The sequence below is a fragment of the Sphingobacterium chuzhouense genome (genome assembly GCF_014692525.1).
GTDB lineage: Bacteria > Bacteroidota > Bacteroidia > Sphingobacteriales > Sphingobacteriaceae > Sphingobacterium > Sphingobacterium chuzhouense.
In genome coordinates, this window is sequence record NZ_JACNYL010000001.1 from 1,499,455 (window position 1) to 1,557,125 (window position 57,671).

Consider the following 57,671-nt stretch of genomic DNA (forward strand, 5'->3'; position numbering starts at 1 on the left):
GCATACAATTCTTTATTTTTGAACAAGCTATGCAAACAGCAGGTTACGAAATCAAACTAGAGCAATTTGAAGGTCCTTTCGACCTGTTACTTTTCTTTATCGAAAGGGATGAATTGAACATCCATGACATTCCTATCTCTAAAATAACAGATGATTTTTTAGACTATATTCAGAAAATGCAGTCCTTGAATATAGAGCTTGCTAGTGAATTTATATTTGTAGCCTCTACATTGATGCGTATCAAGGCAAAAATGCTTTTGCCTCGGCCAGAGCTGGATGACGCGGAAAATGAAATTGACCTGAAGAAAGAACTAACCCAAAAGCTTATTCTTTACAAGCAATTCAAGGAGGTGTGCGAAGAGTTACGTGTATTGGAAGAAAATCGAACAAGATTACACACTCGCGGGAATATAGTCAAGGACAATAAGATCGCGAGATATACCGATACAACGGAGGAAGAGTTATCTTCGTTCAACCTATATAAACTCTTGATGGTATACGAAAAATTAATGTTTAACTTTACCCATCGTGCCCAAGAAGTTACCCATACGGTTGTAAAATTTCCATATACTATCGAACAGCAGAAAAAGGCAATTGCACAATTGATAGAAATGAATAAAAAGCTGGATTTCCAACAAATTATTAAAAGTTCCGAGAACAAAGTACAACTTGTATTCAATTTCTTAGCGATCCTGGAGATGCTTCAACAACGTTTATTAGAAATAGAAATAGGGCTAGGATTCAATAATTTTTCAATCGGAAAAAAAGAAGAACTTTGTTACGAGTCCGAATATGTAGCCTAGTTATTTTTATTGTTACAGGCCAGTATATTTCCTAGAGCTTCAGCGGTACGACGAAGATTCTGTTCGGTATTTGCAAGTGCCTCTGCCAGCGGCATGGCTTCGTGACTAATAGGTAGCAGCACATCAAACATCTCTAATAAAGCAGATGAAGGTTCCAATGGTACTCTTCCTGCTATACCCACCGTCGGAATTGCATATTTCTTAGCTAATAAAGCCACACCTGCCGGAGCCTTGCCCGAGAGCGTCTGTTCATCGAGACTTCCTTCACCTGTAATAAGCCAATTAGCTTTTTTTATTACATCTTCAAAACCCGTCTTTTGCAAGAAATAAGCTATCCCATTTACCAATTGCGCGTCTGCTAGAGCGTACATGCCGGCAGCTGCACCCCCTGCTGTACCGCCGGAAACGATATCTGCCATATTTTTTCCCGTAGTTTGTAAAACAATATCACTTAATCGATGCAGAAAATTATCTAAAACCTTCACTTGTTCTTGAGAAGCTCCCTTTTGAGGCCCGAAAACGTTCGCCGCCCCTTCCTCTCCGAGAAGACGATTTTCTACATCACAAAGAATCTTAATGTCACTATCTACTATGCTTTTGTCCAGCCCACTTGTGTCGATACGTTCTAGATATTGCAATTGCTCGGGAATTGGGTCAAGTTCCTTTCCTTTCTTATCAAAAAAACGTACACCAAGAGCATGAAGCATACCGCATCCACCATCTACCGTAGCAGAGCCTCCCATCCCTAAAATAATTTGGTTTACCTTATGGTGTTCCAGCGCATGCAGGATTAATTGACCAGTGCCTTTACTACTTGCTTGAAGCGGATTTCGTTCTTCTTCTTTTATCAAACGGATACCCGATGCATCAGCCATTTCAATTATAGCAGTTTTCCCACCTTCTACCAGACTATATGACGCTTCAACAGGCGTTCCTAATGGCCCCAAAACAGTCTTTGTGACTAACATCCCTCCTAATTTTTCATGCAAAAGTTTACATGTACCGTCACCTCCGTCACCAATAGGAAACAGCGTTGTACGACAGTCTAGTCGGCTCTGGGAAAAACCTTCGCCTAAAGCCTCTGCAACCTGTCGAGCGTCCAGACTATGTTTAAAAGCATTTGGGGCAATAAGAAGATGTAACATAGGAGGAGTTTAATTTAGAGAACCAAATATAACAAATAAATTAACCCAATAGCTACAATACCCATTACCAGTGTAGCGACCGTATACACACGCAACATCACACTCATACCTATACCGGAAAAACGGGAAATTACCCAAAAATAAGAGTCGTTAGCATGGGAAACCATCATCGATCCAGCACCCATAGCTAATACAGCACAAACCTTACCCATCGTATGATCCAAACCGAGGGAAGACAACATCGGCAATACCATCGTGGCTGTCGTAATAATGGCGACGGAAGAAGAGCCTTGTGCTGTCTTCAGCAGGGAAGCAACAATAAAAGGAAAAAATAAACCTAAACTACTAACCACATCGTTTCCTGATAAGTACTCCGCCATGTTGACTTGCGCGATAAGCGCTCCGAAAGCACCGCCTGCTCCAATAATTAGTAAAATATCTCCTGCTTTTTCAACCGCTTGGCGTAAAAGCGCATTAAAGTCCTCCCTTTTCCAATTTCGCTTCCCAAAAATTGCCAATAAAATACCTATACCTAAAGCTACCTCCGGAGCTCCAATGGCGTACAACGATTTTAGCAAGAAAGAGGAAGATTCGTTTACCGTAATAAACGATCGAATACCTATTAACAAAATTGGGATAGCAATAGGCAAAATCGATATGCCAACCGACGGAAGTTGTTGTTGTGTAATCTGTTCCATTACCACATCATCTTGTTTTGGAGATATCGTTACAGGCATATTTATGGTTGCATATTTCGCCCAAAGGAAACCGCAAAAAGCCGTTGGAATCGCCACGAGCATACCATAAAGAACAACCAATCCAAAATCGGCAGATAATGTCGCGGTAGCGGCTGCAGCTCCAGGATGGGGTGGGATGAGGCAATGAACTGCGTATAAACCCGATGCCAACGACGCAGCCATTAATGCCATCGTTGTACCAGTACGGGCGGCAATATTATTATTTAAGCTGCTCAATACAATATAGCCCGAATCACAAAAAATAGGAAGGCCTACTACGTAGCCTGTTATATTCATTGCGCTTGCCGCTCGTTGCTGTCCTGTTAATTTAAGGATGGCATTCGCTAATACGACTGTTGCTCCGGTATGCTCCAAAATAATACCCAACGTGGTGCCAAAAACAATAATCAAGCCTAGCGCACCGATAATATTTCCAAAACCTGTTTTTGTCGTTGCCAGTATATCAGCAAGAGAAAGCTCAAGGCCTAATCCAACCAATAGACATGCAGCTATCAACGCAAAAAATGCATGTATTTTATATTTCGTTGTCAAGACGACAATCAATACAATGCCTGTCAGCAGGACAATCATACTTTGGAGAAATGGAATAGTCATTTTTAAAATTAAAAATTAATTCCTAAAAAGCTGGCGCGGACAGTGTTTCTCCCGTAATCGGATTGACTGCATTCTTGTAAATAGCCGCTATATGTTCATGATAGGATTTAAACAATGACGTCGCCGTCGTCACCGCATCACCTTTAGGGCTCTCCGGATAACGGTCTTTCATTTGAATCCACGTCCACTCCCAGTCCCTAATTTCCTCATTGATCGCGGTCGCATCCACTTCTGCTCCTTTCTTCAATTGACCGTCTACATAAGTGAAAAATTTCTTCCATCGTTTTTTATAAAAATGGGTCATCAAACCGCTCCATTGCCTTGCCGAGTAATCATGTAGCGTAGTACCCATTTTACCGTGCCATAACGTTATCAGATTGCGTGCATTCCATTCATACAAATCCCGTTCTTCTTGATTTGTTCCCCACTTTTTCGCACTTTCCAACCATGTGCCCAACAAGAAATCCGGATGTGTACCAAGAAGACGATCCATGTCATCTATAACAGCGAGAAACTGAGAACTATACCGTTGCATTTCCTTTTGGTTCTTTTGTTCATACGCCACAACATAATGAGCATGCAATTCATCCGCATAATTGGCGAGTACTTGTCGGGTTAGATTAACTACATCATATTGATATCCCTCATTTTGCTTCAGTTCATCCGATACATTTAGTAACTGCTCCCAAGCTGGCAGCAAATCCGCGGGATTATAGAAAGAATGGACGTTCGTCCGTGGGCCTTGCCTAGCGAAACCCGGACGTGCGTTTGCCATGGATCTTGATCCTCCCGAATTTATATCTCCGGTATAACCATAAACCGTACGTTGTAGAACATGCCAGGCCCGAAGTGCCTGTGGATTGGTAGAGTGATAGCGCCGTTGTGCGTAGTCAGCTACCCAATTATCTAAATTAATGGTATCGCTACGCCATGTATTATCCATAAGAAGTTGATAGATTACAGGGGTGTGGCCAATGGCTTCGGACGTAATACCAATACCTTGAAACTTTCCTTTTTGTGGATGATGTAGTGTTTCGGCAGGTCCATTTGCAATAATGGGCATTTTGCCAAATAGGTTGTTATTTCCTCCAAAATTATGCACCATACACCATAGCCATGGCTTCCCATAGTAGGCTTCGGTACGATTCCATACGGGTCGTGTTTCCGTCCACAGGTCCAGTACGATCATATTATCATCCGGAACTGCATTGAGCAATGCTTGAATCTGCTCAGGTTGCCAAAAACTCTCCTTGAAATAAAACATCCAACCTTGCATGACCCATATAGCTTCAGGGTCTGACGCAGCCATAGATTGGTATAATTGCCTACTCATATCCCGAAGATAAGCGGGATCATTGGAGGGAGGCATCACCTCAATAAATGTATCAGCAGTATACAAGTGATCCGTGCCATACGTTCGGGTTTGTTCATCGATAAACCGACGGCCAATTTCCACAAACATCGAATCGTCCGGATCGAGAATATCAACTTCGGGAAAGACTGTCCACTGTACCTTTTTAGTCTTAGCTCCGGGGAATTTTTCGCTGAAAGTGGGAGGAACATGTCCCGTAAACGCCGGAAGTATCGGTTTCATTCCAAATGCCCGTTGTCTATCTAATATTTTTTTCGTCAATATTTCCTGTTGATCAATCCAATACTGAGGTAGGGTTCCTCCATAACCATCGAGTAGCCCCATCCAATTAAAACCAGAGTAGGCTGGACCACTGAAAAAAACTTCTAGTTCCTTGTTGGTAAAACCCAAATCGCGATAAACCCGTTGCCACACCGAATTTTGTCCTCCTATTGTAAGTGGCATATTAATACCATGGAGCGCCATCCAATCAATTTCTTTCTCCCATCGCTCCCAGTCCCACCAAGCCATGCTGTAGTTGTACGTGACATAATTCAAATAGTATCGATAGATATAGGGTGAACTTTCTCTTATCTTTTTAGGAACCGGCGGTAACTGTCTAGGTAAATGAAGTTGATTGCCATTCCATGAAATGTCTGCCTTACAGATCGTTTTAAGGTAATGGTGCAACGCCGATGCAATAGATACGCCATTGTTTCCTTTTAAAAGGATTTTATTTCCTACACTCTCTATCTCAAAAGCATCTCCATCCGTATTGTCAGCGATAATTCGTACCTCTATTTGTTCATGGTGCTCCGGTAATAAACGGGCAATCAAATTTCGGATTTCCTTTAGGGCTTCTGAAGATTGTGCGACCCCGTGCGTCGGAATAACGAAACATAAAAAAAATAAGGAGTACAATAAAAAAATTTTTCTGCGCATAATATAGGGTGTTGTGGTTAATCATTATTTGATTTTGTTTGATAATATTTAAACATGCAAAAATTCTCGTACAGCCAATTTAACACTACCATACTTTAATAGCGCTTTTTTAGCTGTTTCATAATCTGTAATACCTGTTTGTTTCATAATCATCCGTACGCCACGATCGACTAACTTACTATTGCTGATCTGCATGTTTACCATTTGATTATCTTCCACTAATCCAATACCGATCATGGTGGCTGTTGAAATCATATTCAGCACAAGTTTCTGTGCCGTTCCGCTTTTCATACGTGTACTGCCGGACACAAATTCAGGACCGACGACCAATTCAATGGGATAATCTGCGTAACGTGCCACAGGTGAGCCTTGATTACACACAATACAGCCCGTTACAACACCTTCTAGCTGGGCATTACGTAAAGCTCCGACCACGTAAGGCGTAGTACCACTAGCAGCAATACCAATCACAACATCCTTAGACGAAATATGATATGACTGTAAATCTGTCCAACCAAGGGTCTCATCGTCTTCAGCTTCTTCAATACCATACCGCAGTGCAGCATCGCCCCCCGCCATAATTCCAACGACAAGATCTGGTGACACTCCGTAGGTAGGTGGACATTCACTGGCGTCTAACACACCTAGCCGCCCGCTGGTGCCAGCTCCGATATAAAATAACCGACCACCCGACAATATTCTTTCCTTGATAACATCGACAAGAGCCGTGATGTTTGGAATGGATTTTTCTATCGCATAAGGAACCGTTTTATCTTCATTGTTAATATTAATGAGGACCTCTTCTGTTGTCATTTTTTCTAAATTCCGGTAATGGGACGGTTGCTCCGTAACTTTTATAAAATTCATTTTGTATTTATATATATGTGTTTATACATTTTTTAATAACCTGTTTTAGTGTAGATTAATAATAAACATTTTAATGTACTAGTGTATACTAGCACAATTATATATATACTGTTTTTATCTTGCAAATATTTTCAGCTATTTATTTTTTTTAATAAACACGAAAAGCCCGATTTTAATAATTGGGTTTAGATAACGGAACTTGGGATAATGAGGTTTATCTTTTTTTAAAAATTCTATTCTTTACGTCTTCAGAAGACTTCAATTCATGCAAACTTCTCAGCAAAAAGTTATAACGGTCCCGATGAGCAACTGTCGGAAGTTCTCTTGCTGCTTTAAAACCGGCAAGAACGGCGGAAGAGCTCATGTTTTTAAATCTAGCTAAAAAACTTTCTATATCTACATCTTCCAAAAATCCGTCCACCAATCCATATTCCATTGCTTCTCGGGCAGAAAAATAGTCGGTATGTAAACATAGCTGCAACATCTTTTTTTCCGGCATTACCTGCAACAAACTCGCCATAACTTGAAATGGGAATATCCCGAGGTCTAACTCCGGCAATCTAAACTGTACGTTTTCCGAGCAGAAAACATAAGTACATCCGGCAACTATTAGAAATGCGCCGGCAATAACATTTCCTTCCACAATGGCTATAGATGGTTTGTACAAGTTTGCAAACACCTCTCCAAAAGATATATCTTTATTTTTGACATGCGGATTCCGAATATCCAGATCGGCATCCTGAAACGTTTTCAAATCCATACCTGCGCAGAAAACAGATCCTTCGGCTTTTAACATAACCACTTTAACGCTGTCATCGTCGTTCGCGTCTTGAAAAGCATGTGCTATTTCATTCACCATCGTCGGTGTAAACGCGTTCCGTTTCTCAGGTCGTGCGAGCGTAACTTCCATCCAGAAATCCATTTTGCTTACCTTAATATATTGATATGTTATTGTCTGCATGTATCAAAGATATCGCTTTTCCATTCTTTATCTTTCATTCGAATAATTATCTATGAGTATTAAATCTCAATTGTATAGATGAGCTCGTTACACTCGGTTTGTTTTTTAATGGCAATGAAGCTTGCATAAATTATTTATTATCTTCCGTATATGGCAATTTACACAGATTTCATCTAAATATTTATCCAATGGTGATGAAGCTTGTTGGAGCTAATTGATTTATGTGCTTTTTTTGAGTGTTAGCTTATGCGAGTTCCAGTTGCAATCAATTCTTGAAATCCCGCCAGTAAAGTTTGCATTTCATTTTCATTTAGCGTTTTAAATCTATGTAACAACATTTCCATAGGAATATTGCCTACCAAATCATCTTGTGCAAAAGGACAGCCGCCATATCCCATTATGGCACCTTCAAAAATACGACAACCAGCCTCATATGCCGCTTCGATTTTCAAAAGTGCATTTTCTGCTCGACTATGCAGATGAATACTAAATTCTAACTTGGGAAATGTATATTTTATTAACGTAAATAACATTTTGATGCTCTCGGGTGTTGCTTCTGACGTCGTGTCTGCAATGGAAAAACGAGATATTCCCAACGCAGAAAGCTTTTCTATCCAGTCCAATACCAAGTCGGTATTCCAAGGATCATTATAAGGGTTTCCGAATGCCATAGAAATATACACAACCAACTCCTGTCTACCCCCCACCATGATATTTTTAATATGTTCTATCCGCTGAAACGATTGCTCCACGGTAGAATTGGCATTTCGTTGCTGAAATGTCTCGGAAATCGAAAACGGATAACCCAAGAAATCAATATTAGGCAACGGTTTCGCTATTTCAGCGCCTCTTTCATTAGCAATAATCGCCAATAATTTTGTATCGTTCTTCTTTTCTAATCCCTCTAGAACCTGTACGGTATCTTGCATTTGTGGGACAGCCTTGGGCGATACAAAACTTCCAAAATCAATACAATCGAATACGTTACTCTCCATCAGCTGATTGATATAGGTTATTTTTTTCGCTGTGGGAATAAAAGATTTAATCCCTTGAATAGCATCTCGGGGACATTCAATCAATTGTATTGTTTCTTTATGGAACATCTTTTTTAATTTCTCTTGCTATAACCATCTTTTGTATGGCGCTGGTTCCCTCTCCAATCGTACATAATTTAGCATCTCTAAAGTATTTTTCCGCCGGATAATCTTTTGTAAACCCATAACCGCCATGCACTTGAACACTATGATTGGATACTTCTACTGCCACTTCCGAAGCATAGTACTTCGCCATCGCACTTTCCTTGGTAACTTTTTGACTTGTATCTTTTAAATGTCCTGCTCTTCGTATTAATAATTCAGCTGCATCGATTTTTGTAGCCATATCTGCTATGGTAAAACCTACATCTTGAAAATCAAATATCTTCTGATTAAACTGTTCTCGCTCATTTGCATACCGCAGCGCACACTCATATGCTCCCCGGGCAATACCTAATGAGAGCGCAGCAATGGAAATACGCCCGCCATCCAACAGTTTTAATGCTTGAACAAATCCATCGCCTACCTCGCCAATGACCTGATTTTTGTGTATACGACAATTGTCAAAAAACAAACTTGCTGTTTCTGACGCACGCATACCTAATTTATCTATCTTTTTACCTGCAGTAAAACCAGGTGTCCCTTTTTCGATGATAAATGCTGTAACACCGTGCTTATCTCCCTTATTACCTGTTCGCACCATCACAACAGCTACATCTCCGCTAATGGCGTGGGTGATAAAGGTTTTGGAGCCATTAATTATAAAATAATCACCGTCCTGTACAGCAGTTGTTGCCAAACCTCCGGCGTCAGAACCAGAACCTGTTTCGGTAAGTCCCCAAGCACCAATCCACTCCGCGGTTGCTAATTTCGGAAGATATTTTTCTTTTTGTTCTTCGTTTGCAAATGACAAAATATGATTCGTGCACAACGAGTTATGAGCCGCTAAAGACAATCCAATAGAACCACACACTTTTGATATTTCATCGAGAATCGTAATATATTCTTGATACCCTAAACCTGCCCCCTGATATCTCTCCGGAACTAATATTCCCATAAAACCATATTCACCCATTTTTTTGAACAATTCCACCGGAAAAAATTGCTTATCATCCCACTCCATCACATAAGGCATAATAAATTCCCTAGCAAACTGTCGGGCGCTATCCCGTACCAAAGCTAATTGTTCATTTTGTTGTATTTGCAATATCATATTTTAGAAGTTTACATCTATATTTGTTAAATATATAAAAAATAAGCTATATTTTAAAATATTCATATTTTCACCTATAAAAACAAATATGATATTAAAAGGTTTTCAATAGAAGACATTACAGAATTTAAATTCCTGAAGGTTTTGTTATCTTTGGGAAAGGGGGATAAAGAATGGAAAACCTACTAAAGATACTCAAAAGCAAATATGAAAAACTTCTTCTTGGGGGTGGATTAAGCAAGATAGAAAAACATAAAGAAAAAGGAAAAATGACTGCATGGGAAAGGGTCATTTATCTTTTGGATGACAATAGTCCTTATATAGAAATTGGTTCCTTTGCAGGGGATGGTATGTATGAAGAACATGGAGGTTGCCCAAATGGTGGAGTGGTTGTCGTCATGGGATATGTGAAAAATAGGTTATGTATCGTCGTCTCAAATGATGCAACCGTGAAAGCGGGTGCTTGGTTTCCTATTACAGGCAAAAAAAATCTGAGAGCACAGGAAGTTGCTATCGAAAATTATCTTCCCATTATCTATTTGGTAGATTCTGCTGGTGTTTACCTGCCGATGCAGGAAGAAATATTTCCGGATAAGGAACATTTCGGTCGAATCTTCAGAAATAACGCTAGAATATCTTCCATGGGTATTCCCCAGATATCAGCCATTATGGGCTCCTGTGTCGCCGGGGGTGCATATTTACCTATTATGTCGGATTACGCATTGATTGTAGAAGGTACAGGTTCTGTTTTTTTAGCGGGTTCCTATTTGGTAAAATCTTCCATTGGTGAGGTCATTGACAATGAAACCCTAGGCGGAGCTACTACACATTGCGAAATATCTGGTGTAACCGATAATAAATATCCCGACGACAATAGTTGCCTCGACGCCATTAAAAATATTGTCGACAAGTTTGGTAAAAATGATAAAAATCAATTCTCGCGTATTGCCAGCGAACAACCTGAATTTCCAGCTAGCCATATTTACAAAAATCTACCAGAAGATCGTCTGAAATCCTATAACATGCTGGAAATCTTGAAGGCCATTGTAGACAAGGGTTCATTGGAAGAATATAAAAAAGATTATGGCAAAACACTGATTTGTGCCTTAGCGCGTATCGATGGCTGGGCAGTAGGAATTGTCGCCAACCAACGCGAAATAGTGAAAGCAAAGAAACCTGGAAACGCCACCGAAATGCAAATGGGAGGTGTTATATATTCGGATTCAGCAGATAAGGCCGCGCGATTTATTATGAACTGTAACCAACAAAAAATCCCATTGGTATTTTTCCAGGATGTCACCGGATTTATGGTCGGTTCCCGGTCAGAACATGGGGGTATCATTAAAGATGGTGCTAAAATGGTTAATGCGATGGCAAATTCAGTCGTGCCTAAATTCACTTTTATCGTGGGCAACAGCTATGGCGCGGGTAACTATGCGATGTGTGGAAAAGCTTACGACCCACGATTGATATACGCTTGGCCCACCGCTCAAATAGCTGTTATGAGCGGTGCTTCTGCAGGGAAAACGTTATTGCAGATACAGGAAGCTGCACTTAAAGCGAAGGGAATATCCTTATCAGAAGAAGAAAAGAAAGAGTTGCTTTCCAAGATTGAGCAGCAATATAATCAACAGCTTAGTCCTTATTACGCGGCCGCACGCCTTTGGGTAGATGGTGTTATCGACCCAAAAGACACACGCAAGATTATTTCGATGGGAATAGAAGCCGCTAATCAAAATCCCACTATGGATAGGTATAATGTAGGAGTGATACAAGTTTAATGTATTAGTAGAGTATTTATAGGGTTAATATGAGTAGAAGCAGAACAAATGCTTTACTCTAGTTAGTGTGCAAGTATATCAGCATATATTCTTTCAGACATTCGGGGTTACGCATCACATCTTTTGAAACAGCTTTTTCTATAGGGTAACCCGAGAAAATTTTCTTAATTGGAATTTCCAGCTTTTTACCACTCAATGTATAAGGAATATCATTGACAACATAAAATAAGTCCGGCACATGCCGTGCACTATATTGCTTACGAAGTTCGCTTTTGATAAGAGGAACAATAATTTCCGATTCTTTTCCTAGGCCCAATTGGATAAATAATAGCATCTTCGATTGTCCCTTCTCGTTATCCGTCGAAATGACCAAACTATCCCTTACACCATCCACTTCATTCACGACATTGTATATTTCAGCCGTGCCTATACGTATACCACCTCTATTCAACGTAGCATCCGAACGTCCATACATCACAATACCACCATGATCCATAATGGAAATCCAGTCGCCATGGCTCCATACGCCTTTCCGCTCCGAAAAATAGCTTTCTCTGTATTTTTTATAGTCTTTATCATTCCAAAAGTAAAGCGGCATCGAAGGCATGGGTTTCTTGATAACCAGTTCGCCGACTTCGTTACTTACCTCCTCACCATGATCATTTACAGCTACGATATCTGCTCCTAATGTTAGGCATTGAATCTCTCCGGCATATACAGGTAAATAGGCACATCCGGATAAAAAGGCGCTGCATACATCTGTTCCACCGCTTAACGATATGATATGTGTATCCGGAAATTTTTCCTGAAGGTTTTCAAAAGTCGCCACAGGCAGGGGTGAACCGGTCGAACCTATTACCTTTGGTTCATAATTTTCTATTTTCAGATCATGAATAGTTGAAAAATAAGCCGCTCCTCCTCCTAGATGACGCACGTTTGCCTGTTTCACAAATTGCCAAAATGCCTGGTGATCATTATAATGGATAGCTCCATTAAACAGACAAAGCGTAGCTTCACAAAGCAAGGAAGACAAAGCATAATTCCACATCATCCATCCTGTGGTAGAATACCACAGAAAATTCTCTCCCCGTTGTACATTTTGATGGATAGCCAGCGCTTTGTAGTGTTCCAACAAATTTCCCCCGGTACCGTGTGTAATAGCTTTCGGTTTGCCTGTCGTACCCGAAGAATACAGAATCCATATCGGATGGGAAAAAGGCACGCGCAAAAAGTGTAATTCCTGCGGAGGGTAATTGGTAAATATAGCTTGCCAACTGTCTTCATAAACAGTAACTATTGTTTCAATAGATGATATATGATTCTGTATATAAGTCAATGTTTCTCTTTTAGAGAAGGTTTTGCCATTATATTGGTAGCCTAATTCAATAAATAATACTTTAGGTTCTATTTGTGCAAAACGCTCGACAATGCTCTTATCACCAAAATCTGGTGAGCAACAAGACCAAATGGCTCCCAAAGAATTTACAGCCAGAAAAATAGCGACCGTCTCTATGGTATTATTTAATATACCTACTACCCTATCTCCTTTTTGGATATTTTTTTCTTTCAAAAATTGTTGTAGGCAGGATACTTTTTCACGCAGCTCATCCCACGTAATATCTCGGTAATTTCCAGTCTCATCTGTATATTTTATAGCTCGATCAGCACCTTTTTTTTCGCGAAAGATATGTTCTGCATAGCTTAAGGAAATACCTTCAAACCATCTGGCATCAATAAAATCGCCATTTGTATTTTGCCATTTTAATACCTTTCCGTATTCTCCGGCGTAATTTATTTTAAAGTACAATAAAATAGCTTCCCAGAAATTCTCCTGTTTTTCAATCGACCATTGATGAAAAGATGTATAGTCCAGAAAACACCGGTTATAATGCTGTTCCACAAATTGTTGAAAACTATAAATAACGGACGTTTTAATATATTGTTCAGACGGTGTCCAGATAGGCTGTTTCATTATGTTTACGACTGATTAACAATCTTAAAGATAATAAAAACCTTGAAATTTTCTCACCAAGGGGTAACAATTCCAAATCATGCTTGATAAAAGAATAAGAAGTCCAGATCAAGAGCAGGTCGGACAATTTTTATCCATAAAAATAAAGTTATTATGAAAAGATTTTTACTTACACTCATGTTACTAAGTGTTACCATTTTAGCCATTGCCCAACAAAAAGAAAAAGGCGATTTACAGATAGGCATTCAGGGTGGAGCGAGTTTACCTATCAGTACCTACAAATCCATTGGAGAAACAAAAGTCGGGTATTATTCCGGTTTTTTTGTCGATAAATACTTTTCGGGAAATAAATTTGGATTGGGGATAGATGCTCGTTATATCTATAACAGTATCAATCGTCAAGACACCTTCCGTTTTGAAAATGGATACATCTCGACGGATTATATTAACAAAACCAGATTTCAAGATTACTTATTCACTTTTGGTCCTAGTTATAAGTATTCCATCGATCGCTTTCATATAGAAGCCTATATTCGAGGTGGATTGATGATGCAATATTTTCCGGAATATACACAATCTGTTACTTATGAAGAACGTGATCCAACAGGTGGTCTCATAACAAATACCCAAGATATAATGAGTACAGTCAATGATGCTTCCAACAGGGCAAACAGTTGGGCGGGAGTAGGCGGACTTCGTTTTAATTACATGTTGAACAAACATTTTGCACTCTTTGGTCATGTGGATTACGTACAGACGTTTGGTGAAAAATTTGGTGGAAAATCCAGTCAATTTGCAATAGAACGTATAGAAGAAACGAATCCAATATTAGAAACAACCAGTGTGAAAAGTGTTTGGGATCACTATGGTGATGTCCGGGAAATAAAGCAAACTCCACATAAAACCGTTCAAGCAGGTCTCGGTGTAAAGTATATTTTTGGTAAGAAAAAATCACCTATTGTTATCGGAGATAATAGCCCTAAATACGATGAAGAAGTAAAAAAAATAGTATTAAAAGATCTTCAAATCATTGTCAAAGATAAACAGACCAACTTAGCACTTAGTGGCGTTACAGTATCCATCGAAGGTGTTAACATCAACGATAAGTCGATTACCGATGCTAACGGACAAGCCGCAAAAGTATCATCCATTAAACCTGGGCAATATCAGATTGTTGGAGAGAAAAACGGTATCAAAACACCTATACTAACGTTGACCGAAGCAGATTTCCAGGCTTCAAGTGCAGTTATCTTTAAAGAGATCTATCACGATGATCCGAGATTTACACTTATCGGTGAAACTTTTGACTGCGCAACAGCACAAAATTTATCCGGCATTAATACGGTATTGACACATACGGGTTCAAAAGTGAATGCCAACCAGACTTCAGATGCGGAAGGGAAATTTATCTATCAGCTTGACGCGCAAAGTGACTTCACGGTAGTAGCCAATCAACAAGGTAAATATTCGCAAACAGAGATTGTTTCAACAAAAGGATTGGATCGCAGCCAAACGCTATATGTAACCTTAAAACTGGGTGTTTGTGAACTGGTTGAAAACGGTAAATGGGTGTTAAAAAATATTCATTATGATTTTGACAAGAGCGATATCCGACCGGATGCGGCTGTTATCTTGGATAATGTTGTTGCGGTTATGAAACAAAATCCTACGTTGCGCATCGAGCTCTCTTCACATACCGATAGTAGAGGTAACGATAATTACAACCTAAAATTATCTCAACGTAGAGCAGATTCGGCTGTTGATTATCTTATAGCAAATGGTATCGCCAGAAATCGTTTAGTAGCTCGTGGTTATGGCGAGACAAGATTGCTAAACCACTGCGGTAACGGTGCCAGCTGTTCCGAACAACAGCATCAAGAAAACAGAAGAACCGAAATTAAAGTATTGGAATTTTAATTAACTGTTTTATAACATACGAGACAGGTTTGAATAAATACTCAAACCTGTCTTTTTTATTCTTGATAGCCTTAGGGAACTATCTGTTTCCTTTAAAAGCATTCCACCCTTGTGCTTTAATAGGATGCACATTTCCAGATTTAGAAATCATCTCACAACCAGCTGCTTCCTCCGTTATATAACCGATAATCGTAATATCCAACTGATTCTTTACTTTATCGTATTGCTCTTGCGGAACGGTAAACAGCAGCTCGTAATCTTCGCCGCCATTTAATGCACACACTGTTGGATCTAAACCAAATTCACGGGCAGTATCGTAGGTCATCGGATCGATTGGTATTTTATCTTCATATAATTTACATCCTACTTTAGAAGCATTACAAATGTGTAGTATCTCCGAAGCTAAACCATCGGACACATCAATCATCGCATGGGGTTGTATACCATAAATTTCAAATAATTCCACGACATCCTTACGTGCTTCCGGTTTTAGTTGCCGCTCCACAATATAATCTTTTCCTTCTAAATCCGGTTGAATCTGGGGATTCTCCAGAAAAATCTGCTTTTCACGTTCCAGAAGCTGCAGACCCACATACGCACCGCCTAAATCACCACTTACACAAAGTAAATCTCCTTCTTTCGCCCCCGAACGATAAGCTATTTTTTCTGTTTCTGCATAGCCTATACTCGTAACAGAAATAACTAAGCCTTGTGCGGACGCTGAAGTATCACCACCTATAAGATCCACGTTATATTTTTTACAAGCTATCAGTGCTCCCTCATAGATTTCTTCTACCGCTTCCAACGGAAATTTAGAAGATAAGCCTATCGAAAAAGTAATCTGTGAAGCTTTGCCATTCATGGCATAAATATCACTTAAATTGACTTGTACCGCTTTATATCCCAAGTGTTTTAACGGAACATACCGGAGATCAAAGTGAATACCTTCGAGCAATAGATCGGTGGATATCAATGTTTTCTTGTTAGAAAAATCCAATACTGCCGCATCATCACCGATACCTTTTACCGTTGACGGTTCTGTAAGCTCTACCGCCTTGGTTAAATGCGCTATCAAACCAAATTCTCCTAACTCGTTTATTTCTGTTTTGTCTTTGTTATCAAACATTTTATCCTATTCTTTTCGTCCTCTTCCCAAAACAACTTATAATCCTAATCTTTCAGATATTTCCAACATCCGTTCGATCGGTTTTCTTGCACGTTCTACTACATCCATTGGCAAATCTACTTCCGGGCGTTCGTAATATAGACAGTTATAAAGTTTTTCCAGAGTATTCAGTTTCATGTGGGGACAATCGTTGCAGGCACAGACATTATTTGGTGGCGCAGGGATAAAGATCTTCGTAGGACTAGCTTTCTGCATCTGGTGCAAAATACCTGATTCTGTAGCCACAATATATTGTTTTGCACTATCTTCAATCGTGAATTTTAGCATCCCAGAGGTGGATCCGATATAATCAGCCTGTGCCAAGATATGATCTTCACATTCAGGATGGGCTATGAATTTTGCTTCTGGAAACTGTTCCCTTAAATCCACAATCTTATCTTGTGAAAAAATCTCGTGAACCATGCATGCACCATTCCATAACACCAAATCACGACCGGTTTTCTTTTTGACATATTCCCCCAGATTACGATCGGGTCCGAAGATAATTTTTTGGTTTTCCGGTAAGCTTTCCACAATCTGTACCGCATTGCTCGAAGTACACACAATATCCGACAAAGCTTTTAGCTCCGCAGTACAGTTGACATAGGTAATAACCACATGATCTGGATATTGCTCCTTAAACTTCGCAAACAAATGGGGTGGACAACTATCTGATAACGAACATCCTGCTTTCAGATCGGGCAATAATACTTTTTTTGAAGGAGATAAAATCTTAGCCGTTTCAGCCATAAAATGCACACCGGCAAAGACAATAACATCCGCATCCGTCTTAGCGGCTTGTTGAGATAATCCTAAGCTATCTCCAATATAATCAGCAATATCTTGAATCTCAGCCTCTTGATAATAATGAGCCAAGATAACCGCATTCTTCTCTTTTTTAAGTCGCTGAATTTCAGCTACAATATCTATTGTAGGGTCGATAGGTTCATCTATGTAGCCTTTGGCTTCCAAATCCCTTTCAAAAATTGCATTCATTAGTTCTCTTTCTATTTAGCTTCCTTAGTTTGACTAAACAACGCTACAAAGGTAAAGAAAGAAAATCAAACGAAATCCACATTCCCTTTTTTCAATAAATGATAATCTTTTTTTAAAGAAAGAATCTTGTTGTTTATTAGCTTGTGGAAATTGGGGATAAGTGACTATAATTTTATTTGGAAATATGTTTATTATTTCGTTTTCCACAGGTTGTCCACATTGGAAAAAAGTTTAAAGCTTGATTTTCAATAGAGTGATTTTTTTGTATTTTCTTTTTCCATAATTTTTTGTTGAATGTTTGTTGTTTACAATTTGTTAATATTGGATTGATTTTATCTTAACTTTTATATCTGTTTTGTGGGAACTGCATGCCGATTGTGGAAAGTTATAAAGTTTTCATTTTTAGTTGACCCTTTTTATACAGGTTTTCCACATATTTTGTTAATTTGTTCCCTATAATAAATAGAGCGTTGTTCCGCTATATACTTTATGATACATAGACACGTAGATTTTTTGGTAATTGGTTCTGGCATTGCTGGGTTGAGTTTTGCGCTTAAAGCAGCCGAACTGGGGAAAGTATTGATAGTCACCAAGTCTAACGAAGACGAATCGAATACCAAATATGCGCAGGGAGGGGTAGCTGCCGTTGTGGATAAATCAGACAGCTTCGAAAAGCATATTGCTGATACACAGATAGCTGGAGATGGACTGTGCCATGTGGAAGTTGTGGAAAACGTTGTTAAGGAGGCTCCGGAAAGGATTAAGGAGCTTATTGATTATGGTACCAATTTCGATAAGGTTGACGATGAGCATTATGATCTAGCCCGAGAGGGAGGACATTCTAACCATCGTATTCTTCATTATAAAGATATTACAGGTTATGAAATAGAGCGGGCGCTGCTGGAAAAGGTACATCAACATTCGAATATTGAGATATTAACACATTATTTTGCTATTGATTTAATCACCCAGCATCATCAAGGTGTCCATGTTGATAGAAGTACTGGTGATATCCGTTGTTTTGGGATCTATGCATTGAATACGAGAAGCAATACGATTGAAACCTTTCTTAGCAAGGTTACACTAATGGCTTCTGGAGGCGCTGGTCATGTATATGCGAGTACAACAAATCCGACAATTGCTACAGGTGACGGAATTGCGATGGTATATAGAGCAAAGGGTAAGGTCAGAAACATGGAATTTATACAGTTTCATCCCACATCTTTATATAATCCGAAAGAATCTCCATCTTTTCTTATTTCCGAAGCAGTGCGCGGTTTTGGCGGAATTTTGAGAAGAGCGACTGGAGAGTCTTTTATGGAGGAATATGACGAACGGGCGTCTTTAGCGCCACGCGATATTGTTGCTAGAGCGATAGATAATGAAATGAAGAAATCAGGATTGGATTTTGTTTACCTGGATATTACCCACCGCAAGAGAGCAGATATCATTGCACATTTTCCCAATATCTATGAAAAATGTCTTTCGGTTGGATTGGATATGACAAAAGATTATATTCCAGTGACGCCTGCAGCACACTATTTATGTGGTGGTATAATGGTGGATGAAAAAGGAAAGACTTCTATTCAAAATTTGTATGCTTGTGGGGAATGTTCTTCTACTGGGCTCCATGGAGCTAATCGTTTAGCTTCAAATTCTTTGTTGGAAGCAGTAGTATATGCCCATCGAATTTTTAGCGATGCGTCCTCAACGCTACATACATTAGATTATGCTACGAACATTCCGAGTTGGGATGAATCCAAGGTTCAATTGATGAATGAAGAGATATTAGTTACGCATAACTTACGTGAAACGCAGAAATTGATGAGCGATTATGTAGGGATAGTACGATCGGATTTTCGTTTAGACAGAGCAATTAGACGACTTGGATTTCTTTATGAGGAAACGGAGGAATTTTATAAAAATACCAAGTTATCGGTGAAGTTATGTGAATTGCGTAACGTTATACAGGTTTCGTATTTAATTGTTAGATCGGCTATGCAACGCAAGGAAAGTAGGGGGTTACATTATACTACGGATTTTCCATATAAATCAGAAGAATTAAAGGACACCGTTTTATAGTATTTTTAATTTTAAAAAAGATGCCTACTATTTTACCCGTAAAGGATATATATCCGCAGATTCATGAATCAGTTTTTGTTGCTGACAACGCGACGATCGTAGGTGATGTCATTATTGGAGGACACTGCTCTATTTGGTTTAATGCTGTGGTAAGAGGAGATGTAAATTATATCCGTATAGGAGATTATACCAATATACAAGATGGTGTTGTTATTCATTGTACGTATCATAAAAATGGGACTGATATAGGTAGCTATGTGAATATAGGGCATAGTGCCATTGTGCATGGGTGTGTGGTACATAATTATGTGCTCATTGGTATGGGTGCTATCGTGATGGATAGAGCTATTGTAGAAACGAACGTAATTGTCGCTGCTGGAGCAATTGTTTTAGAAGGCACGGTATGTGAATCGGGTTATCTATATGCTGGAGTTCCTGCTAGAAAGATAAAGCCGTTAACAGAGGAGCAATTGGCAATGCTGCAGCAATTGCCAAATAACTATGTGTTATATAGTTCCTGGTTTTAAAGTTTTATCTTAAATCAATTGTTTCGTTTTGATCCCAGTTCGCCCGGATCGTAAATGTTTTACCTAAATACCAGATATTTTCTGCTTGTTTTTTTGCGTAAACGTCTGCAGGATCCCATTTTCCGTTATTGTTCGCGTCATAAATAATCCGTATCGAATATTTACCTCCGGGATAATTATTATAATTTATTCTAGGATTTGATGCATAAAGAGGACGTCTATCAAATACTTTTTCTTTTGCTTCGTCAATAAGTTCTACAATATAGGTCATGGTAGAATCCAATCCATTTACAGTGAAATTGATATTACCATAATTATCTGACTCATCTAAGGTAAATCTCGTCTTCGATTCTAAATTGATGTCGTCAAATGGTGTACGCATAGCTCCTTCTTGAATAACCAACTCATAGTCTCGTTTAGGACGCCAGTTGTAACGTATATGATATAGATTTCTATTTATGGTATCCTGTTGTAATTGGAAGTTTCTTCTTGAGACGGAGTCTTCATGAATAAGGATTTTTGATTTATCAACATTAGCCAGGGGGCTTGTACTTGTTAACGTGATATGGCGGACACGATCTACCTTATTTGTAATGCTTAATATAGGTTTAACCTCCCTATCGAATTTTGCATTTTTATTTGTTCTGATAAAGATAGTATCCATTATTTCGCCTCCATCTCTTAATTCTATTTTTATAGAATCAAGTTCCGTTTTTGGTATGTAGATTTTGGCTGAGTCTTTATTAAGGCTGTACTGTTCTATTTTATTATTATTTAATTCTGCAGGAAATAGAATTTTTGTCTCTGGTTGTTCGATTGGTTTTGTAAATGTTAATAGGATATAGCCAGTTGGTTCAAATTTCTTTTCCAACGTACGAAAGTCTTTCGGATATGCTTTTGTTATTTCAAGTTTTATGTCTGCTATATCTCTATCTAAGTGTATACTATCTTCCAGAAAACCTATCCATTCGTCATTCCCGTTAAAAATACGGTCATTATTCTGCTCCTTTAATGCATAGATTCTATAAGTATCTTCCCTTAGATTATTGAATTTAAAATTGCCGGAGGTATCTACATTAGCAAATATGTTAGCTTTTCTTTTTCCAAAGATAGAGTCTTGTGATGTCGGAATTAAAAGAATCTTTATGTTTTCATCTTTCTTTTGATCGAATTCTCTCGTGAAACCATTGATGACCGAACCGCTAATGGAAAGAGAGTCCAATTCATCCCCTGTTGCAAATACATAGTTGTAATCTATAAAGGGATTACTTTCGTTGTAATCTACTAGTCCTTTACCGAAATTGATCGTGTAGGTGGTATTCTCTTCCAATGAATCAGGCAAGGTAATGACCAGATCTTTTTTTCTTACTCGATAATCTACGATATCCTCAACGTCCGGACTTATACTAAATTCTTTGTATTGGTTGTTCAATTTAATGAATTCATCAAACCGGAGCACAATTCTTTTTTCAGAAAAGTTGGTACTGAAGTTGGGTATTGATACCTCTAATAATTTTGGCGGAATAGAGTCTTTTGGCCCTCCAGTAGGACGCTGCATATTTGCACATCTCGTTAAACTGAGTAACATTAATAAAATAAAACCATAAATAACTATATTTTGTGATTTTATTATTTTAAAGCTATATGGCGTACTTTTATTTATTTTGGGCGTATGACTCATAAAATTAAAAATAATCTCTTATAACGCTTTATTTAAAGCCTGTTTTATTTTTATTTAATATACTGAAAACCAATATATTAACTCATATGTACCATTAAAACACTAATATCGGATGGAGAAACCCCTGAAATGCGCGAGGCTTGTCCCAGTGTTCGTGGCTTTACTTTTAATAGCTTTTCACGTGCTTCGATGGAAAGGGATATAAGTGAGTTGTAATCGAAATCGGGATTTATTTCTTTATCTTCCATTTTCTTCATTCTATTTACTATATCCATTTCTTTTGCGAAGTAACTGTCATATTTCACCTTTATTTCTGTTTGTTCAATAGTTTCTTCATCATATTGATTCAGCAAGTTACTAAATTCCATGTTTGCTTTTGCAATATGAGCGATATTGATTTGTGGTCTACTTAATAGATTGAACATTCTTGATTTTTGATTCAGTGGACTGGATCCGACTTGTTCCAAAACTGGATTCATTTCATCTGGTGAAACGCTATTTTGCTTCATATAGTCTACTAAATAATCGGAATCTGCTATTTTTTTATTAACTTTTTCTAGACGTTCATCATCTATGAGACCTAATTTGTGTGCGATAGGGGTAAGTCGAATATCTGCATTATCTTGGCGTAAGAGTAGTCTATGTTCCGCTCTAGAAGTAAACATACGATAGGGTTCTTCGGTTCCTTTTGTTACTAGATCATCTATTAGGACGCCAATATAGGATTCGGAGCGTTTTAGTATCAACTCGTGTAGATCATTAATACGCTGGTGTGCGTTTACGCCTGCAACGAATCCCTGGGCCCCAGCTTCTTCATATCCTGTCGTTCCATTAATTTGACCAGCAAAGAAAAGGTGTTTAACTTTTAAAGTTTCCAGCGTTAGATCCAATTGCATAGGAGGAAAATAATCATATTCGATTGCGTAGCCCGGTCTGTACATTTTGGCGTTTTCAAAACCTGGTATCAAGCGTAACGCTTTCAATTGAACGTCTTCCGGGAGAGATGTTGAAAAGCCGTTTACGTATATTTCTACCGTTTTAAAACCCTCTGGTTCTACAAAAATTTGATGTCTATCCCGTTCTGCAAATCGGTTTATTTTATCTTCGATAGATGGGCAATATCGTGGACCTAATCCTTTTATACGGCCCGTAAACATTGGTGATTTTTCAAATCCCGTTTTTAGTACTTCGTGAACTTTATCGTTAGTATAGGTAATCCAACAACAACGTTGTTCTTTTGGGATATCAACATTAGTATAAGAGAATCGTCCTCTTTTTTCATCTCCCCATTGCTCCTCCATTAAAGAATAGTTAAGGGATCTGCCATCTACTCTAGGTGGAGTTCCTGTTTTCATTCTACCGGATTCGAAACCTAGACTTACTAATTGTTCTGTAAGGCCGGTTGCTGCTTTTTCTCCTGTACGTCCCCCTCCTATTTTTTTTTCGCCGATGTGTATTAATCCGTTTAAAAAAGTGCCGTTTGTAAGTACGACTGCATCTGCTTCTATACGTATACCAAGTGATGTCACTACTCCGCGTGCCTGCCCGTTTTCAACGATTACTTCTTTAACCGTATCTTGCCAGATGTCGACATTTGGCAAAGATTCAAGCGTAAGTCTCCATTCCTCTGCGAAACGCATCCTATCGTTTTGCGAACGTGGACTCCACATTGCGGGGCCTTTCGAAAGGTTTAGCATTCTAAATTGTAAAGTGGACTTGTCCGCGATGATTCCTGTATATCCACCCATTGCGTCAATTTCTCTAACAATTTGGCCTTTCGCTACACCCCCAATCGCTGGATTGCAACTCATTTGCGCAATGACACCCATGTTCATCGTGATTAATAAAACTGATGAACCGAGATTGGCCGCTGACGCTGCTGCCTCACATCCGGCGTGGCCAGCACCTACTACTATGACATTATATTTATTGAACATTATATTTTTTAATCTACCAACGTTCCACGTGAAAATTTATTTTCGTTCCACGTGAAACGAATTATAAGTATTCTGCTAATTCCAACCAACGCTCCGATTTATTATCGAGATCTCTTTGTAATTTTTCTATATCTAAGGCAATTGACATTATCTCTTGGTGGTCAGAAATGGTATTTAATATTTCCGTTTTTTGTTTAATTGTATTTTCTATTTCTGTTATTCCTTTTTCTAGAGATTCATATTCGAGCTGCTCCTTATAAGATAGTTTTTTCTTCTCTGTCCTTGGTACGAGTAGAGGTTTTTCCAATTGTATATTTTTTATTTTATCTTTTTCCTTACGCGCAATTTGCTCTTGTTCCAATTTGTAATCCGCGTAGTTACCATTATATATTATTAAATTTCCTTCGTCTTCAAAAATAAAAAGCTGTTCTGTCAACTTATCTATTAAATACCGATCATGGGAAACTAATAATAAAACGCCAGCGTATTTTTCCAAAAAATCTTCGAGAACATTTAAGGTGTCAATGTCTAAATCATTGGAGGGTTCATCGAGGATCAAGAAGTTTGGATTGGACATTAATACACGCATCAATTGTAATCGCTTCTTTTCTCCTCCACTCAAACGACCTACTAAATTGTATTGTTTTTCGGGAGGAAACAAGAATAATGTTAACAGTTGTGAAGCTGTAATGAAATCGCCATTGGCCATTTCAATATAGTCCGCGACATTTTTTACAATATCCAATACACGATCCTCTTCCTTAAATATAAGACCTTCTTGTTTATAATATCCAAATCTGGTAGTTTCACCTACTATGATATTACCAGATTCAGGGGACAATGCTTGTGTTATCAAATTGAGAAAAGTTGATTTCCCACTGCCATTTTTTCCTGCTAAACCTATTCGGTCTCCTTTCTTAAAAATATATGAAAAACGATCGATAATTTTTTTATTGGAAAACGATTTAGATATATTTTCCAATTCCAATATTTTGGAACCTTGTCTGCTCATCTTTACAGAAAGCTGTACATTCTCCTTTCTTTGAGCTTCTTTCGATTTTTCCTCTAAATGATAAAAAGCATCAATTCTTGCTTTTGATTTTGTTCCCCGTGCTTGAGGTTGGCGGCGCATCCACTCCAATTCGCGTCTTAGTAAATTCTGCGCTTTTTCTACTGCTACTGCATCGATTGCTTCACGATCGGCCTTCCTTTCTAAAAAGTATGTATAGTTTCCTTTATACGTATATAGATTTCCTTTGTCTAGTTCTCTTATTTCTGTACAGACATTATCTAAAAAATACCTATCATGTGTGACCAAAAGAACAGTTTTGTTCCCTGTTGTCAATAATTTTTCCAACCATTCTATCGTTTCTATATCCAAATGGTTAGTCGGTTCATCTAGAATATAGACGTCAGGTTCGTCTATTAATAGTTTAGCTAAAGACAAACGTTTTTTCTGCCCTCCTGATAAACTGTCTATTGTCTGATTGAAATCTGAAATCTGCAGTCTATTCAAAATTGTTTTAATATTATGCTCGTATTCCCAAGCTTCCATAGCGGATAATTTGTCGGTAAGTTCCGCTAACAGTTGTTGATCTATTTTATCGCTATTCAATAAATTCTCATATGCTTTTATTAATTGCTGCTGTTCATTATCTGAGCTATAAATAAAATCGTTAACAGTTTCCATTCCGCTGAAACTTGGTTCTTGGGATAAGAAGCCTATTTTTATCCCTCGTTCTTTAACAACTTTTCCTTCTGTCGGAACAATCTGTCCAGCAAGAATTTTGAGTAAAGTTGACTTACCTGTTCCATTGATCCCTACCAAAGCCACCCTGTCTCCTTTTTGTAAACCAAAATGGAGATTGGTAAATAGCCACCTATCATGGAAGGAGTGGCTGACTTGCTCTGTTGCTAGAATACTCACTTATATAAGATAATGATAATCAAATAATTATAATTTACTTTACTTTCTATAGTGATTGTTTTTTTTAAATTATACAAAAATATAGCTGTATGTAAACGTATATAAATTTCCAAGCACAAAAGTACGTAAATAATTTACTTTTTTCCTCTGTTAGGTTTGGGTAAGTTGGTTTAGTCGTTTCTAAAAATCAACTATTGACTTTTAGAAACCGCATATGCAATTTAGTAAAAACGTATATGTATTTTTGAGGGTGACATATGTTTTTTATACAACGTTTTTTTTGGAAGTTTCGAGCTTTATCGAACGAATTATTTTGCTTAGTTCAATTTAAATGAAGCTATCAAATTAAATCGGGGAATTTCTACGTGGAATATGTTGCCGTCTACTTCCTTAATCATCTCATAATAACCCTCCATATATCCAATCTCACTTTTTAAGTTGCATCCTGAAACATACTGATACACAGCGCCGGGGGCTAATATTGGCTGTTCACCGACTACACCTTCTCCTTCAACTTGTTTAAATTCGCCGACGGAATCAAAAATATCCCAATGTCTATTGACAAGCTGTACGGTAACGTCTCCTAGATTCTCTATGGTGATCTGATACGAAAACATAAAATGCATCTTTGCCGGATTGGAATATTCAGGTTGGTAGACAACGTCTACTGATACTTTTACGCCAGATGTTATTTGTGTATTCATCTATCTAAATACTCTTTTTTAACTGCATATCAAATGCTCCAGATACTTCATTTGTTAATGAACACCTTAATCGTGAGCAAATTATCAATTATCTTTTTAAACATCAAATTTGATTTTAAGTTTTGCAAAAAAATCGTTTTTACGCTTTCCGTCTGGAACAGGATATTTTTTTGCGCTGATTCAAATTAAAATAATACAAATATTGTGCTTACTAAGACAATAAAAACTAGCTGAAAGCGGTATTTGTCATGACAAGTCTACATTGCGTAGAATATTTTAGTAGTTTTGGGTTATGTCTTTAGGAACACTATATCTTATACCTGTGCCGTTAGCTGAAAATGCAGAGAAACAGTCGTACACTTTGTTTCATCAGGAGCTTATCAACCATATTGATGAGTATGTAGTTGAAAATGAAAAAACAGCACGACGGTTTCTGAAGCAAGCTGGACTAAAGATACCACAGAGCGAACTTAAAATACATGATTATGGAAAACATGTCCGTGAAAAGATAGATTATAATCGTATTTTTAAATCAGTAATAGAGGGAAAGGATTTGGGATTGATGTCTGAAGCGGGCTGTCCTGGTGTTGCGGATCCAGGAGCCGACGTGGTCGCTGAGGCACATAAACGAGGTATAAAAGTTGTTCCATTGGTCGGACCCAGTTCTATTCTGTTGGCATTGATGGCATCGGGATTTAGCGGACAAAAGTTTGCTTTTCATGGTTATCTTCCGATAGACAAAGCTGAACGAACAAAGAAAATTAAGGATTTGGAGTTTCAATCGCAAAAAGAAAAACAAACTCAGATATTTATGGAAACACCTTTCCGTAACAACGCCTTGTTTGATGATTTGCTTAAAAATTGCAAGCCGAAAACGAATATTTGTATCGCTTGTAATATGACCGCGCCTGATGAACAGATATTGACGTTGTCAGTTTCCGAGTGGAAAAACCGAAAACTGGAGCTTCATAAGAAGCCCACGATATTTTTGCTGTATGTTAAAAATTAAATTTATTTGTATGCCATGCTAGATATTCTGCCCGAAAATATAACTAATGATATGGTATTGTACATGCTTATAGGAGGAATAGTCCGGATTATAATTTGGATATTTTTCGCCTTAACCCTTTATCGTACCCTGAAACTGGTAAAAAAGGACAACTTATGCATATTACCTAGTCAAGCGTGGTTTGTAGCCGTACCTATATTTAATATATACTGGAACTTTGAAGTCGCAAAACGCTTAACTGATTCGCTCAATAACGAATTTTATGACCGAAAAGTAGAAGTGGAAGAAAGACCTACACAAAAATGGGGACTTATATTTGCGTGGACTTTTCTATTGACTAATATTCCATTACCCCCGTTTGTGTTGACGATTATCGGCATTTTACATTTAGTATATTTTATCACCTATTGGGTCAAGATTAATGAATATAAAACACTGCTGCGCATGCATGTTGAACATTACGGAAAAGATTTTATAGCAGAGAATAAAGAAGATGAGAATTAGAGAACTTACGCAATATCTGGAACAAATTGCACCGTTAGCGTATCAAGAATCGTATGATAACTCGGGATTGATCGTTGGACATCCGGATGACGAGATACAACAGGCGTTGATAGCATTGGATTGTACAGAGGAAATCGTTGACGAAGCTATAATGAGAGGTTGTGATATTATTATAGCCCACCACCCGATTGTGTTTACCGGATTGAAGAAACTGAATGGTAAGAATTATGTAGAGAGAGTGGTCATTAAGGCTATACGTCATGGCATCGCACTTTATGCTATTCATACTAATCTAGATAATGTCTTAGGTGGAGTAAGCAGTAAAATTGCAGACAAATTAGAATTAGAGTCACATGCGGTTTTACGTCCTAAACGGAATCTGCTTAAGAAACTGGCTGTCTTCGTACCACGCACGCATGTGGAATCTGTTCGGGAAGCGTTGTTCGACGCCGGAGCCGGTGCTGTGGGGGATTATAATGAATGTAGCTATAATACGTTGGGATACGGTACATTCAAACCTTTGGAGGGCGCTAACCCAGCGATTGGTAAAGTTAATGAGCAGGAACGTGTTGAAGAAACGAAGATAGAGGTTATTTATCCAGAAAGATTGGAACGCTCCATCTTGGTGGCAATGTTTGCTGCACATCCATATGAAGAAGTAGCTCACGATATTTTTGCTTTGGAAAATACGCTGCGTACGGTCGGTTCAGGTGCTATTGGTAATTTACCATCTCCGATGAGCGAAATAGATTTTTTAAGATATGTAAAAGATAGGTTGAATGTACAAGTTATCCGACATACGAGATTGCGAGATAAGCCTATTTCCCGTGTTGCCGTTTGTGGGGGTGCCGGAGGGTTTCTATTGGAGGATGCCAAACGTTCGGGGGCGGATATTTTTATCTCGGCCGATTACAAATACCATGAATTCTTTAATGCAGAGGGAAATATTGTTATTGCAGATATAGGACATTTTGAAAGTGAACAATTTACGCAAGAATTATTATTGGAAATTATTCAGAAAAAATTTGTTAACTTTGCTGTCCTATTGACAGAAATAGAGACAAATCCTATTAAATATTACGTTTGATAATGGAACAATCCGTAGAACAAAAGTTAAAAGCATTATGGACGCTACAGTCCATCCATACGAAGATAGATAAGATTCGCCAAGTACGTGGTGAGTTGCCTATTGAGGTTGCTGATCTAGAAGATGAGATCGCAGGTCTCGATACCCGAATTGAGAAAATCAGAACAGATCTAGATGATTTGGAAGATTCCATCGTGAATCGTAGAAATATGATTAAAGACGCACAAGCTGCGATTAAGAAATACGAAGGTCAACTCAATGAAGTAAAAAATAACCGGGAATATGATGCCATCTCGAAAGAGATTGAAATTCAAGGTTTAGAAATCCAGGTATGTGAAAAACGTATTCGTGAAGCGGAGTTCGAAATAAAAAACAAAACTGAACTTTACGAAAGCACACAAAAGAGCCTTGAATATAGTAAAGGTGAATTGGATGTGAAAAAGCAAGAGCTTGAAACCATTACCGGCGAAACGCAAAAAGAAGAAGACGCCTTATTGGATAAAGCAGCAAAGGCAGAAAAAAACATTGAAGATCGTTTATTAAAAGTTTATAGTAAACTGCGTGGAACGTTCAGAAATGGTTTAGCTGTTGTTTCCATTGAACGGGATAGCTGTTCGGGTTGTTACAACAAGATTCCACCTCAATTACAATCAGAGATCCGTCAGCGTAAGAAAATCATTATTTGCGAACACTGCGGAAGAATCATTGTAGATGAAGGTATCGTTTTTGAAGAAGAACACGCCTAGCCTTGTTTTTAATAATATAAATAAATAGCCCCGCGAGAACCGCGGGGCTATTTATTTATATCGTTTTGCAACATCTCTGATATGAATCCTATTAATATAGAAATTCCATTAATTTTGAATATGAATTATCCAACGATCCGTATGATGAATAATTTTTCCAAGTCTTTACATGCACTTTTTCTTTCCACCTTTCTGTTTTTAGGGGCAAATGCACAAGAAGAAACACTCCTTTTACGAAATCCAGATATCAGCGACAAGCACATTACTTTTATATATGCCGGAGACGTGTGGATAGCCGACAAAAGCGGAGAAAACCCCCGTCGTTTAACTGTAAATCCCGGTGTAGAACAAAATCCAACGTTTTCGCCAGATGGACAGCGTATAGCATTTACGGGTAATTACGACGGAAATATAGACGTCTATGTGATCTCTATACATGGTGGAACACCAAAACGCGTCACCTTTCATCCTACTGCAGATGTGCTTCGGGGTTGGCTAAATAATAATGAAGTTTATTTCACAAGTACGCGAGAATTCAAATACTCTTTAGGCTCCCGACTATATAAAACATCATTGAACGGAGAACTGGCTTCTCCCTTGTTGATGCCCGAGGCCTACCAAGGAAGCCCTTCTCCTGATGGGCGTTATTGGGCGTATATTAAAAATACAGACCCAACAGAAAGGGATCGCGTAGCGTTCAAACGCTATCGAGGCGGTGGTATGCCGTCAATTTGGATATTCGATACGCAAACTAAAGAGGTAGACATTGTTCCAGGAGAGAGAAGCAATGATGTGAAGCCTGTTTGGTTGGGCGACAAGGTTTATTTCCTTTCCGATCGAGACAAAATAGTCAATATTTTCAGTTATGACATCAAGACAAAAAACATAGAAAAACTGACAAATTATAAAGACTATGATGTGCGTACGCTGAACGGAACAGGAAACGAACTTACTTTTGAATATGCCGGTCGTTTACATATCCTCCATACTGCAACAAAAGAAGCAAATAGTTTAGCTATCAATGTGCATGCTGATGCCATGTATAAGCGACAGCATTATATTGATGTGGGAAAGGATATCCGTTCCTATACTATTTCACCAACAGGGCAGAGAATGCTGTTTGAGAATCGGGGGGAGATCTTCACCGTGCCTAAAGAAAAAGGTGATGCCCGAAACATTTCCAACGCCCCATCATCGCATGAACGTTTCCCTGCCTGGTCGCCTGATGGCAAATGGATTTCTTTTATTTCGGATAAAAATGGAAAATATGAATTGGTGCTACGTGATCAAATGGCAAAAGACGAGCCGATTTATATTTCTTTAGGAAGGACAACTTTTTATTACCAGCCGGCCTGGTCTCCCGATAGCAAGAAGCTTTTCTACAACGATGCTCATCTCAATCTTTATTACGTAGATATAGAAACCAAGAAGGTGACTTTAGTAGACGACGATCATCTTAGCTCAACAACGGGAAGAGTATCCAATCATTTCCAACCATCGTGGTCTTATGATTCCAATTGGATAGCCTATATAAAAAGTCTAGGAAATGGCGTTCGTACGCTATTTATGTACAACATGAAAACGAAGCAATCCACACAAATTACAGATGGTATGAGTGCAGTCAATCAACCGACTTTTAGTCGGGATGGAAAGTATCTTTTCTTTTCGGCAAGCACGAATACCGGATTGACAAATTCCGGACTACACATGACGGCTTATGAAAGAAATGTAAATTACAATGTTTACGCGTTTATTCTTTCAAAAGATACTCCTTCTATTTTTAAAAACGAAAGTGATGAAGAAAAGATAACAAATGAAAAAAAGGAAAAGGATGAAGAGAAGAAGGATAAAAAAGCAGATAAATCTGAGACAAAAGTCGATTTAGACGACATAAATCGCCGTATTATTGCTTTACCCCTTTCTCCTGGTCGATATTGGTTAAATGGAGCAGCAGAAAATATGTTGACTTATATGAGGGGTAATACAATATGTATATACGACTTAAAAAAACAGGAAGAAAAGATGCTCGTTGAAAATGCTTCTGGGTTTGATATTAGCGAGGACGGTAAGAAAATGTTATATAGGAGCAATCGCGACTTTTTCATTGTGGACACAGGGAAAAAGCCGGCTCCAGGCGACGGCAAAATAGAAATAAAAAATGTTAAACAGTTGGTAGACCCTGAAGCGGAGTGGAAACAGATTTTCTATGAGGTATGGGCGATGCAAAAAGAATTTTTCTATGTGGAGAATATGCATGGTGTGGACTGGAATACAATGAAGGTAAAATATGAAAAATTCTTACCATATGTAGGACATCGATCAGATTTAGGGTATTTGCTGAATGAGATGATGGGTGAGATGGTCGTCGGACATAATTATATTTATCCGGGTGATGAGCCAGCAACGCCTTCTGTTAATACGGGAACGTTAGGGGCAGATTTTGAGGTGGTGGAAAATGGATATAAAATCAACAAGGTATATACTACTTTAGATTGGAATCCGTCGCTCAAAGCGCCATTGGCAGAACCGGGATTAAATATTAAGGAGGGAGAATATATCGTTGCGGTAAATGGCATTGCCTTAAATAAGTCCACTAACATTTATCAATTGCTTGAAAACACGGTAGACAAACAGGTAACGTTGAAAATCAATAATACTCCCTCGTTAAAAGGCGCGCGTGAAGTTGTTGTGAAACCTATATCTTTTGGAGGAGAAACGAGCCTGCGCCGGATGGATTGGGTGGAATCCAATCGTAAAAAAGTGGACAGACTTAGCAAGGGACAGATAGCGTATGTTTACATGCCCAACACCGGACCGGAGGGATATACTTATTTTAACCGCTATTATTTCTCCCAGATGGATAAGAAAGCGCTTTTGCTGGACGAGCGTAATAATGGTGGCGGTTGGGTCGCAGACTATGTCATTGATTTGTTGTCCAGAGAACTTATATCTGGTTGGCGGATCCGAGACGGTAAAAGTTTTACTACACCAGGGAATGGAATTTATGGTCCAAAAGCGATGATTATAAACGAAAATGCGGGCTCGGGGGGAGATATGATGCCTTATATGTTTCGTTTTAAAGGACTTGGAAAGCTGATTGGGCGTACAACGATGGGCATATTGGTTGGTATCTCCGGTTATCCTCCATTGTTGGATGGCGGACGCATCACTTCGCCAAACTTCGGAATATTCGATTTGAATAATAATTATATCATTGAGAATGAAGGCGTAGCACCGGATATTTTTGTAGAGCAGATGCCGAGAGATTTGCTTGAGGGAAGAGATCCTCAGTTAGAGAAAACCATTGCCCTCTTACTGGAAGAAATGAAAACTTATCCATATCAGGAACTGAAAGATCCGAAAGATCCTGTTCGGGTAAGGTGACAAACCATAAAAAGGAGCAAATTTCACTCCTTTTTTATTTTAAAACGGTTGAAATACCTATTTTTAGCCTATGAACGCATCCGAGATACAACAAAAGAGTCCGTGGGCAGATTTGCTTTTTTTGATCATGGTCATGTTTGCCTGTGTTTTTGCTGTTTCGCTGTTTCTCGGCGGCCTGGGATATATCCTCTTTGGAAATATCGACTTCTTTACCGAGGTGTCAGGCGTTAATCCGGCGCAGAATTATTATGCCTATATGGTATTGGGAATTAGCTCTGCTGCTACATTTATTTTACCAGCTTATATTTTCCAACGTAGGAATAAAGAGGAAGAGCTGTTTCCATATCAAAATTTCACAGATTGGAAAACTTATGCTTTAAGCATACTGTTTCTTTTTGCCTTCGCACCTTGTATGTCGCTGATTTCGGACTGGAATGCCAATATGAGTTTTCCGGAGTCCTGGCGCGATATCGAGGACTGGATGCGTATAAAAGAAGATGAAATGGCTTTATTGACCGAGAGCATTGTTATGACAACCGCGTGGGATCGGTTGTTGTTAAACATTATTGTCATGGCGATTTTACCTGGTATAGGCGAAGAGTTATTCTTTAGAGGTGCATTACAGCAGATTGGAGCCCGGATTTTTAAAAATGAATATGTTGCCGTTTGGGTTGTTGCGCTTGTTTTCAGCGCTATACATATACAGTTTTACGGCTTTTTCCCTCGTCTGCTCTTAGGTGTTTTTTTTGGTTATATGGTGGTTTGGACAAGGAACATTTGGACGGCTGTCATCGCCCATGTTGTTAACAACAGCATGGTGGTTATATTGAGTTTTTATTATGCTGCACAGGGTAAAAGCTACACGGAACTCATGAAAAGCGATTCTTACTCAATAATTTTGTATATTGGTAGCTTCGTTTTCAGTATCATCATTGCTTTTATATTTTATCAATACACAGCAAGAATAAAATTATATGGAAAAAGGGTGGATTAAAATACAGACCTATACGGATGCTATTCGGGGAGAAATAGATAAACAGATGTTGGATGAGAACGGCATTCCCGCTGTATTACTCAATAAGCAGGATTCATCCTTTATGTTTGGAAAAATAGACCTTTTTGTCAACGAAAACGACTTTGAACAAGCCCAAAGGTTAATACAAGAAAACGAGTCGGAGGAAGATGAGAACTAGGGCGATAACAGGATTCTTTTTTATTGCGGTGTTGATAGGTGCTGTATTACTTGGCCCTTATACCTTCGTTCCTCTTTTTTCGTTGATAGCAACTTATTGTGTATATGAATTTTACCGAATGGTATATACCGAAAACACCCAACCATTGCTTTTTTGGGGTGTAGGCACTGCAGCTTTCGGATTGACTTTGGTAGGATCTATCCTTTTAAATCTTCTACCCTACTCTGTTCTGCCCCTTAGTATAGCAGCCGTATTATTAATTTATGTAGCAGCACTTTTTCGCAAAACGGCACATCCTATCCAGGACGTAGCATTTTCGCTTTTTGGACTCATGTATGCAGCCGTACCCTTCGTTTTTTTTATGGGCTTAGGGTTTGTGAAAGGCACATATAACGCTTATATCCCCCTTGGTTTTTTGATCCTGCTATGGACAAATGATACGGGAGCTTATCTCGCTGGAAGAAGTATAGGACGCCATAAATTATTTGAACGTATTTCACCTAATAAAACGTGGGAAGGATTCGTTGGAGGTGTTATATTAGCTGTGATTGCAGGGCTAATACTTTTCTATTACTGGCGTGTTTTTCCCTTATGGATTTGGGTGTGTATGGCGTTGATTATTAGCCTATTTGGAACATTGGGTGATTTGGTGGAGTCCATGCTCAAGCGTAACGTTGGTGTTAAGGACTCTGGAAAGCTATTACCGGGACATGGCGGTCTGCTGGATAGATTTGATGGTTTACTGATGGCAGCACCATTGGTATATTTGTTTTTAAAAAGTACACTCTGATATGACGATAGAAAAACAAACATTAGACTTCTTAAACCAACTTCGCGAAAACAATAACCGGGAATGGTTTCAAGAAAATAAGACGATATATGAAACAGCGTTAGCGAATATAAAAGAATACATTACACAGCTTATCGTTGAATTATCGGAGTTTGACCCACATATCAATACAGATATACAGGCTTCGCGCTGTTTGTTTAGAATATATCGTGATACTCGCTTTTCCAAAGATAAGACACCCTATAAGACGTGGTTTGCAGCTGGAATTTCGGTAGATGGTCGAAAACTGGATGGCCCCGAATATTACTTGCATATCGAGCCGGGTAAGCATTTTCTGGCAGCGGGATATTGGCGTCCAGAGAAGCATCATTTGAATGCTATTCGACAGGAAATAGATTACAGCTATCAAGAGATGGTTGATGCACTCGCACAGGGAAGCTGGACAGTGGAGGATCTATCCACGGAGGATAAATTAAAAAGAGCTCCGGCAGGTTATAGTGAAGATGACCCACATATTGAGGTGCTGAAATTGAAGAGCTTTATCTTGTACCAATCGTTTACCGATGCGGAAATAACGGGAGCTAAATCGTTACAGAAAGTTGTCGATACGGCAAAACGGATTTTACCCTTTAAACGTTTTATCCACCAAGCGTTAGATCAATAAGGTAAACTAATTTTACCCATGCATACCGCCGGAGAATCTTTAATCTGTTGCACATCATATGGTGAGCCCGACACTGTTTCATTGGCAAGAATAGCAAAAAGACAGGCTTCTTTGGCATCAGGATTTAATCCTAAAGTGCTGAATGAGGAGACAGACATGGAAGGAAGAGCTTCACGGATGTTTTTCATTAGTAAAGGATTGTGCACACCTCCCCCACTAACATATATATGTACACTTTCAAGGTCTTTGGATACACGTTTGATGCCATCCGTCATGGTTTGCGCAGCAAATTTGTTTAGTGTTGCCAAAACATCTTCCGGTTTAAGCGTAGATGTATCAGAAACAGATTGGGCGTTTTTTAAATAGGTTAAATTAAATAGTTCCGGCCCTGTAGTTTTTGGAAAATCCTCGCTTAAAAACGGTGATGTCAACAAAGCTTCCAAAAGGGTGACATGTACAGTTCCTTTTTCGGCAATTCGGGCGTTTTCATCCATTTCTAAACCAAATTGTTCATGAACAAATTGATTCATCATCGTATTTCCTGGCCCGAGATCAGTGGCATATGCTTTTAAGCTGCTTCCTTGTTGAGGGAGGAACGTGAAATTGGAGATACCGCCTATATTAAGCAGAAACCTGTTTTCCATTTCGGAGGTAAAAAGAAGGTAATCTCCATAGGCAGCTAACGGCGCCCCCTCTCCTCCTGCGGCCACATGCTTTTGTCGGAAATCTGAAAGGGTGATGATACCTGTTGTGTGGGCAATATGATCACCATCTCCAATTTGTAAGGTGCTGTTGGGAAAATTTGTTTCCCCGGTTAGACGTTGAGGAGCATGGTAAACGGTCTGTCCATGACTAGCAATTAAATCCACTTCTGATGGAGAAATTTTCCATCGTTCCAACGCCTGGTTAATGAATTCACCGTGTGTTCTTCCGATATAGGCGTGTAGTCCCGACAGTACCTGTTGATCTATCTGGCGTTTGGCAAATATTTCCCGAACGTATTGACGAAAAGCGTTATTATAAGGAATAGTCGTAAAATTTTCGAGAAATAATGTCGTATCTTGACCGCTATTGCCTATACGACATAATGCGATGTCCAAGCCGTCCAATGACGTTCCGGACATTAGGCCGATGATACGACGCTCTTTTTGTTTTGCGATTTGATACAGTTTTTCAATTTGTGGATTCATGAGGTGAAGATAGGAAGGAATTTTTGGTTATGTCGGTGGATAATTATATTTTTGGGCAAATATTATACGTATGAATTTTCCAGCAGAATTAAAATACACGAAAGATCACGAATGGGTTCGTGTGGAAGGTGACGAAGCCGTTATTGGGATTACTGATTTCGCACAACGCGAATTGGGCGACATTGTTTTTGTTGATATCAGTACAGTAGGGGAAGAAGTTGCTGCAAATGAAGTTTTTGGTACAGTTGAGGCTGTTAAAACCGTGTCAGACTTATTTATGCCTGCTACAGCTACGGTATTGGAAGTAAACGATGCTATCGATGCATCACCTGAATTAGTTAATACAGATCCGTACGGTGAAGGTTGGATTATCCGTGTGAAATTGAACAATCCTGCTGATGTAGATGCTTTGTTATCCGCAGATGGGTATAAAGAAGAAATAAATGCTGAATAAAAAATTAAAAAGCCCCTCAGAAGGGGCTTTTTAATTTTTTATTCCACAGTCATTTCCACATCACTGATTATTTTAGCACCTTGTGCTTCTATTGTTGTTTTTATAGAACTGCTTTTTGTGAAGTGTGTTTGCTTATCTAAGGTATAGCTACCGGACATTATTCCAATCTCACCGCCCGTCTCTTGCAACATTTTGCCTACAATATCAATAATGTATCCATCAGCACTTTCTTCACGGAAGGTTGAAGTCATTTCTATTTTTGAGAATAAGGGATTATCTGCTATTTCAGCCGTATTTTCCCAAGATTCTCCCGGTGCTACTGCTTTGTCAGGGAAGGAAGGCGACATATTGGAGAAAGAGCTTGCATCAAACCCTTGTGCTGCAAAACTAGGAGGTAAATCAATGTCTATTGTTTTCCCTTTTTCTGTAACAACAGATGAAATTTTTTGATCGATGATTTTGGAGAATTGCTGTCCCAGCATTTTTGTGGTCTCATCTGTCGCCTCTTCTTCTGAATTATAAGATATCGTCATCATACCGGCATCTATATCCGCCTTAATCGCTTTAATGACATTTTCAAGCGTGAAGTTTTCGTTTTCTTTTTTTGCCGGTAGCAACTCCATTTTCATGTTCATGTCCATGATAACGCTTTGAGGACCGTCTACATCTGTCTTCATGAGCATCTTGAGCTGAAGAGGCTTTCCGATTTCTGGATTGAGTCTAAAATCTACTGTTTCCTGGGCAAACGTGAGGAAGCCTATGCATAAAGCAAGACCGGTAATAAATAATCTTTTCATATAAGTATATTATAGCGTGAAGATAAGAAAAATTGAAAAAAAGAAAGGGTCTTCTGTGTAATATAGAAGACCCCTTTTTTTCAATTTTTCTATTCCTCAGTGAGGTTGTGAAATTACTTGGTAATATAAGACACTTCTTTTACCGCTTTTACCACTTTAGCGATGCTTGGTAGACTTGCTTCTACTAATGTAGGAGCATAACCAAGGGGTACGTCTGCAGACGTTACGCGGATAACAGGTGCATCAAGATAATCGAAAGCATCTTTCTGAACCTTGAATGCGATTTCGCCAGAAATAGAAGCTAATGGCCAAGCTTCTTCTACTACTACTAAGCGATTTGTTTTTTTAACAGATTCTATGATAGCCTCATAATCTATAGGACGAACGGAACGTAAGTCGATCAATTCTACACTAACCCCTTCTTTTGTTAATTCTTCAACGGCTGGGATAACAACGCGTGGAACCATTTTACCAAAAGATACGACGGTCACATCTGTACCCTCTTGAATTGTGTGTGCTTTACCAATAGGTAAGTAGTATTCTTCTTCCGGAACTTGACCCTTGTCGCCATACATAACCTCTGATTCCATAAAGATGACAGGATCCGGGTCAAGGATAGATGTTTTCAACAAACCCTTCGCATCGTAAGGATTGGAAGGGATAACAACTTTCAAGCCGGGCGTATTTGCGTACCAATTCTCAAAGTTTTGGGAGTGTTGTGCGCCCAGCTGGCCAGCGTTACCTGTTGGCCCGCGGAAAACAATCGGACAAGAAAATTGTCCGCCACTCATCTGGTGCAATTTTGCAGCTGAATTGATGACCTGGTCGATAGCAACCAACGAGAAGTTGAACGTCATAAACTCGATAATGGGTTTTAGGCCATTCATTGCTGCGCCAACGCCGATACCCGCAAAACCAAGCTCTGCTATGGGCGTATCGATAATGCGTTTCGCTCCGAACTCTTCGAGCATGCCTTGGCTTACTTTGTAAGCTCCGTTATATTCAGCGACTTCCTCGCCCATCAAGAATATCTTATCATCTTTACGCATTTCTTCGTTCATCGCTTCACGAAGCGCTTCTCTGAATTGTATTTCTCTCATCAGTTGTAAAATTGTGTCTTTTTTGAATACCGCAAAACTACTAAATAATTTGATATTTTGTAGTGGGCTTTAAGCAAAAAAAGCGTGAAAGTGCCGTAAATATAGAAATGTTTTGACAATAGGAAAAGGCTTAGCAGCTGCGATTTAAAGATTCCAGAAATTCCTTTAAAAAATCATTTAGATTCTTGATCGCTAATCCAATCTTCCAAGCATCTCGGTTTCTGGGCTCAATATAATTAGAAATAGCCCGGAATTGTAAGCAATAAATTTTCTCCTGTTCGGCTACAAAGAAAGCCGCAGCGCCTTCCATTGATTCAATCAAAGGCTTTTTATAGTGCTGTTGGAGCCGGATAATGGCGTCGGTTGCACCATGTACGTTATTAACGGTAATACCTTTTGCTTTATTGACTTGAGGAAGCTGCATATTGACCGGAGGATTTTCTGCATATATCCGTTTGCCGAAACCAAGCTCTTCGATTGGTATAAATAAGCCATTATCATCAGCTCCCAATCCAAATATTTCATCGGCACATATTTGATATACCTCTCCCAAGCATGCTGATTGATCCAGTATCCCGCCGATGCCAACGTGAATAAGTAAATCAACGTTATGTTTTTGTAGATGCCTGGTTAAGGCATAAGTAGTGGCAACCATGCCTACACCCGTAATGAGATAGGGTATACTGCTATCTTCCAGGAAGGAACGAGAGGGGTCTATTTCTTCTATAGTGGCGGCTACAACTAAGATCTGCATGTGAAACGAATCGCTTTAGCTGGTGAAGATACTAAGAATCTAGTTTTTATCCCCTATCTTTGTCTTATGATTTATATCACAAGACGCGAACGGTTCAGCGCGGCACATAAGCTATATCGGGAAGATTGGTCTCAGGAGCAAAATGAGGCGGTATTCGGAAATTGTTCAAATCCCAACTGGCATGGCCACAATTATGAGCTTTTTGTGACGGTAAAAGGCGAGATAAATCCGGAGACAGGTTTCTTAATTGATCTCAAGAAGATGAAAAGCATCATTTTGGAACATGTAATTAGTAAATTAGATCACAAAAATGTGAACCTTGACGTGGACTTCATGAGTGGAAAGAAAGCTTCCACAGAAGTTATCGCTGTGGAAATATTCCATGTGCTAAAGCCGTATTTTGATCAGGAAAACGTACAATTGCATGCTGTTAAGTTGTACGAAACGGAGAATAATTTTGTCGAATATTTTGGTGAATAAATAAGTGCCATTTTTTAATTTAAACAAATGAGTAATCTAACATCCTTCGAAAGTGAAGAACAAGATGGTTATATCAAAATCGATCAATATAATCAAAAACAAGTAGAAGAAATTGCGGCCTGTTATCCAACAATTTTACGGGCTATCGGTGAAAATCCGAAAAGGGAGGGGTTGATTAAGACTCCTGAGCGCGTTGCGAAAGCCTTGCAGTTTTTGACGCATGGATACGATGTTGATGCAGCAGAAGTATTGCGAGGAGCCATGTTTGAAGAAGAGTATAGCCAAATGGTGGTTGTAAAAGATATTGAGGTTTATTCCATGTGCGAACACCATATGCTCCCTTTTTTTGGAAAAGCCCATATTGCTTATATTCCTAACGGACATATTGTAGGGTTGAGTAAAATCCCGCGTGTGGTAGATGCATTTGCAAGGCGTTTACAAGTACAGGAACGGTTGACAAATGAAATACGTGATTGCATACAACAAACATTGAAACCCGCGGGTGTTGCCGTGGTGATGGAATGTAAGCATATGTGTATGGCTATGCGTGGTGTGCAGAAACAAAATTCGGTGACAACCACCTCTGCTTTTACTGGTGCTTTTCAAAATGATGTTACACGATCAGAGTTTCTAAGACTGATTACGGCATCGTTAGATTAATAGCATATTAGTAAAAAAAGGCCCTTTTTGATATCAAGAAGGGCCTTTTTTAATTATAAAAGAAAAATACCGATGCTTTAATTTATGTTAAAATTTTTTGTAATAGGGCGCTACTTGTTAATTTTGCGACTATGCTTGAAAATGAAGACGCGTTAAATGCGTATTTAGAGAAGACATGTGATACGGAAAATGAACTTCTAAAGCGGATAAATAGAGAGACTTATTTGCGGGAAACGATGCCACACATGTTGTCTGGTCATTTTCAAGGAAGAGTTCTTGCTATGTTGGCTAAATTAGTGAAGCCAAAGAGTATATTGGAAATAGGTACATTCACCGGTTATGCTACGTTGTGTTTGGCTGAGGGACTTGATAAAGAAGGAACATTGCATACGATCGACATCAACGAAGAATTGGAGGATCGTGTACGAGGTTATTTTGATGCTTCTCTTTTTCGGAAGCAAATAAAGTATCATATCGGAGATGCAGCCGAAATCATTCCAATGATAACAGGTGATTTCGATTTGGTGTTTATTGACGCAGATAAAAAGAGTAACCTTTATTACTTTGAAACGCTCATTGATCGTGTTTCTACCGGAGGGTTACTCTTAATAGATAATGTACTTTGGAAAGGGAAGGTTTTAACGGATAATCCGGATAACCAAACAAAAAAAGTAATTGAACTAAATGAAACCTTGGCAAAAGATAGCCGTATTGAGAAGCTGATCTTGCCCATTAGAGATGGACTTTTTGTGTTACGCAAAAAGTAATGGTTGAACAAAAATAAATGATATGCAAAAAACAAGTATTGGTAAGTATGTAATAATACTACTAATGTTTGTGTTTACGGTCACTACGACCATTGCACAAAAACTTTCACCAAGTAGTTATATTGCGGAGCATAGAGACATCGCTCAGCAATTGATGATCGAAACAGGAGTGCCAGCTTCTGTTATTTTGGCGGTCGCTTTTCATGAAAGCGCTTACGGAAACAGTAAAATCGCTAAACACTTAAATAATCATTTCGGAATCAAGGGTAAAAACAACAGCAAGGCTATTCGTTCAGCTTATAAAGGCTATGGATCGATAAAGGAATCATACCGTGATTTTGTGGGGTTGCTCCAACGTCGAAAAGCAACAAATACCATGTTTGAAAAGCATGGAACTGATGATTATCAAAGTTGGGTCAAAGGCATTGCCCGCGCAGGTTATTCTACTACCAGAGAGTGGCCATCTAAAGTGCTGGCAACGATTAGACGTTATAACCTAGATAAATATGATCAAATACAACAGCCACCTATTGCAAAAGGAATGTTAGCCAAAAGCGGTGCAGCAAAAATTCAACAAGATATATTGCTGAGTTCGATGGAAGCTAATGACACGTCAGCGGATTTTACATCGAGCGAAACCCATGTCGTAACAAAGGGAGATACACTTTCAGAACTAGCAACACGCTACAATACATCCGTCGATGTCTTAAAGAGACGGAATAATTTGCAATCTTCGAAACTTTCTATCGGTCAGCGTTTGTTGTTGTAGTTTATACAGTTGATAAGGTAAAAAAAGTTAATAAGTTTGCTTACAGCCTACAGCTAAGATGAAAAACAAGGATTTATTTCTACTGCTCGTTACTGCCATACTGGTATTGGGTTCTTGTGCTTCACGCAGAACAACACTTCAACATCCGAATTATGGAAAAAATAAGACCGGTCAAGTTCGCACTCCGCCTCGAGCGGCTACCTCAACCTCCGGGTTATCGTATATAGAGCAATATAAGGATATTGCTATCGCTGAAATGAATCAATACGGCATTCCGGCCAGCATAAAGTTAGCACAAGCTTTATTGGAATCGGGGAATGGGAACAGTTATTTAGCGCGAGAAGCCAATAACCATTTTGGGATAAAATGTGGTGGTGTGTGGCAAGGAAAATCGGTTACACGTCCGGACGACCATGTGCGAGATTGTTTTCGTGTATACAATGACCCTCAGCAATCATTTCGCGACCATAGCCAGTTTTTGTTGAGGAAACGTTATGAAAGACTGTTTACATTAGATAAGAACGATTACAAGGGTTGGGCAAAAGGTTTGAAGGAAGCGGGATACGCTACGAACCCACGCTATCCCGAACTACTTATTGATCTTATTGAACGATATCAGCTTTATCAGTATGATAGACCAGAAATATCTTATGTCAACAAAGAAAAACGGGAAGAGAAAGTAGAAGATATTATCCATGAAAGGGAAATTGAAGAGCCAGAGACAGCCATGAATACCGAGGCTATTAAAAATGCGGTAGCGATGGTGATTTATGAAGTAAAAGCAAACGATACGCTTTATAACATTAGCCAACGTCATGGCGTGAGTACCGACCAAATCAAACAACTGAATGGTTTAGTTTCTGATGATCTGTCCGTTGGTCAATTATTGGTTATCTCGAAATGATAACTTTGCTTTTTTAGGCTATCCATATATCATCACTAAAAAATGTTAAATTTTCGCGTATAAGCTTCTTTTCCCTTAGTTTTATAAAGTGAAGATCCTAACGTATATAGTCTTATTTTATTTGTTTTTATATGCGCCTGCCGTAGTGGTGGCACAGACCAAATCCGTGCAGGGCATCGTATTGGATAAAGCTACCAATCAACGCATTGGTAAGGCTTTTATAAAAAACGATGATACAAAGGAAAACACGTTTAATAATGCCCGGGGGGAATTTGAGATTGGAGTGTCTTTGGGAGACCTGATAATTACATCTAAAGAGGGATATTTAACGGATACCATCAAATATATCGGACAACAAGTATTAATGGTATATTTAGATCGTACTTCCATTTATATTCCGGAGGTGAGAGTAGTGGCGCGCCGCTCACCAGAAGAAGTTTTACAACAACGGAAAGAAGAATTTAATAAAGCATACAAGCTCGCCGATCCTGGCTCCATATTCAGTGTTGGGCAGACAGGCGCCGGGCTCAGTATTGGATCTATATACAATATGCTAAGCCGGGAAGGAAAAAATGCGCGACGCTTAACACGTTTTATTCAGCGAGAATATGAGGAAGACGTAATTGATTCCAAATTTACACGTGATCTCGTCAGAAATATTACAGGTTTAACAGGTGAACACCTCACCATTTTTATGAGTAACTACAGGCCGACCTATTATTTTGTTTCTGTTGCCTCGCGTTATGAATTGACAACTTATATTAGAAGCAAGTATGAAATATTTAAATTAAATCCTAACTTGCGCTTTTTACCAGAGTTACCAGAAATTGATTTAGAAGTAGATAAATAAAACACCATGTTTAAGAGCATAAACTTTCTGTTTGTTATTTTATTACTCGTTGTGAGCCAACAAGGTATGGCACAAATCGATCTTAAAAAGTTGAGGGCAAAGCCAGACACCAATATCGTGGAGAAGCCACAGGCACCCGTGACTAATCTGCAAGATGTGATGGTTCCCATCCCACAGTTAGATTTAGAAGTCAATTATTGGAAGCATTGGACAAAGTTTGGGATCAATATGAATCAAGCTTCGTTCAGTGAAAACTGGAGTGCCGGGGGGGTTAATTCCATTGCAATAGGTTTACTTGGTTGGCATAAATCCGAGTATAATAAAAATAACTTTCAGTATGTGACGGAAATTGACTTAAGATATGGAAAGATCCGTACCTCAAAAGATGGTCAGAGATCATTGGCTAAAAAGAACAATGACCGGATTTTCTGGGATCACAAAATAGCGCATAAACTATCGAAAAGTTGGGCAATTTATTTTGCGGTAACATTCGAATCCCAATTTGACGCAGGATACAAATATGGAACTGCTCAGGGAACGAATGAAGAAATAATTACAGATACTGTTTCAAGATTTATGGCGCCAGGGTATTTTACAGAATCATTCGGTTTGGAATATAAACCGGACAATACGTTCTCGCTACGTTTGGGTACAGGTACCGCCAGACAAACATTGGTACTGGATGAGCGTATTTCTAATAAACCAAATGATAAAGATCGATTCGGCGTAGACCTTGGTAGCAAATTTAAAAATGACCTCGCTTTTCAGGTTACGGCAAATTTAGATCGAAATTTATCAAACAATCTCAATATAAAAGCAAGGTATAATCTATTTGCAGACTATAAGGAACTTAGCGACCCAGACCATCGCTTGGATGCGACACTAACCGCGAAAGTGACTAATCTGGTGAATGTATCGTTATCTGGTATTATGGTTTACAACTCCGACGAAGACGTTAAAGTGCAATATAGCCAAGCTTTGGCATTAGGTTTGACGTATACATTGCCGAGATAGTATTATTGATCGGGGTAGAAAGTATTGTTGCGTTTGAGAAGGTTTTGTTATTTCATTTTTGTTTTATTCCTGTTGGCGTCCTGCGGTGCACCAAAACAGCGTGTATTGCGTAGTGGAAGCGCACCGATACTCCGTGCGGATACCCTTAAAATTGATCCGGACTCCATAAAACTGCCATCCATAGCCGAGTCATTAGCTGAAAAGCAGGTTATGGCATTACCCGTAGCAATCACTACCGAGGATAAAATCGAAATGTTGATGCGTGAAGGTATCAATAAGAATGCCGATTGGTCAGAAGCAGCTCATTACGACATTAGAAAGCCGAATTTTGTTATTATTCACCATACCGCACAACATAGCTTAGCGCAAACCATACGGACTTTTCAATTGGAGCACACCAAAGTATCTGCACATTACGTGATCGGTAAAGATGGTCGTATCGTACAGATGTTGAACGACTACCTACGTTCTTGGCATGCGGGAAGATCAAAATGGGGAAATATTACAGATATGAACTCGGTGTCGTTAGGGATTGAGTTGGACAATAACGGAAGAGAACCCTTTCCGGAAGCGCAGATAAATGCACTCGTGACGTTATTGGATACGTTAAAAACTAAATACCAGATACCATTTACTAATTTTTTAGGACATGCAGACGTAGCTCCGGCACGTAAGAATGACCCGAGCGTATTGTTTCCTTGGAAGCGATTGGCAGATAGTGGCTTTGGAGTATGGTATGACGAAAACAACCTCGTTTCTCCTCCGGATAACTTTAACTATATCGATGCACTTCGTATTATTGGCTATGATGTTAGTAATCTAAATAAGACGATTGCAGCGTTTAAACGAAAATTTATTGTTACGGATATTAGTGAGACATTGACGGAATACGATAAACGCATTTTGTATAACCTATACCGACGGTACTTTTGATTTCAACATTATTTGTAAAATCAACCCAAAGGTGATTACACATACACAGCCAACCAGGTTGAGCCATAGATAAGCCATGATGTCGGCTTTCCAGATACCGAAAACAACTACTTCAGAAAGTACCGCAGCCCAAAATACCGCCTTTCCACCAATACGTTTCACATAAAAGGCAACAAGAAAAATCCCTAGGATGGTACCGTAGAAAAGCGACCCCAAAATATTGACAGCTTCTAAGAGGTTACCAAGTTGGCTGGCGTAAAGTGCTACAGCAAGCGTAATAATGCCCCATACCAGCGTGAATAGTCTTGATGCATTAAGGTACCCCCTATCGGATCCTTTTTTGTTGATAAAGCGTTTATAAATATCCACAACGGTCGTTGAAGACAACGAATTTATAGCGCTGGCTGTTGCGCCCATAGAGGCAAGGAAAATAATGGCAATCAGTAAGCCGATAAGTCCTTTTGGAAAGGTGCTCGTTACAAACGAAAGGAAAATATAGTTGTTGTCATTAAGCTCCGCGTCGGGGTTATCTTTTTGCAATAGCGCCTCTACCTCTTTTCGTAATACCTGATCTTGTTGGTTTTTCTCTTGTAGCGCTTGTCGGGAGGCATTGATTGTCTCGAAGTCATCGGTTTTAATGGCCGTGACTAATTTTTCTACCCATTCTTTTTTTTCTTCGCCTATAGCCTCATGGCGTTGCATTATAGCAGTATATTCATCACTGTATTGGCTATTTTCAATTTTGGCAACCTCCACATTATTAAAAAATAAAGGAGGTGTATGGAACTGGTAATAGGCAAATACCAAGATACCGATCAATAAAATACAAAATTGCATCGGTACTTTTAGCAGGCCATTCATAAGAAGCCCTAATCTTGAGTCCCGTATAGACGATCCCGTTAGATATCGCCCTACTTGACTTTGGTCTGTACCAAAGTAAGAAAGCTGCAGGAAGAATCCGCCGATGAGCCCTGTCCATACTGTATATTGGTTGTTTAGATCGAAACTCCAGTCTATCGCGTTGGTTTTACCAGATTTACCAGCGATATGTAGCGCTTCATTAAAACCAATATCTGAAGGCAGGTAGTGGATAACCATGACACCAGCAGCCAATAAAGCGGTAAAAATGATACCCATTTGTAGCAATTGGGAATAAGAAACGGCTTTTGTCCCCCCCCAAACAGTGTAGAAGATGACCATCGTTCCAATAATAAGCGTTGTATACGTTACGTCAAGATGTAGGATGCTAGAAAGGATAATGGATGGGGCAAAGATGGTAATTCCAGTGGATAACCCTCTTTGGATCAGAAAAAGCAACGCTGTGAGCACGCGTGTATTCACATCAAATCTTTTTTCCAGAAACTCATAGGCAGTATAGACTCTTAATCGGTGAAAGATAGGCACAAAGGTAATACAAAGGACAATCATGGCCAGTGGTAAGCCAAAATAGAACTGCGCAAAACTCATTCCGGACGAATAGGCAAGTCCGGGTGCGGACAAAAATGTAATGGCACTGGCCTGTGTTGCCATTACGGAAAATCCTACGTTGTACCACGGTAGTTCGCGGTCACCGACGATGTAGCCATCGATATTTTTGATTCCCCTGCTTTTGTAGATACCGTAGACAACAATAAGCAGGAGCGTAAAAAAGAGTACTATCCAATCAATAGTACTCATGAATAATATTTAGTGAACCAATACATGAGTAAAACGCATGCTACGAGCCATATACAAACGAGTATATAGAACTGTCGCCAGCTTTTTACAAACGGTGGAAGGCCCTTATCTGTCACTTGGTTTATGTGGGAGGATTACGCTGATGAAGAAGATCGCCAACGCGAATCCGATCACCAAACCGCCGATAAAACCTAAAAAAGTCCCCTTTACGATGATCGAAATTAACGCACCGAATATTGTTCCCAGTAATAGGATGATGCCTTTTACATTTAGGTTTTCGTTGTTTTCTACTTGATTTTCCATTGTACTATATATTGCTTCTATTTTTCTTTTGCTAACAAATTTACAAATAATCTATTAGCTCCGGGAACTCCAGCAGGCAATTGTCTGAAAAAAGATAAAGAAGTATAAACAAATTTACCTTTTCCCATTCGATATATAAGTAGTGAGCCATTGTGTTGCGGTTCGTTTTTGTCACCCATAGCAAGCGGGGTGCGGTAATTTGGGTCGATATCTTCTGCAAAGTAAAGCCCCCGCTCCTGCACCCAGCCATCAAAGTCTTCGGGAGTAATCTTATTCGGATAATTTAATACAGGATCTTCAGGATCGGTGAAAGCGACTTTGGCATCCTCTTCTGTTACTCTGGCACGGGTAATCGTAAACGGTGCCGGCTTCGGCGAAAAGTGTTCTTCCTGTAACCTGGAATTTACGTTGTACTGCATTAAAACGACCCCCCCTTCCCGTATGTAATCGTAAATTAATGGCAGTTTTTGCGTAATACGTGTATTGATATTTAAGGCGCGTATGCCAAATACAATGGCATTGTATTGCTGCAGTACGTTTGAAGTGATTTTAGTTACATCCAATATATCGACTACTGTACCGATGTTTCGTAATGCCTCAGGAACAAGATCGCCCGCTCCCATAATGTAGCCTACTTTTTTTACCGGGTTAACCAATGTAATAGGACTTAGTTTTGCTTCGGCATCGGGAAACCATGTTTGTCGGGGAATGTGGTTGTATGTAATCTCGCGGATCTCTTTTAACTTTTTCCCTTCGACGGCAAAACTCAGTGTAGCCTCACTTTGTCCAGCATCGATATTCGTTATCTCGATAGTTTTCGAAAGGATGTCCTGTCCATTTGGAAAAGATAGAGTCAATTTTTCGGGAGATATCTTCCATCCCTTAGAAGACAGGTGTATATCAACCGATGTTTCTGTATCAATATTACCTTGCTTTTGGAACGTGACCTGCAACGTTTTCCGCTCGCCTTGTTGAACGAGCAGATTATTGACGTCGATAGAGGCTGTAACCGCTGGAGCGATTTCCACATATTCGTGTACTTCTCCCCTTACGGGATCGACATAGCGGTATTGTATAGGAGTTTGCATATGGATGGGAACGCCTGCCAAATTAAAATGAATATGGGCTGCAGGTAAATCCGGGCTCATTGGATAACCAAAACTCTCTGGATCAACGTCAAACTTACCCTGTGTATGTGGCTTGCGCAACCAATATGGTTGGGTTATGACTACTTGCGGGAGAACTTGCTCAAAGGTTATCACTTCATTTATGGGGAGTTTCTGGCCGATTTTTTTTTCGTTGATGCGCAGAAGTTCCACGTGGACATCGGGATTTCGGACGACTATTTCCGTTTGAAAGGCTAGCGGTTGTCCTTCGACTAAGCGTAATCTAGGAGTAAGACTTTCAACTTTTATCCCCGCGCAAGCGAGCATAATATTTTCTACTTCTTTGCTCTTTCTATCTTTCCAGTAATTATCTTCCAGTTTTTGAATATCTTGCCATATTGCCGCAAGTTGAGGAATAGAGGACTGAGGTTCATTTGCATTGAAAGATGACAAGAGTTCTTGGATGGCCAACTGAATAGACTCGCTGTGAGGAATACGACCCCAAGATAGATCAATGCCATCGAATAGATCTTCTGTTGCTTTCATGCCGGCGACGTTTTCAAAAGTTTCAAGTGATATGCCATTGGTACTTGCCGAACCGAAGCCTTGGCTTTTATGTTGCGATCGGCTGATGGCAGACAGTTCCCCATAAGATTTACCTAATAATGGGTTGTACTGACCTATATCAATGCGAAGCCGATTTGAGTCATCTCCCTGGAGGCGCATAAAACTTGCAGTATTCCAAAGCAGGCGCTTAGCCTGCCAAGGCTCTACCTCATTTAATTGCTCTGAAAACATTTTAGGGTCAGCCGCTGCTATAAAAGCTTCGTGCGCAAGGATAGCGGAAGCTTGATGATGACCATGTCCTCCACGTTCATCTGGAGGAAAGCGGGTAATAATAACATCAGGTTGAAGCTTTCGGATAAGCCAAACGGCTTCCCGTAAAACCTCTTGTTTTTGCCAAAAATTAAAGGTTTCATCGTATGTTTTTGAGAACCCAAAATCAAATGCTGACGAAAAATATTGTTCTCCCCCATCGACTTTTCGGGCTTGTAAAAGTTCTTGTGTACGTATTAGCCCTAATTCAATTCCCTGTTCGGTACCAATTAAATTCTGACCGCCATCCCCACGTGTCAGTGAAAGGTAAGCAGTACGAACCTTACGCTCCGATGCTAGATAGGATATGAGTTTTGTGTTCTCGTCATCAGGATGCGCAGCAAAATATAACGCAGATCCCAGGACGTTCAATCGTTCCATTTGCAACCGGATGTCCGATGAGCTGCTGGAAAAAACGGATTGTGCTAAAGAAAAATGAACAGTAAAAAAGGATGTAAGGAAGATACAGATAATATGTCGTCTCATAATGCCTAAAAATAGGAAATATTTAAAAAAACCTTCACGATTGAATGAAAAATTACAAACCATAATGAAAAAACGCATAAGGATTTTTGATGGCTCTTTTAGAAAAGGCTCTTTCGGAAAAAATAAAAGGAACCAGATGCTTTCTGATTCCTTTTACCAACAATTAAAAATCTTTTTTTGTCTAAAACTTCCAATTCGACCCAGCGAATTTTGAAAAAGCCAAACGGGAACAGTCGATAGTTTTAAAATAGTAACCTTATAGTGATAGTAAAAATAGGATTAATAAATAGGAATCGTCCTCTTGTTGGCAAAAAACTTTTCCACACCTGCGAAGTTATAAACACATGGTGTGCTTCCTATTTGTCGATAGAGCCGAGCACCCGTTGCATAAAGCCATTCAACGCTTCTTTTTTAGGAGTTCCCTCTTTAATCAACTTGTCAACTTCCACGGCTCCATACATATTGGAGATCAACTCTCCAATCACATCAAGTTCCTCATCTTTAAGTGAAGGAACCTCCGTTAATGCCTCCAACGTTTCGATGGTTTCTAATACAAAATCTGCGTCGTTCTGCTCTATAAACTCAATCAGGTGCTTAATTACTGGTAACTTCATTTAATAATTCGATTAAACCGTCAATTTTATTTGTTTGTACTTGATTTACTAGTTTTCCGTTTTTATATGCAGCGAATGTCGGTAAGTTGTTCACATTAGCAAGCTTTCTAGATTCTGGAAACTTTTCTGCATCAACGATGACAAACGCAACATTATCGTTTTCTGAAGCTAATTTTTTGAATTTTGGTTTCATGATACGGCAATTTCCACACCAAGATGCCGAAAATTGTACCATTACGGTATTATTGTTGTCTACAATTTCTTGTAGAGCATCTTTTTCTAACTCTTGTAACATAATAATCTTTTTGAAAAGAAAGGAGAGAGGACCTCTCCTTTCGGGTTTAAATATTTCAACTAGTTTGCAGATAGGTAAGTAGCAACGCCTTCACGTGTAGCGTTCATTGCATCTTTACCTTCTTCCCAGTTTGCAGGGCAAACTTCTCCGTGTTTTTGGACGTGCGTATATGCGTCGATCAAACGGATGTACTCTCTTACATTACGGCCTAGTGGCATATCATTTACAGACTCGTGGAATACTTTACCTGTTTCGTCGATAAGATAGGTAGCACGGTAAGAAACGGCAGAACCTTCTACCAAAGTACCATATTCAGGATGCTCTACTTCTTTCATTTCCAAAATACCCAATACGCTTGATAGGTTGCGGTTAGTGTCCGCAATAAGTGGATATTCTACCCCTTCGATACCACCGTTGTCTTTCGCCGTATTTAACCAAGCGAAGTGAACCTCGGCAGAATCACAAGAAGCACCGATCAAGATTGTATTTCTCTTTGCAAACTCTTCAGCAGCCTCTTGGAAAGCATGAAGCTCTGTCGGACAGACAAAAGTAAAATCTTTTGGATACCAGAAAAGCAATACTTTTTTGTTTTCTGCTTTCGCTTTTTCGAATACGTTGATCGTGAAGTTATCACCTAAATAATCAATTGCGTCAACTGAAATGTTTGGAAAATTTTTACCTGTAAAACTCATAATACTTATATTTATTTTGTTCTTTCTTTTTGCATTACAAAAGTAGGCTTTTTATTGTCAATAAAGCATCAAAAATCTTTATATGATATCATCAAAATCTATAAATTTTATTACAGTGCTATAATTAATGGTTATGAGATAAGTTAAGAAAAAAACCTATTTTTGTATCCATTAGCGTCGGCCCCGTAGTTCAACGGATAGAATAGATGTTTCCTAAACATTTGATAGCAGTTCGATTCTGCTCGGGGCTACTTAAGCCGCTTTACATATTAGTAGAGCGGTTTTTTATTTTAAAAAGTTTTTCCCATGCACTTTGCAAACAAATTTCCTTAAATTGAGTTTATTTTATAGGAACAAGCCATAAATCATGACACAAAAAATAGCCTCTCTTAAAGAACTTCAAGAGAAGGGCAAGAACATACACAGACTTCCTTTCTCCATTCGTATCCTACTAGAAAACGTTTTAAGAAATCACGACGGTTTTGCCATTACAGACGATCACCTTGACACGCTTATTAACTGGGATGCGTCAGGTACAGATAAGGATATACCTTTCAAGCCGGCAAGAGTGTTAATGCAAGATTTTACAGGTGTACCGGCTGTTGTTGATATTACCTCAATCCGGGCGGAATTTGTTAGAAAAGGTGGAAATGGTGAAAAAATCAATCCGGCCATCCCAGTTGATCTTGTCATTGATCATTCTGTGCAGGTGGATTATTTCGGAACAGATTATTCCTATCAAGAAAATGTGAAATTAGAATATGAGCGCAATGCTGAACGATATCAGCTATTGAAATGGGCTCAACAAGGCTTGGCAAATTTGACTGTCGTGCCACCGGGAATGGGTATCTGCCATCAGGTTAATCTGGAATATTTGGCAAAAGGTGTTGTGGAACGTGATGGTTGGGCTTTCCCCGACACGTTGGTCGGAACCGACTCGCATACTCCTATGGTTAATGGCATCGGGGTTCTCGGTTGGGGTGTCGGAGGTATTGAAGCGGAAGCAGCGATGCTCGGTCAGCCCGTATATTTTACGTGTCCACAGGTTATTGGGCTTAAACTTACTGGAGAGATTCCCGCAGGTTGTACCGCTACCGACATGGTGCTGTCTATAACCAAAATATTAAGAGATACCAGCGTGGTCGGTAAATTCGTAGAGGTATTTGGCGATGGCTTAGATAAATTGACCGTTACTGATCGAGCAACAATATCAAACATGTCTCCGGAATTTGGATGTACCGTAACGTATTTCCCTATAGATGATCAGACGCTCGACTACATGGAACGTACAAACCGGTCGCCCGAGCAAATTAATCTAGTAAAGGAATATTGTCAAGATAATATGCTCTGGCGCACGGGCAATGAAGATATTACATATTCTAAGGTTGTTGAGTTGGATCTTAATACCTTGGAACCAACGGTTGCGGGACCCAAAAGACCGCAAGATAAAATTCTTGTTAAAGAGCTTCATTCTACCTTTCGGATAATCCTCGATAAAGATTTCCAGCGAAACTACGTGGCATTTGACGATCGTAGAGAACATGCATGGTTAAATGAAGGAGGATCAGGAACTCAGTTTGTTCAAGAGGCCACAGATGAACATAAAGAAACTTTGGCAACAGAAACCACGGATCTTCGAAGTGTTAAAATCAAATTAAAAAATGGTGAATACCGTTTAAGTGATGGCAGCATCGTCATTGCGGCGATCACTAGTTGTACCAATACATCTAACCCCAGTGTCATGATAGGCGCAGGTTTGGTGGCTAAGAAAGCGGTAGAAAAAGGCCTTCGGACAAGATCGTGGGTAAAAACAAGTTTAGCGCCCGGATCTAAGGTCGTCACGAGATATTTGGAACGCTCGGGTCTATCCACAGATTTGGAAGCGTTGCGATTCCATACCGTGGGCTATGGTTGTACATCATGCATCGGTAATAGTGGGCCATTGCCGTCGCATATTGCCGAAGCGATCGATAACAGCGAAATGGTCGTAGCATCGGTACTTTCTGGAAACAGAAACTTCGAGGCGCGGGTACATCCACAGGTGAAAATGAACTTTTTAATGTCTCCGATGCTGGTGGTCGCCTATGCCCTTATTGGCCGGATCGATGTGAATCTTATCGAAGATCCACTATCCTACGATCCGAATGGGAACGCCGTTTATTTAAGGGATATCTGGCCGTCACAGGAGGAAATCAACCGTACGATCAAAGAAGCTATGCAAAAAGAAGACTTTAAAGAGGTGTATGATGTCATTTTTGACGGTGACGAAGAGTGGAAAAAGTTGGAAGCGCCAGAAGGTGGAGAATTTATTTGGGACGATGGTTCTACTTATATCCGGGAAGTTCCATTCTTTAATAACATACCAATCGAACCATCGCCACTTACAGAGATCGAACACGCACGCGTTCTGCTTTATCTAGGCGATTCCGTGACAACCGACCATATTTCACCGGCTGGTTCTTTCAATGAGGAGAGTGCGGCGGGTAAGTATCTTTTGAGCAAAGGAATCGAAAAGAAAGATTTTAATTCGTACGGATCGCGACGAGGGAATCACGAGGTCATGGTACGTGGAACATTTGCCAATGTGCGCATCCGAAACAAGATTACAGACAGAGAGGGTGGTTATTCGGTATATTTTCCAACCAACGAGACCTTGACTGTCTATGATACCGCGATGAAATATAAAGTAGACGGCACACCTCTGGTTGTTCTAGCCGGTAAAGACTATGGAAGTGGCTCCTCGAGGGACTGGGCGGCAAAAGGTTCGAGCCTATTGGGTATTCGTGCGGTAATCGCCGAAAGCTTTGAAAGAATCCATAGAAGCAATCTGGTAGGAATGGGTATACTTCCCATAGAATTTCCTTCAGGAGAGAGTGCGGGCTCACTGGGTTTGACGGGCGACGAAGAGATTAGTATAACTGGTATTTCCAGCGATTTGAAACCTTTTAAGATAATAAAAGTACGAGCAGTAAAAGCATCTGGTGAGGCTATTGAATTTGATGCCAGAGCGAGGCTGGACTCGGATATCGATGTAGAATACTTTAAGCATGGTGGTATTCTTCAATATGTTTTAAGGAGTTATTTAAGCCGGTAGAACTAACCTTACCGGTTATTTTTATACGTTGTCTTTCGGGAAAATCGTTACGAACAGCTGTCCTGTACTGTCCTGCAAACGTTGCCGGCAACGTTTGCGTGGTTTTTTATCTCTATTTATTCCTTTTTACTAACTGTATTCCATTATAATTGTAATAGGATATTAACGCTAACAAGATATAAACATACGTTGTCGATAAGCGAACCCGATAGCGAATACCAATTGAATCCGTTAACAATCCAAAAAGAAACAAGCAAAGTATCATAATCTAACAATAGATTATCGTTCTTATTAATTTATGCAACCAGTTTAAATCATTTATTAGTTATTATCATGAGGATATTTAAAGCTTTAATGCTGATGCTCTTCTTCGTTCAGTGTGTTTTTGCACAAGAGCGGACAATTACAGGTACGGTATTTTCGCCAGACAGGACGCCATTGTCGGGAACCACCGTAAAAGTGAAGGGTACTGCCAGACAGACCAGCACCAAAGATGACGGTACATACAGTATTAACGTTTCGCCGAGAGACGTTCTGGTTTTTACGTCGGTGGGCTATGTAGAGCAGGAACGGGTCGTTTCATCCGAAGACAAGACAATCAATATTGTTTTAAATGAAGGATCTTCCGACTTAGAAGAGGTTGTTGTCATAGGTTATGGTACCGTAGCACGCCGAGATTTAACCGGGTCGGTATCCTCAGTTAGTGCTAAGCAACTTAAAGATATTCCGTTGAGTTCTGCGGCAGAAGCACTTACAGGACGTCTCGCGGGTGTATCTGTCACGACGACAGAAGGAGCGCCTGGTGCTGACGTGATGATCAGGGTGCGCGGAGGAGGATCAATCACACAAGATAATTCGCCCCTCTACATCGTAGATGGGATTCAAGTAGAGAATGCTTTGTCAATACTTTCTCCTCAGGAAATACAGTCTATCGATGTGTTAAAGGATGCATCAGCTACCGCTATTTATGGGGCAAGGGGTGCGAACGGTGTCATTATCATTACTACAAAAGGGGGAATGAATATGAAAACGCAGGTAACCTATAACGGTTTTGGCGGCGTGCGGAAGATTACCAATCAGCTAGAGGTGATGAACCCGTACGACTACGTGATGTATCAGTATCAAACCTATAATCTGAATACCGATGAGCAAACGAGAAATACGTTTCGTGACCGATATGGAAGATGGGAAGATCTGGAGCTTTACAGGGATATGCCGTTCGTTAATTGGCAAGACGCTATTTTCGGACGGAATGCCAGAAACCAAACACATGTCTTAGGTATGGTCGGTGGCTCGGAAAGAACATCAGTGAATTTCAACTTGACACATACGGATGAGGAAGGTGTGATGATACGTTCCGGCTTTCAGCGGACATTGGCGTCATTGAAATTAGATCATAAAATCAACGATCGCTTTAAAGCAGGATTTAGTGCGCGTTATAGCCGGCAACGCACGGATGGTGTAGGAACATCCAACACCGGATCGCAGAGCAATAACCGTTTGCGGAATTCCGTACGCTATATGCCTTTTATAGCACCGGGAATGGAAAGTATCGTAGATGAGTTTGATCCAGATTTTACCAATCAAACCAACTTAGTTAATCCAATGGTCCTCGCATTGGACGAGACCCGGAATAATTACAGAAATGACATCATTTTTAATGGAAATGCGAGTTATGAGCTTATCAATGGATTGACACTCCGAACAGTCTTTGGTATTAATGGTACTGATCGAAAAGATAATCGTTTTCAAGGAATTTCAACCGGGGTTGCGCGTCAAAATAATAATCAACCGGTGGTTAATTTAACCAATGGAGAATCGTTATCCATGACGAATACCAATACCTTATCCTATCGAAAGAAAGTAAACGATCATGCATTTGATGGTGTAATCGGGCATGAGATCTATCAGATCAATATTAAAAACCAATCTACAGAAGTGAAATGGTTGCCTATCGATATTACCGATGAAGAAGCATTTGCCGGGATTCAAAAAGCAACACCACCGGATGGAATGTTGCAGACGCCGCCTTCGACCAATTGGTCAGAAAGTCGTTTATGGTCGTATTTTGGACGGGCAAACTATACTTACAAGGATCGCTATATGGCGACTGTTTCCGTAA

49 protein-coding genes and 1 tRNA gene (1 of these 50 running past the window's edge) are annotated in these 57,671 nt (G+C 39.4%); 26 read left to right on the forward strand and 24 right to left on the reverse strand.

Annotation, left to right across the window (positions count from 1 at the left end; translation table 11 throughout):
* Window positions 1-29: 29 nt before the first annotated feature.
* Window positions 30-803 (forward strand): segregation and condensation protein A, encoded by a 774-nt coding sequence (locus H8B21_RS05830; RefSeq protein ID WP_190312804.1) that lies wholly within the window; start codon window positions 30-32, stop codon window positions 801-803.
* Here the strand turns inward: H8B21_RS05830 and H8B21_RS05835 are convergent.
* The 7 genes from H8B21_RS05835 to H8B21_RS05865 all read right to left on the reverse strand — a co-directional run bounded on the left by H8B21_RS05835 (window position 800) and on the right by H8B21_RS05865 (window position 9,668).
* Window positions 800-1,948, reverse strand: coding sequence for a glycerate kinase family protein (locus tag H8B21_RS05835; RefSeq protein WP_190312805.1), 1,149 nt, complete (start codon window positions 1,946-1,948; stop codon window positions 800-802). The genes H8B21_RS05830 and H8B21_RS05835 overlap by 4 nt on opposite strands.
* Window positions 1,949-1,962: 14 nt before the next feature.
* Window positions 1,963-3,300, reverse strand: coding sequence for a GntP family permease (locus H8B21_RS05840; protein WP_190312806.1), 1,338 nt, complete (start codon window positions 3,298-3,300; stop codon window positions 1,963-1,965).
* A 22-nt stretch (window positions 3,301-3,322) separates the two neighbouring features.
* A complete protein-coding gene (locus tag H8B21_RS05845) occupies window positions 3,323-5,593 on the reverse strand; it encodes an alpha-N-acetylglucosaminidase (RefSeq protein WP_190312807.1) in 2,271 nt (756 codons plus the stop codon).
* A 48-nt stretch (window positions 5,594-5,641) separates the two neighbouring features.
* Window positions 5,642-6,460, reverse strand: coding sequence for an N-acetylmuramic acid 6-phosphate etherase (murQ, locus tag H8B21_RS05850; protein ID WP_190312808.1), 819 nt, complete (start codon window positions 6,458-6,460; stop codon window positions 5,642-5,644).
* Between the two features lie 214 nt (window positions 6,461-6,674).
* Window positions 6,675-7,421, reverse strand: a complete 747-nt coding sequence (locus H8B21_RS05855) for an enoyl-CoA hydratase/isomerase family protein (RefSeq protein WP_190312809.1) — start codon at window positions 7,419-7,421, stop codon at window positions 6,675-6,677.
* A gap of 239 nt (window positions 7,422-7,660) precedes the next feature.
* Window positions 7,661-8,524 carry a beta/alpha barrel domain-containing protein gene (locus H8B21_RS05860; RefSeq protein ID WP_190312810.1) on the reverse strand — a complete coding sequence of 288 codons (864 nt, stop codon included), beginning with the start codon at window positions 8,522-8,524 and terminating at the stop codon, window positions 7,661-7,663.
* The gene (locus tag H8B21_RS05865; RefSeq protein WP_223814852.1) at window positions 8,514-9,668 is read right to left on the reverse strand and encodes an acyl-CoA dehydrogenase family protein; all 1,155 of its coding nucleotides are present in this window, start codon (window positions 9,666-9,668) and stop codon (window positions 8,514-8,516) included. The genes H8B21_RS05860 and H8B21_RS05865 overlap by 11 nt, the downstream gene beginning before the upstream one ends.
* Before the next feature lie 173 nt (window positions 9,669-9,841).
* Here H8B21_RS05865 and H8B21_RS05870 point away from each other — a divergent pair, with 173 nt between their 5' ends.
* A complete protein-coding gene (locus H8B21_RS05870; RefSeq protein WP_190312811.1) occupies window positions 9,842-11,449 on the forward strand; it encodes an acyl-CoA carboxylase subunit beta in 1,608 nt (535 codons plus the stop codon).
* 58 nt (window positions 11,450-11,507) lie between these two features.
* On the opposite strand, the gene H8B21_RS05875 is transcribed toward H8B21_RS05870, so the two are convergent.
* Window positions 11,508-13,421, reverse strand: a complete 1,914-nt coding sequence (locus tag H8B21_RS05875; protein WP_190312812.1) for an acetoacetate--CoA ligase — start codon at window positions 13,419-13,421, stop codon at window positions 11,508-11,510.
* A 153-nt stretch (window positions 13,422-13,574) separates the two neighbouring features.
* Here H8B21_RS05875 and H8B21_RS05880 point away from each other — a divergent pair, with 153 nt between their 5' ends.
* Complete coding sequence (locus H8B21_RS05880) at window positions 13,575-15,338, forward strand: OmpA family protein (protein ID WP_190312813.1); 1,764 nt, start codon at window positions 13,575-13,577, stop codon at window positions 15,336-15,338.
* 79 nt (window positions 15,339-15,417) lie between these two features.
* Here H8B21_RS05880 and thiL read toward each other — a convergent pair whose 3' ends face one another.
* Entirely contained in the window at window positions 15,418-16,464 is a 1,047-nt protein-coding gene (gene thiL, locus H8B21_RS05885) for a thiamine-phosphate kinase (protein ID WP_190312814.1), read from the reverse strand.
* A 36-nt stretch (window positions 16,465-16,500) separates the two neighbouring features.
* Entirely contained in the window at window positions 16,501-17,499 is a 999-nt protein-coding gene (nadA, locus tag H8B21_RS05890) for a quinolinate synthase NadA (RefSeq protein WP_190312815.1), read from the reverse strand.
* Between the two features lie 489 nt (window positions 17,500-17,988).
* Between nadA and nadB the strand changes: the two genes are divergently transcribed.
* On the forward strand, window positions 17,989-19,581 hold the full coding sequence (gene nadB / locus H8B21_RS05895; RefSeq protein ID WP_190312816.1) for an L-aspartate oxidase: 1,593 nt from the start codon (window positions 17,989-17,991) through the stop codon (window positions 19,579-19,581).
* 20 nt (window positions 19,582-19,601) lie between these two features.
* A complete protein-coding gene (locus H8B21_RS05900) occupies window positions 19,602-20,108 on the forward strand; it encodes a gamma carbonic anhydrase family protein (protein ID WP_190312817.1) in 507 nt (168 codons plus the stop codon).
* 4 nt (window positions 20,109-20,112) lie between these two features.
* On the opposite strand, the gene H8B21_RS05905 is transcribed toward H8B21_RS05900, so the two are convergent.
* The 4 genes from H8B21_RS05905 to apaG form a co-directional block, all read right to left on the reverse strand.
* Window positions 20,113-21,666 (reverse strand): Ig-like domain-containing protein, encoded by a 1,554-nt coding sequence (locus H8B21_RS05905; protein WP_223814853.1) that lies wholly within the window; start codon window positions 21,664-21,666, stop codon window positions 20,113-20,115.
* A gap of 200 nt (window positions 21,667-21,866) precedes the next feature.
* Window positions 21,867-23,726, reverse strand: coding sequence for a tRNA uridine-5-carboxymethylaminomethyl(34) synthesis enzyme MnmG (mnmG, locus tag H8B21_RS05910; RefSeq protein ID WP_190312819.1), 1,860 nt, complete (start codon window positions 23,724-23,726; stop codon window positions 21,867-21,869).
* A 61-nt stretch (window positions 23,727-23,787) separates the two neighbouring features.
* Complete coding sequence (locus H8B21_RS05915) at window positions 23,788-25,653, reverse strand: ABC-F family ATP-binding cassette domain-containing protein (protein WP_190312820.1); 1,866 nt, start codon at window positions 25,651-25,653, stop codon at window positions 23,788-23,790.
* 317 nt (window positions 25,654-25,970) lie between these two features.
* A complete protein-coding gene (gene apaG / locus H8B21_RS05920; protein ID WP_190312821.1) occupies window positions 25,971-26,357 on the reverse strand; it encodes a Co2+/Mg2+ efflux protein ApaG in 387 nt (128 codons plus the stop codon).
* Window positions 26,358-26,649: 292 nt separating this feature from the next.
* Between apaG and H8B21_RS05925 the strand changes: the two genes are divergently transcribed.
* The 9 genes from H8B21_RS05925 to H8B21_RS05965 all read left to right on the forward strand — a co-directional run bounded on the left by H8B21_RS05925 (window position 26,650) and on the right by H8B21_RS05965 (window position 35,734).
* A complete protein-coding gene (locus H8B21_RS05925) occupies window positions 26,650-27,366 on the forward strand; it encodes an SAM-dependent methyltransferase (RefSeq protein WP_190312822.1) in 717 nt (238 codons plus the stop codon).
* Between the two features lie 15 nt (window positions 27,367-27,381).
* Window positions 27,382-27,870 (forward strand): hypothetical protein, encoded by a 489-nt coding sequence (locus tag H8B21_RS05930; protein ID WP_190312823.1) that lies wholly within the window; start codon window positions 27,382-27,384, stop codon window positions 27,868-27,870.
* A complete protein-coding gene (locus tag H8B21_RS05935; protein ID WP_190312824.1) occupies window positions 27,860-28,957 on the forward strand; it encodes a Nif3-like dinuclear metal center hexameric protein in 1,098 nt (365 codons plus the stop codon). Before H8B21_RS05930 ends, H8B21_RS05935 begins: the two co-directional genes overlap by 11 nt.
* Window positions 28,958-28,959: 2 nt before the next feature.
* Window positions 28,960-29,703: a zinc ribbon domain-containing protein gene (locus tag H8B21_RS05940; protein WP_190312825.1), complete on the forward strand. Its 744-nt coding sequence runs from the start codon at window positions 28,960-28,962 to the stop codon at window positions 29,701-29,703.
* Between the two features lie 81 nt (window positions 29,704-29,784).
* A complete protein-coding gene (locus H8B21_RS05945; protein ID WP_223814854.1) occupies window positions 29,785-33,087 on the forward strand; it encodes a S41 family peptidase in 3,303 nt (1,100 codons plus the stop codon).
* 70 nt (window positions 33,088-33,157) lie between these two features.
* On the forward strand, window positions 33,158-34,081 hold the full coding sequence (locus H8B21_RS05950) for a CPBP family intramembrane glutamic endopeptidase (protein WP_190312826.1): 924 nt from the start codon (window positions 33,158-33,160) through the stop codon (window positions 34,079-34,081).
* Window positions 34,062-34,280 carry a putative signal transducing protein gene (locus H8B21_RS05955; RefSeq protein ID WP_190312827.1) on the forward strand — a complete coding sequence of 73 codons (219 nt, stop codon included), beginning with the start codon at window positions 34,062-34,064 and terminating at the stop codon, window positions 34,278-34,280. Before H8B21_RS05950 ends, H8B21_RS05955 begins: the two co-directional genes overlap by 20 nt.
* The gene (locus tag H8B21_RS05960) at window positions 34,270-35,070 is read left to right on the forward strand and encodes a phosphatidate cytidylyltransferase (RefSeq protein ID WP_190312828.1); all 801 of its coding nucleotides are present in this window, start codon (window positions 34,270-34,272) and stop codon (window positions 35,068-35,070) included. Before H8B21_RS05955 ends, H8B21_RS05960 begins: the two co-directional genes overlap by 11 nt.
* Window position 35,071: 1 nt before the next feature.
* The gene (locus H8B21_RS05965; protein WP_190312829.1) at window positions 35,072-35,734 is read left to right on the forward strand and encodes a DUF2461 domain-containing protein; all 663 of its coding nucleotides are present in this window, start codon (window positions 35,072-35,074) and stop codon (window positions 35,732-35,734) included.
* On the opposite strand, the gene H8B21_RS05970 is transcribed toward H8B21_RS05965, so the two are convergent.
* Entirely contained in the window at window positions 35,728-36,924 is a 1,197-nt protein-coding gene (locus H8B21_RS05970) for an anhydro-N-acetylmuramic acid kinase (RefSeq protein WP_190312830.1), read from the reverse strand. The genes H8B21_RS05965 and H8B21_RS05970 overlap by 7 nt on opposite strands.
* Before the next feature lie 70 nt (window positions 36,925-36,994).
* Here H8B21_RS05970 and gcvH point away from each other — a divergent pair, with 70 nt between their 5' ends.
* Window positions 36,995-37,378 (forward strand): glycine cleavage system protein GcvH, encoded by a 384-nt coding sequence (gcvH, locus tag H8B21_RS05975; protein ID WP_190312831.1) that lies wholly within the window; start codon window positions 36,995-36,997, stop codon window positions 37,376-37,378.
* A gap of 38 nt (window positions 37,379-37,416) precedes the next feature.
* On the opposite strand, the gene H8B21_RS05980 is transcribed toward gcvH, so the two are convergent.
* From H8B21_RS05980 to mqnB, 3 genes are all read right to left on the reverse strand, one after another.
* On the reverse strand, window positions 37,417-38,175 hold the full coding sequence (locus tag H8B21_RS05980; protein ID WP_190312832.1) for a DUF6263 family protein: 759 nt from the start codon (window positions 38,173-38,175) through the stop codon (window positions 37,417-37,419).
* A gap of 113 nt (window positions 38,176-38,288) precedes the next feature.
* On the reverse strand, window positions 38,289-39,275 hold the full coding sequence (locus H8B21_RS05985) for a pyruvate dehydrogenase complex E1 component subunit beta (RefSeq protein WP_190312833.1): 987 nt from the start codon (window positions 39,273-39,275) through the stop codon (window positions 38,289-38,291).
* A gap of 130 nt (window positions 39,276-39,405) precedes the next feature.
* Complete coding sequence (gene mqnB / locus H8B21_RS05990; protein ID WP_190312834.1) at window positions 39,406-40,029, reverse strand: futalosine hydrolase; 624 nt, start codon at window positions 40,027-40,029, stop codon at window positions 39,406-39,408.
* Between the two features lie 66 nt (window positions 40,030-40,095).
* On the opposite strand from mqnB, the gene H8B21_RS05995 reads away from it, so the two are divergent.
* From H8B21_RS05995 to H8B21_RS06030, 8 genes are all read left to right on the forward strand, one after another.
* Window positions 40,096-40,509, forward strand: a complete 414-nt coding sequence (locus H8B21_RS05995; protein ID WP_190312835.1) for a 6-pyruvoyl trahydropterin synthase family protein — start codon at window positions 40,096-40,098, stop codon at window positions 40,507-40,509.
* 27 nt (window positions 40,510-40,536) lie between these two features.
* Window positions 40,537-41,169 (forward strand): GTP cyclohydrolase I FolE, encoded by a 633-nt coding sequence (gene folE, locus H8B21_RS06000; protein WP_190312836.1) that lies wholly within the window; start codon window positions 40,537-40,539, stop codon window positions 41,167-41,169.
* 131 nt (window positions 41,170-41,300) lie between these two features.
* Complete coding sequence (locus H8B21_RS06005; RefSeq protein WP_190312837.1) at window positions 41,301-41,936, forward strand: O-methyltransferase; 636 nt, start codon at window positions 41,301-41,303, stop codon at window positions 41,934-41,936.
* A gap of 22 nt (window positions 41,937-41,958) precedes the next feature.
* Entirely contained in the window at window positions 41,959-42,705 is a 747-nt protein-coding gene (locus H8B21_RS06010) for a glucosaminidase domain and LysM peptidoglycan-binding domain-containing protein (protein ID WP_190312838.1), read from the forward strand.
* 58 nt (window positions 42,706-42,763) lie between these two features.
* Window positions 42,764-43,609, forward strand: coding sequence for a glucosaminidase domain-containing protein (locus H8B21_RS06015; RefSeq protein ID WP_190312839.1), 846 nt, complete (start codon window positions 42,764-42,766; stop codon window positions 43,607-43,609).
* 88 nt (window positions 43,610-43,697) lie between these two features.
* Entirely contained in the window at window positions 43,698-44,459 is a 762-nt protein-coding gene (locus tag H8B21_RS06020; protein ID WP_190312840.1) for a hypothetical protein, read from the forward strand.
* A 6-nt stretch (window positions 44,460-44,465) separates the two neighbouring features.
* Entirely contained in the window at window positions 44,466-45,473 is a 1,008-nt protein-coding gene (locus H8B21_RS06025) for a DUF3078 domain-containing protein (protein WP_190312841.1), read from the forward strand.
* A gap of 33 nt (window positions 45,474-45,506) precedes the next feature.
* Window positions 45,507-46,406 (forward strand): N-acetylmuramoyl-L-alanine amidase, encoded by a 900-nt coding sequence (locus H8B21_RS06030; protein WP_223814855.1) that lies wholly within the window; start codon window positions 45,507-45,509, stop codon window positions 46,404-46,406.
* Here the strand turns inward: H8B21_RS06030 and H8B21_RS06035 are convergent.
* The 6 genes from H8B21_RS06035 to H8B21_RS06060 form a co-directional block, all read right to left on the reverse strand.
* Complete coding sequence (locus H8B21_RS06035) at window positions 46,386-48,083, reverse strand: sodium:solute symporter (protein ID WP_190312842.1); 1,698 nt, start codon at window positions 48,081-48,083, stop codon at window positions 46,386-46,388. The two genes, H8B21_RS06030 and H8B21_RS06035, sit on opposite strands and share 21 nt — an antisense overlap.
* Window positions 48,084-48,188: 105 nt before the next feature.
* Entirely contained in the window at window positions 48,189-48,386 is a 198-nt protein-coding gene (locus H8B21_RS06040; protein ID WP_190312843.1) for a hypothetical protein, read from the reverse strand.
* A gap of 17 nt (window positions 48,387-48,403) precedes the next feature.
* Complete coding sequence (locus H8B21_RS06045; protein ID WP_190312844.1) at window positions 48,404-50,854, reverse strand: PIG-L family deacetylase; 2,451 nt, start codon at window positions 50,852-50,854, stop codon at window positions 48,404-48,406.
* Between the two features lie 356 nt (window positions 50,855-51,210).
* A complete protein-coding gene (locus H8B21_RS06050) occupies window positions 51,211-51,468 on the reverse strand; it encodes a DUF6952 family protein (protein ID WP_190312845.1) in 258 nt (85 codons plus the stop codon).
* A complete protein-coding gene (locus H8B21_RS06055; RefSeq protein WP_190312846.1) occupies window positions 51,449-51,763 on the reverse strand; it encodes a thioredoxin family protein in 315 nt (104 codons plus the stop codon). Before H8B21_RS06055 ends, H8B21_RS06050 begins: the two co-directional genes overlap by 20 nt.
* A gap of 59 nt (window positions 51,764-51,822) precedes the next feature.
* Window positions 51,823-52,455: a peroxiredoxin gene (locus H8B21_RS06060; protein ID WP_190312847.1), complete on the reverse strand. Its 633-nt coding sequence runs from the start codon at window positions 52,453-52,455 to the stop codon at window positions 51,823-51,825.
* A gap of 179 nt (window positions 52,456-52,634) precedes the next feature.
* Between H8B21_RS06060 and H8B21_RS06065 the strand changes: the two genes are divergently transcribed.
* The 3 genes from H8B21_RS06065 to H8B21_RS06075 form a co-directional block, all read left to right on the forward strand.
* Window positions 52,635-52,706 (forward strand) — tRNA-Arg (locus H8B21_RS06065).
* A gap of 116 nt (window positions 52,707-52,822) precedes the next feature.
* Window positions 52,823-55,549: an aconitate hydratase AcnA gene (acnA, locus tag H8B21_RS06070; protein WP_190312848.1), complete on the forward strand. Its 2,727-nt coding sequence runs from the start codon at window positions 52,823-52,825 to the stop codon at window positions 55,547-55,549.
* Window positions 55,550-55,882: 333 nt separating this feature from the next.
* A protein-coding gene (locus H8B21_RS06075) for a SusC/RagA family TonB-linked outer membrane protein (protein WP_190312849.1) crosses the window boundary here: on the forward strand, window positions 55,883-57,671 show its 5' portion. The gene runs 1,430 nt beyond the window's last position; only the first 1,789 of its 3,219 coding nucleotides appear in the window; the start codon lies at window positions 55,883-55,885; the stop codon falls past the right edge of the window.

Coding starts and splice junctions, on each gene's coding strand:
- H8B21_RS05830 (WP_190312804.1), top strand. CDS start 30: ATGCAAACAGCAGGTTACGAAATCAAACTAGAGCAATTTGAAGGTCCT.
- H8B21_RS05835 (WP_190312805.1), bottom strand. CDS start 1,948: ATGTTACATCTTCTTATTGCCCCAAATGCTTTTAAACATAGTCTGGAC.
- H8B21_RS05840 (WP_190312806.1), bottom strand. CDS start 3,300: ATGACTATTCCATTTCTCCAAAGTATGATTGTCCTGCTGACAGGCATT.
- H8B21_RS05845 (WP_190312807.1), bottom strand. CDS start 5,593: ATGCGCAGAAAAATTTTTTTATTGTACTCCTTATTTTTTTTATGTTTC.
- murQ (WP_190312808.1), bottom strand. CDS start 6,460: ATGAATTTTATAAAAGTTACGGAGCAACCGTCCCATTACCGGAATTTA.
- H8B21_RS05855 (WP_190312809.1), bottom strand. CDS start 7,421: ATGCAGACAATAACATATCAATATATTAAGGTAAGCAAAATGGATTTC.
- H8B21_RS05860 (WP_190312810.1), bottom strand. CDS start 8,524: ATGTTCCATAAAGAAACAATACAATTGATTGAATGTCCCCGAGATGCT.
- H8B21_RS05865 (WP_223814852.1), bottom strand. CDS start 9,668: ATGATATTGCAAATACAACAAAATGAACAATTAGCTTTGGTACGGGAT.
- H8B21_RS05870 (WP_190312811.1), top strand. CDS start 9,842: ATGGAAAACCTACTAAAGATACTCAAAAGCAAATATGAAAAACTTCTT.
- H8B21_RS05875 (WP_190312812.1), bottom strand. CDS start 13,421: ATGAAACAGCCTATCTGGACACCGTCTGAACAATATATTAAAACGTCC.
- H8B21_RS05880 (WP_190312813.1), top strand. CDS start 13,575: ATGAAAAGATTTTTACTTACACTCATGTTACTAAGTGTTACCATTTTA.
- thiL (WP_190312814.1), bottom strand. CDS start 16,464: ATGTTTGATAACAAAGACAAAACAGAAATAAACGAGTTAGGAGAATTT.
- nadA (WP_190312815.1), bottom strand. CDS start 17,499: ATGAATGCAATTTTTGAAAGGGATTTGGAAGCCAAAGGCTACATAGAT.
- nadB (WP_190312816.1), top strand. CDS start 17,989: ATGATACATAGACACGTAGATTTTTTGGTAATTGGTTCTGGCATTGCT.
- H8B21_RS05900 (WP_190312817.1), top strand. CDS start 19,602: ATGCCTACTATTTTACCCGTAAAGGATATATATCCGCAGATTCATGAA.
- H8B21_RS05905 (WP_223814853.1), bottom strand. CDS start 21,666: ATGCAGCGTCCTACTGGAGGGCCAAAAGACTCTATTCCGCCAAAATTA.
- mnmG (WP_190312819.1), bottom strand. CDS start 23,726: ATGTTCAATAAATATAATGTCATAGTAGTAGGTGCTGGCCACGCCGGA.
- apaG (WP_190312821.1), bottom strand. CDS start 26,357: ATGAATACACAAATAACATCTGGCGTAAAAGTATCAGTAGACGTTGTC.
- H8B21_RS05925 (WP_190312822.1), top strand. CDS start 26,650: ATGTCTTTAGGAACACTATATCTTATACCTGTGCCGTTAGCTGAAAAT.
- H8B21_RS05930 (WP_190312823.1), top strand. CDS start 27,382: ATGCTAGATATTCTGCCCGAAAATATAACTAATGATATGGTATTGTAC.
- H8B21_RS05935 (WP_190312824.1), top strand. CDS start 27,860: ATGAGAATTAGAGAACTTACGCAATATCTGGAACAAATTGCACCGTTA.
- H8B21_RS05940 (WP_190312825.1), top strand. CDS start 28,960: ATGGAACAATCCGTAGAACAAAAGTTAAAAGCATTATGGACGCTACAG.
- H8B21_RS05945 (WP_223814854.1), top strand. CDS start 29,785: ATGAATCCTATTAATATAGAAATTCCATTAATTTTGAATATGAATTAT.
- H8B21_RS05950 (WP_190312826.1), top strand. CDS start 33,158: ATGAACGCATCCGAGATACAACAAAAGAGTCCGTGGGCAGATTTGCTT.
- H8B21_RS05955 (WP_190312827.1), top strand. CDS start 34,062: ATGGAAAAAGGGTGGATTAAAATACAGACCTATACGGATGCTATTCGG.
- H8B21_RS05960 (WP_190312828.1), top strand. CDS start 34,270: ATGAGAACTAGGGCGATAACAGGATTCTTTTTTATTGCGGTGTTGATA.
- H8B21_RS05965 (WP_190312829.1), top strand. CDS start 35,072: ATGACGATAGAAAAACAAACATTAGACTTCTTAAACCAACTTCGCGAA.
- H8B21_RS05970 (WP_190312830.1), bottom strand. CDS start 36,924: ATGAATCCACAAATTGAAAAACTGTATCAAATCGCAAAACAAAAAGAG.
- gcvH (WP_190312831.1), top strand. CDS start 36,995: ATGAATTTTCCAGCAGAATTAAAATACACGAAAGATCACGAATGGGTT.
- H8B21_RS05980 (WP_190312832.1), bottom strand. CDS start 38,175: ATGAAAAGATTATTTATTACCGGTCTTGCTTTATGCATAGGCTTCCTC.
- H8B21_RS05985 (WP_190312833.1), bottom strand. CDS start 39,275: ATGAGAGAAATACAATTCAGAGAAGCGCTTCGTGAAGCGATGAACGAA.
- mqnB (WP_190312834.1), bottom strand. CDS start 40,029: ATGCAGATCTTAGTTGTAGCCGCCACTATAGAAGAAATAGACCCCTCT.
- H8B21_RS05995 (WP_190312835.1), top strand. CDS start 40,096: ATGATTTATATCACAAGACGCGAACGGTTCAGCGCGGCACATAAGCTA.
- folE (WP_190312836.1), top strand. CDS start 40,537: ATGAGTAATCTAACATCCTTCGAAAGTGAAGAACAAGATGGTTATATC.
- H8B21_RS06005 (WP_190312837.1), top strand. CDS start 41,301: ATGCTTGAAAATGAAGACGCGTTAAATGCGTATTTAGAGAAGACATGT.
- H8B21_RS06010 (WP_190312838.1), top strand. CDS start 41,959: ATGCAAAAAACAAGTATTGGTAAGTATGTAATAATACTACTAATGTTT.
- H8B21_RS06015 (WP_190312839.1), top strand. CDS start 42,764: ATGAAAAACAAGGATTTATTTCTACTGCTCGTTACTGCCATACTGGTA.
- H8B21_RS06025 (WP_190312841.1), top strand. CDS start 44,466: ATGTTTAAGAGCATAAACTTTCTGTTTGTTATTTTATTACTCGTTGTG.
- H8B21_RS06035 (WP_190312842.1), bottom strand. CDS start 48,083: ATGAGTACTATTGATTGGATAGTACTCTTTTTTACGCTCCTGCTTATT.
- H8B21_RS06040 (WP_190312843.1), bottom strand. CDS start 48,386: ATGGAAAATCAAGTAGAAAACAACGAAAACCTAAATGTAAAAGGCATC.
- H8B21_RS06045 (WP_190312844.1), bottom strand. CDS start 50,854: ATGAGACGACATATTATCTGTATCTTCCTTACATCCTTTTTTACTGTT.
- H8B21_RS06050 (WP_190312845.1), bottom strand. CDS start 51,468: ATGAAGTTACCAGTAATTAAGCACCTGATTGAGTTTATAGAGCAGAAC.
- H8B21_RS06055 (WP_190312846.1), bottom strand. CDS start 51,763: ATGTTACAAGAGTTAGAAAAAGATGCTCTACAAGAAATTGTAGACAAC.
- H8B21_RS06060 (WP_190312847.1), bottom strand. CDS start 52,455: ATGAGTTTTACAGGTAAAAATTTTCCAAACATTTCAGTTGACGCAATT.
- acnA (WP_190312848.1), top strand. CDS start 52,823: ATGACACAAAAAATAGCCTCTCTTAAAGAACTTCAAGAGAAGGGCAAG.